Source organism: Vagococcus teuberi (assembly GCF_001870205.1).
Lineage (GTDB): Bacteria > Bacillota > Bacilli > Lactobacillales > Vagococcaceae > Vagococcus > Vagococcus teuberi.
This window is the reverse complement of sequence record NZ_CP017267.1, coordinates 400858-458528: the sequence shown is the minus strand read 5'-3', so window position 1 is coordinate 458528 and position 57671 is coordinate 400858. Positions and strand designations below refer to the sequence as shown.

The 57671-nt window shown below is 34.1% G+C and carries 59 protein-coding genes, 3 pseudogenes and 2 riboswitches; of the genes and pseudogenes, 37 read left to right on the top strand and 25 right to left on the bottom strand.

The window, feature by feature from the left end:
• Positions 1-870, bottom strand: a complete 870-nt coding sequence (locus tag BHY08_RS02185) for a Cof-type HAD-IIB family hydrolase (RefSeq protein WP_071456310.1) — start codon at positions 868-870, stop codon at positions 1-3.
• Between the two features lie 103 nt (positions 871-973).
• On the opposite strand from BHY08_RS02185, the gene BHY08_RS02180 reads away from it, so the two are divergent.
• The 4 genes from BHY08_RS02180 (at position 974) to BHY08_RS02165 (ending at position 3884) form a co-directional block, all read left to right on the top strand.
• Entirely contained in the window at positions 974-1648 is a 675-nt protein-coding gene (locus BHY08_RS02180; protein ID WP_071456309.1) for a uracil-DNA glycosylase, read from the top strand.
• A gap of 173 nt (positions 1649-1821) precedes the next feature.
• Positions 1822-2805 carry a phosphate acetyltransferase gene (gene pta, locus BHY08_RS02175; protein WP_071456308.1) on the top strand — a complete coding sequence of 328 codons (984 nt, stop codon included), beginning with the start codon at positions 1822-1824 and terminating at the stop codon, positions 2803-2805.
• 103 nt (positions 2806-2908) lie between these two features.
• Positions 2909-3370 (top strand): tRNA (adenosine(37)-N6)-threonylcarbamoyltransferase complex ATPase subunit type 1 TsaE, encoded by a 462-nt coding sequence (gene tsaE / locus BHY08_RS02170; protein ID WP_071456307.1) that lies wholly within the window; start codon positions 2909-2911, stop codon positions 3368-3370.
• Positions 3363-3884, top strand: coding sequence for a GNAT family N-acetyltransferase (locus tag BHY08_RS02165; RefSeq protein WP_071456306.1), 522 nt, complete (start codon positions 3363-3365; stop codon positions 3882-3884). Before tsaE ends, BHY08_RS02165 begins: the two co-directional genes overlap by 8 nt.
• Positions 3885-3923: 39 nt before the next feature.
• Here the strand turns inward: BHY08_RS02165 and BHY08_RS02160 are convergent, their stop codons facing one another.
• Together BHY08_RS02160 and BHY08_RS02155 are read right to left on the bottom strand one after the other, a co-directional pair.
• Positions 3924-4739 (bottom strand): CD1107 family mobile element protein, encoded by an 816-nt coding sequence (locus tag BHY08_RS02160; protein WP_169817657.1) that lies wholly within the window; start codon positions 4737-4739, stop codon positions 3924-3926.
• A gap of 9 nt (positions 4740-4748) precedes the next feature.
• Positions 4749-5507: an exodeoxyribonuclease III gene (locus tag BHY08_RS02155; RefSeq protein WP_071456304.1), complete on the bottom strand. Its 759-nt coding sequence runs from the start codon at positions 5505-5507 to the stop codon at positions 4749-4751.
• Positions 5508-5675: 168 nt separating this feature from the next.
• Between BHY08_RS02155 and murB the strand changes: the two genes are divergently transcribed.
• Complete coding sequence (murB, locus tag BHY08_RS02150) at positions 5676-6575, top strand: UDP-N-acetylmuramate dehydrogenase (RefSeq protein WP_071456303.1); 900 nt, start codon at positions 5676-5678, stop codon at positions 6573-6575.
• Positions 6576-6604: 29 nt separating this feature from the next.
• Here the strand turns inward: murB and BHY08_RS02145 are convergent, their stop codons facing one another.
• Entirely contained in the window at positions 6605-7807 is a 1203-nt protein-coding gene (locus BHY08_RS02145) for a chloride channel protein (RefSeq protein ID WP_071456302.1), read from the bottom strand.
• A 46-nt stretch (positions 7808-7853) separates the two neighbouring features.
• A riboswitch (Fluoride riboswitch) is annotated at positions 7854-7931 on the bottom strand.
• Between the two features lie 237 nt (positions 7932-8168).
• On the opposite strand from BHY08_RS02145, the gene BHY08_RS02140 reads away from it, so the two are divergent.
• A complete protein-coding gene (locus BHY08_RS02140) occupies positions 8169-9455 on the top strand; it encodes an anaerobic C4-dicarboxylate transporter family protein (protein ID WP_071456301.1) in 1287 nt (428 codons plus the stop codon).
• A gap of 27 nt (positions 9456-9482) precedes the next feature.
• Positions 9483-10925: a M20 family metallopeptidase gene (locus BHY08_RS02135; RefSeq protein ID WP_071456300.1), complete on the top strand. Its 1443-nt coding sequence runs from the start codon at positions 9483-9485 to the stop codon at positions 10923-10925.
• 41 nt (positions 10926-10966) lie between these two features.
• Here BHY08_RS02135 and BHY08_RS02130 read toward each other — a convergent pair whose 3' ends face one another.
• A complete protein-coding gene (locus tag BHY08_RS02130) occupies positions 10967-11965 on the bottom strand; it encodes a YhdH/YhfP family quinone oxidoreductase (protein WP_245729988.1) in 999 nt (332 codons plus the stop codon).
• 198 nt (positions 11966-12163) lie between these two features.
• Here BHY08_RS02130 and BHY08_RS02125 point away from each other — a divergent pair, with 198 nt between their 5' ends.
• The 11 genes from BHY08_RS02125 (at position 12164) to BHY08_RS02075 (ending at position 22607) form a co-directional block, all read left to right on the top strand.
• Positions 12164-12706: a helix-turn-helix domain-containing protein gene (locus tag BHY08_RS02125; protein ID WP_071457808.1), complete on the top strand. Its 543-nt coding sequence runs from the start codon at positions 12164-12166 to the stop codon at positions 12704-12706.
• A gap of 15 nt (positions 12707-12721) precedes the next feature.
• Positions 12722-13807, top strand: a complete 1086-nt coding sequence (locus BHY08_RS02120; protein WP_071456299.1) for an ABC transporter ATP-binding protein — start codon at positions 12722-12724, stop codon at positions 13805-13807.
• Positions 13808-13820: 13 nt separating this feature from the next.
• A complete protein-coding gene (locus tag BHY08_RS02115) occupies positions 13821-14633 on the top strand; it encodes an ABC transporter permease (protein ID WP_071456298.1) in 813 nt (270 codons plus the stop codon).
• A complete protein-coding gene (locus BHY08_RS02110; RefSeq protein ID WP_071456297.1) occupies positions 14630-15463 on the top strand; it encodes an ABC transporter permease in 834 nt (277 codons plus the stop codon). The genes BHY08_RS02115 and BHY08_RS02110 overlap by 4 nt, the downstream gene beginning before the upstream one ends.
• A 1-nt stretch (position 15464) precedes the next feature.
• Positions 15465-16535: an ABC transporter substrate-binding protein gene (locus BHY08_RS02105; RefSeq protein WP_071456296.1), complete on the top strand. Its 1071-nt coding sequence runs from the start codon at positions 15465-15467 to the stop codon at positions 16533-16535.
• A gap of 132 nt (positions 16536-16667) precedes the next feature.
• Positions 16668-17525, top strand: coding sequence for a 4-(cytidine 5'-diphospho)-2-C-methyl-D-erythritol kinase (ispE, locus tag BHY08_RS02100; RefSeq protein WP_071456295.1), 858 nt, complete (start codon positions 16668-16670; stop codon positions 17523-17525).
• Between the two features lie 132 nt (positions 17526-17657).
• Positions 17658-18338 (top strand): metal ABC transporter ATP-binding protein, encoded by a 681-nt coding sequence (locus tag BHY08_RS02095; protein ID WP_071456294.1) that lies wholly within the window; start codon positions 17658-17660, stop codon positions 18336-18338.
• Positions 18311-19135: a metal ABC transporter permease gene (locus BHY08_RS02090; protein WP_071456293.1), complete on the top strand. Its 825-nt coding sequence runs from the start codon at positions 18311-18313 to the stop codon at positions 19133-19135. Before BHY08_RS02095 ends, BHY08_RS02090 begins: the two co-directional genes overlap by 28 nt.
• Positions 19136-19249: 114 nt before the next feature.
• On the top strand, positions 19250-20089 hold the full coding sequence (purR, locus tag BHY08_RS02085; RefSeq protein ID WP_071456292.1) for a pur operon repressor: 840 nt from the start codon (positions 19250-19252) through the stop codon (positions 20087-20089).
• Positions 20090-20169: 80 nt separating this feature from the next.
• A complete protein-coding gene (gene glmU, locus BHY08_RS02080) occupies positions 20170-21543 on the top strand; it encodes a bifunctional UDP-N-acetylglucosamine diphosphorylase/glucosamine-1-phosphate N-acetyltransferase GlmU (RefSeq protein ID WP_071456291.1) in 1374 nt (457 codons plus the stop codon).
• 92 nt (positions 21544-21635) lie between these two features.
• Entirely contained in the window at positions 21636-22607 is a 972-nt protein-coding gene (locus BHY08_RS02075; RefSeq protein WP_071456290.1) for a ribose-phosphate diphosphokinase, read from the top strand.
• Positions 22608-22643: 36 nt separating this feature from the next.
• On the opposite strand, the gene mscL is transcribed toward BHY08_RS02075, so the two are convergent.
• A complete protein-coding gene (gene mscL / locus BHY08_RS02070) occupies positions 22644-23093 on the bottom strand; it encodes a large conductance mechanosensitive channel protein MscL (protein WP_071456289.1) in 450 nt (149 codons plus the stop codon).
• A gap of 267 nt (positions 23094-23360) precedes the next feature.
• Here mscL and yfmF point away from each other — a divergent pair, with 267 nt between their 5' ends.
• From yfmF to BHY08_RS02040, 6 genes are all read left to right on the top strand, one after another.
• The gene (gene yfmF / locus BHY08_RS02065) at positions 23361-24623 is read left to right on the top strand and encodes an EF-P 5-aminopentanol modification-associated protein YfmF (RefSeq protein WP_071456288.1); all 1263 of its coding nucleotides are present in this window, start codon (positions 23361-23363) and stop codon (positions 24621-24623) included.
• A gap of 1 nt (position 24624) precedes the next feature.
• Positions 24625-25920, top strand: a complete 1296-nt coding sequence (yfmH, locus tag BHY08_RS02060) for an EF-P 5-aminopentanol modification-associated protein YfmH (RefSeq protein WP_071456287.1) — start codon at positions 24625-24627, stop codon at positions 25918-25920.
• Between the two features lie 6 nt (positions 25921-25926).
• Positions 25927-26652 (top strand): elongation factor P 5-aminopentanone reductase, encoded by a 726-nt coding sequence (gene ymfI / locus BHY08_RS02055; protein WP_071456286.1) that lies wholly within the window; start codon positions 25927-25929, stop codon positions 26650-26652.
• 31 nt (positions 26653-26683) lie between these two features.
• Positions 26684-27580 carry a helix-turn-helix domain-containing protein gene (locus BHY08_RS02050; RefSeq protein ID WP_071456285.1) on the top strand — a complete coding sequence of 299 codons (897 nt, stop codon included), beginning with the start codon at positions 26684-26686 and terminating at the stop codon, positions 27578-27580.
• A gap of 24 nt (positions 27581-27604) precedes the next feature.
• Positions 27605-28183: a CDP-diacylglycerol--glycerol-3-phosphate 3-phosphatidyltransferase gene (gene pgsA / locus BHY08_RS02045; RefSeq protein ID WP_071456284.1), complete on the top strand. Its 579-nt coding sequence runs from the start codon at positions 27605-27607 to the stop codon at positions 28181-28183.
• A 121-nt stretch (positions 28184-28304) separates the two neighbouring features.
• Positions 28305-28841 carry an HdeD family acid-resistance protein gene (locus BHY08_RS02040; RefSeq protein ID WP_071456283.1) on the top strand — a complete coding sequence of 179 codons (537 nt, stop codon included), beginning with the start codon at positions 28305-28307 and terminating at the stop codon, positions 28839-28841.
• A 43-nt stretch (positions 28842-28884) separates the two neighbouring features.
• Here BHY08_RS02040 and BHY08_RS02035 read toward each other — a convergent pair whose 3' ends face one another.
• Positions 28885-29937 carry an AI-2E family transporter gene (locus BHY08_RS02035; protein WP_071456282.1) on the bottom strand — a complete coding sequence of 351 codons (1053 nt, stop codon included), beginning with the start codon at positions 29935-29937 and terminating at the stop codon, positions 28885-28887.
• A gap of 109 nt (positions 29938-30046) precedes the next feature.
• On the opposite strand from BHY08_RS02035, the gene BHY08_RS02030 reads away from it, so the two are divergent.
• The 7 genes and pseudogenes from BHY08_RS02030 to lrgB all read left to right on the top strand — a co-directional run bounded on the left by BHY08_RS02030 (position 30047) and on the right by lrgB (position 35515).
• Entirely contained in the window at positions 30047-30832 is a 786-nt protein-coding gene (locus BHY08_RS02030; RefSeq protein WP_071456281.1) for a MerR family transcriptional regulator, read from the top strand.
• A gap of 81 nt (positions 30833-30913) precedes the next feature.
• Positions 30914-31471: a signal peptidase I gene (gene lepB, locus BHY08_RS02025; protein WP_071456280.1), complete on the top strand. Its 558-nt coding sequence runs from the start codon at positions 30914-30916 to the stop codon at positions 31469-31471.
• Positions 31472-31573: 102 nt separating this feature from the next.
• Entirely contained in the window at positions 31574-33343 is a 1770-nt protein-coding gene (locus BHY08_RS02020) for a sensor histidine kinase (protein WP_071456279.1), read from the top strand.
• A 17-nt stretch (positions 33344-33360) separates the two neighbouring features.
• Positions 33361-34074 (top strand): LytR/AlgR family response regulator transcription factor, encoded by a 714-nt coding sequence (locus tag BHY08_RS02015; protein WP_071457807.1) that lies wholly within the window; start codon positions 33361-33363, stop codon positions 34072-34074.
• A gap of 42 nt (positions 34075-34116) precedes the next feature.
• A pseudogene (locus BHY08_RS10670) lies at positions 34117-34248 on the top strand (LytTR family DNA-binding domain-containing protein); the annotation flags it as partial.
• 152 nt (positions 34249-34400) lie between these two features.
• Positions 34401-34829, top strand: a complete 429-nt coding sequence (gene lrgA, locus BHY08_RS02010; RefSeq protein ID WP_071456278.1) for an antiholin-like murein hydrolase modulator LrgA — start codon at positions 34401-34403, stop codon at positions 34827-34829.
• Positions 34829-35515: an antiholin-like protein LrgB gene (gene lrgB, locus BHY08_RS02005; RefSeq protein ID WP_071456277.1), complete on the top strand. Its 687-nt coding sequence runs from the start codon at positions 34829-34831 to the stop codon at positions 35513-35515. Before lrgA ends, lrgB begins: the two co-directional genes overlap by 1 nt.
• Positions 35516-35575: 60 nt before the next feature.
• Here the strand turns inward: lrgB and BHY08_RS02000 are convergent, their stop codons facing one another.
• Positions 35576-36556, bottom strand: a complete 981-nt coding sequence (locus BHY08_RS02000) for a polyprenyl synthetase family protein (RefSeq protein ID WP_071456276.1) — start codon at positions 36554-36556, stop codon at positions 35576-35578.
• A gap of 128 nt (positions 36557-36684) precedes the next feature.
• On the opposite strand from BHY08_RS02000, the gene BHY08_RS01995 reads away from it, so the two are divergent.
• Entirely contained in the window at positions 36685-37587 is a 903-nt protein-coding gene (locus tag BHY08_RS01995) for a prenyltransferase (RefSeq protein WP_071456275.1), read from the top strand.
• Between the two features lie 403 nt (positions 37588-37990).
• On the opposite strand, the gene BHY08_RS01990 is transcribed toward BHY08_RS01995, so the two are convergent.
• The 8 genes and pseudogenes from BHY08_RS01990 to BHY08_RS01965 form a co-directional block, all read right to left on the bottom strand.
• Positions 37991-39430 carry an IS1182 family transposase gene (locus BHY08_RS01990; protein WP_071456274.1) on the bottom strand — a complete coding sequence of 480 codons (1440 nt, stop codon included), beginning with the start codon at positions 39428-39430 and terminating at the stop codon, positions 37991-37993.
• Between the two features lie 104 nt (positions 39431-39534).
• On the bottom strand, positions 39535-39651 hold the full coding sequence (locus BHY08_RS10900; RefSeq protein WP_117972397.1) for a putative metal homeostasis protein: 117 nt from the start codon (positions 39649-39651) through the stop codon (positions 39535-39537).
• Between the two features lie 3 nt (positions 39652-39654).
• The gene (locus tag BHY08_RS01985; protein WP_071456273.1) at positions 39655-40626 is read right to left on the bottom strand and encodes a CobW family GTP-binding protein; all 972 of its coding nucleotides are present in this window, start codon (positions 40624-40626) and stop codon (positions 39655-39657) included.
• Between the two features lie 6 nt (positions 40627-40632).
• A complete protein-coding gene (locus BHY08_RS01980; protein WP_071456272.1) occupies positions 40633-41013 on the bottom strand; it encodes a hypothetical protein in 381 nt (126 codons plus the stop codon).
• Between the two features lie 16 nt (positions 41014-41029).
• Positions 41030-41191 carry a 50S ribosomal protein L32 gene (gene rpmF / locus BHY08_RS01975; RefSeq protein WP_071456271.1) on the bottom strand — a complete coding sequence of 54 codons (162 nt, stop codon included), beginning with the start codon at positions 41189-41191 and terminating at the stop codon, positions 41030-41032.
• Positions 41192-41209: 18 nt separating this feature from the next.
• Positions 41210-41479: a 30S ribosomal protein S14 gene (gene rpsN, locus BHY08_RS01970; protein WP_071456270.1), complete on the bottom strand. Its 270-nt coding sequence runs from the start codon at positions 41477-41479 to the stop codon at positions 41210-41212.
• A gap of 14 nt (positions 41480-41493) precedes the next feature.
• Positions 41494-41646: pseudogene (rpmG, locus tag BHY08_RS10665) on the bottom strand (50S ribosomal protein L33).
• Positions 41647-41660: 14 nt separating this feature from the next.
• Entirely contained in the window at positions 41661-43181 is a 1521-nt protein-coding gene (locus tag BHY08_RS01965) for a metal ABC transporter solute-binding protein, Zn/Mn family (protein WP_071456269.1), read from the bottom strand.
• 326 nt (positions 43182-43507) lie between these two features.
• Between BHY08_RS01965 and BHY08_RS01960 the strand changes: the two genes are divergently transcribed.
• Entirely contained in the window at positions 43508-43981 is a 474-nt protein-coding gene (locus tag BHY08_RS01960; protein WP_071456268.1) for an S-ribosylhomocysteine lyase, read from the top strand.
• A 259-nt stretch (positions 43982-44240) separates the two neighbouring features.
• On the opposite strand, the gene BHY08_RS01955 is transcribed toward BHY08_RS01960, so the two are convergent.
• Positions 44241-44786: an NADPH-dependent FMN reductase gene (locus BHY08_RS01955; protein ID WP_071456267.1), complete on the bottom strand. Its 546-nt coding sequence runs from the start codon at positions 44784-44786 to the stop codon at positions 44241-44243.
• Positions 44787-44975: 189 nt separating this feature from the next.
• On the opposite strand from BHY08_RS01955, the gene BHY08_RS01950 reads away from it, so the two are divergent.
• From BHY08_RS01950 to BHY08_RS01940, 3 genes are all read left to right on the top strand, one after another.
• Positions 44976-45698, top strand: a complete 723-nt coding sequence (locus tag BHY08_RS01950; RefSeq protein ID WP_071456266.1) for a nucleoside phosphorylase — start codon at positions 44976-44978, stop codon at positions 45696-45698.
• 1 nt (position 45699) lies between these two features.
• Positions 45700-46401 carry a nicotinamide riboside transporter PnuC gene (pnuC, locus tag BHY08_RS01945; protein ID WP_071456265.1) on the top strand — a complete coding sequence of 234 codons (702 nt, stop codon included), beginning with the start codon at positions 45700-45702 and terminating at the stop codon, positions 46399-46401.
• Positions 46402-46520: 119 nt separating this feature from the next.
• A complete protein-coding gene (locus tag BHY08_RS01940) occupies positions 46521-47723 on the top strand; it encodes an amidohydrolase family protein (protein ID WP_071456264.1) in 1203 nt (400 codons plus the stop codon).
• Between the two features lie 275 nt (positions 47724-47998).
• Here BHY08_RS01940 and BHY08_RS11395 read toward each other — a convergent pair whose 3' ends face one another.
• Together BHY08_RS11395 and BHY08_RS01935 are read right to left on the bottom strand one after the other, a co-directional pair.
• Complete coding sequence (locus BHY08_RS11395; RefSeq protein WP_157093620.1) at positions 47999-48106, bottom strand: glycosyltransferase; 108 nt, start codon at positions 48104-48106, stop codon at positions 47999-48001.
• A 130-nt stretch (positions 48107-48236) separates the two neighbouring features.
• Positions 48237-49613, bottom strand: coding sequence for an NCS2 family permease (locus BHY08_RS01935; RefSeq protein ID WP_071456263.1), 1377 nt, complete (start codon positions 49611-49613; stop codon positions 48237-48239).
• A gap of 41 nt (positions 49614-49654) precedes the next feature.
• A riboswitch (purine riboswitch) is annotated at positions 49655-49756 on the bottom strand.
• A gap of 149 nt (positions 49757-49905) precedes the next feature.
• Here BHY08_RS01935 and BHY08_RS10660 point away from each other — a divergent pair.
• Positions 49906-50160, top strand: a pseudogene (locus tag BHY08_RS10660) (transposase); the annotation flags it as partial.
• A gap of 68 nt (positions 50161-50228) precedes the next feature.
• On the opposite strand, the gene menC reads toward BHY08_RS10660, so the two are convergent.
• The 6 genes from menC to menB all read right to left on the bottom strand — a co-directional run bounded on the left by menC (position 50229) and on the right by menB (position 57551).
• On the bottom strand, positions 50229-51338 hold the full coding sequence (gene menC / locus BHY08_RS01930; RefSeq protein ID WP_071456262.1) for an o-succinylbenzoate synthase: 1110 nt from the start codon (positions 51336-51338) through the stop codon (positions 50229-50231).
• 10 nt (positions 51339-51348) lie between these two features.
• Positions 51349-52101: a 2-succinyl-6-hydroxy-2,4-cyclohexadiene-1-carboxylate synthase gene (gene menH / locus BHY08_RS01925; protein ID WP_169817656.1), complete on the bottom strand. Its 753-nt coding sequence runs from the start codon at positions 52099-52101 to the stop codon at positions 51349-51351.
• 53 nt (positions 52102-52154) lie between these two features.
• Positions 52155-53870 carry a 2-succinyl-5-enolpyruvyl-6-hydroxy-3-cyclohexene-1-carboxylic-acid synthase gene (menD, locus tag BHY08_RS01920; protein ID WP_071456260.1) on the bottom strand — a complete coding sequence of 572 codons (1716 nt, stop codon included), beginning with the start codon at positions 53868-53870 and terminating at the stop codon, positions 52155-52157.
• Positions 53854-55230, bottom strand: coding sequence for an isochorismate synthase (locus tag BHY08_RS01915; protein ID WP_071456259.1), 1377 nt, complete (start codon positions 55228-55230; stop codon positions 53854-53856). Before BHY08_RS01915 ends, menD begins: the two co-directional genes overlap by 17 nt.
• 67 nt (positions 55231-55297) lie before the next feature.
• Entirely contained in the window at positions 55298-56722 is a 1425-nt protein-coding gene (locus BHY08_RS01910; RefSeq protein ID WP_071456258.1) for an o-succinylbenzoate--CoA ligase, read from the bottom strand.
• A gap of 13 nt (positions 56723-56735) precedes the next feature.
• Complete coding sequence (menB, locus tag BHY08_RS01905; protein ID WP_071456257.1) at positions 56736-57551, bottom strand: 1,4-dihydroxy-2-naphthoyl-CoA synthase; 816 nt, start codon at positions 57549-57551, stop codon at positions 56736-56738.
• Between the last annotated feature and the right edge of the window lie 120 nt (positions 57552-57671).

Sequence of the window (57671 nt, the reverse complement as noted above, 5' to 3'; positions counted from 1 at the left end):
TTAAAGATTTTCTTCAATTGCACGTAGAATAGCTTTTCCTACACCATCGTCAACATTTGTATCTGTTTGATATTTAGCCACTTCTTTTACTTTATCTTCAGCATTTCCCATGGCAAAACTCACGCCAGCAACTTCTAACATTGGTAAATCATTAAAGTTATCACCAATTGTAAAGACCTCATCCATTGAAATACCACGTTTTTCGGCAATAAACTTCACAGCATGACCTTTTGTCGCATTAACATGATTAATCTCTAAATTATTGGCACCTGAAGAAGTCACATGGATATCCTTCAATTGATGTAATTTTTCCAAACTTGCCTCAAAAGCCTTAGCACCTTCTTCACTAAATGCAATGACTTTTAAAATTTCAACTGATGGGTCGTCAACTAAAATGTGATAATCTTCGGTATATTTTACTGGCAACATTTTTAATTGTGTTGATGCCATAGCAATAGCCATCTTAAATGTTAGATGAGGAATATTTTCAGATAATAAAATAGCAAATTTTTCAATTCGTTGTGCCTCATTATTTGAATAAACACCTTCTGTTGTCATTAATTCATAATACAAATTATCTTCTTCTAAAATCTCCATTGATTGTTTGACAATCTCTTTATCTATGCTAACTGTGTGCAGAACATTATCAAATTCATCAAATATCTGCGCCCCATTTCCTGTAATCATGCCACAGTGAATACCGGCTTCATTTAATACTGGACGTGCCTCAGAATATCCTCGTCCTGTTGCTACCATAAACTCGACACCGTTTTCGGCTGCCGTTTTAATCGCTTGTTTATTTAACTCAGAAATATCTAGATGGGATGATAAAAGCGTGCCATCCATATCAGATGCTATCAATTTAATCATAATGTTCCTCCTAGTTCTTTTATTACTATTAGTGTACCATTTTTTTTTGAAAGATACATTTATAATAAAAAAATTATGATAAACTAAAAAAGAGGTGACGATAATGTTAAAAAACTTAATTACAACAGATTGGAAAGACGTTTTACAAGATGAGTTCAACCAAGCTTATGTAGAAAATTTAGAAAGCTTTTTAGAAGATGAATACAACAATAAAACAATTTTCCCCAAGAAAGAAGAAATATTCAGTGCTTTAAACCACACATCTTTTAACGACACAAAAGTCGTTATTTTAGGACAAGACCCTTATCATGGTGACAATCAAGCTCACGGACTAAGCTTTTCTGTGTTACCTGGCACCAAGCTTCCACCGTCATTAGTTAACATTTTTAAAGAGCTTGCTGATGATTGCCAAATAAACATGCCCTCTACAGGTGATTTAACTCCTTGGGCAAAACAAGGGGTTTTACTACTAAATACTGTCCTAACTGTCGAAAAATCAAAAGCTCATTCACATAAAAATAAAGGATGGGAAAACTTCACAAACGATATAATTAAATCACTAAACAATAAAAAAAATCCTATCATTTTTGTTTTATGGGGAAAACCAGCTCAACAAAAAAAGAAGCTTATTGATCAAGAGAAACATATTATTATTGAAGCACCTCATCCCAGTCCTCTATCAGCTTATCGTGGTTTTTTTGGTTCAAAACCATTTTCTAATATAAATTTATCACTTGAAAAAATAGGACAAACACCAATTGATTGGTCGTTATCTTAATCTGTATTAATTATACATAAAAACTGTTTTGTTTATATACAAAAAAAACGTAAGATAATTATGTAAAGTCTAAGTTTTTTATAAAAAACAGAACAAAATACTGTTCTTTTTGTTCAAAAACATGATATGATAAATAGGTGAAAAAAAGTATAAGAAAATTGGAGGATGTTTTCGTGGAATTATTTGACCAACTTAAACATAAAATTATTAACAAAAATATACGTATGGTATTCCCTGAACCAACAGATGAACGCGTTTTAGGTGCGGCTGTCCGTTTAAAATCAGATAACTTAATCGAACCAGTTTTAATTGGAAACCCAGATGTTATTAAAGAATTAGCTGCTTCACGTGGACTAAGCGTTGATAACTTAGAAATTATTGATCCAGACACTTACGAAAAATTTGACGAAATGGTTGCCGCTTTCATTGAACGTCGTAAAGGAAAAGCAACTGATGACCAAGCTCGTACTATTTTAAAAGATGAAAATTACTTTGGTACTATGTTAGTTTATATGGATTTAGCTGACGGACTTGTAAGTGGCGCTATCCACTCAACAGGTGATACAATTCGTCCTGCATTACAGATCGTTAAAACAAAACCTGGTGTAAGTCGTACAAGTGGGGCATTCTTAATGTTAGGTAACCGTGATTCAGAAAAATATATTTTCTCTGATTGTGCTATTAATATTAATCCTGATGCTCAAGCATTAGCAGAAATCGCTGTTGAAAGTGCTAAAACTGCTGAATTATTTGATATTGATCCTAAAGTTGCTTTATTGAGCTTCTCAACAAAAGGATCTGCTAAATCAGAAGAAGTAACAAAAGTTGCCGAAGCGACACGTATTGCAAAAGAACTTGCTCCAGAAATGGCGATTGATGGGGAGTTACAGTTCGATGCATCATACGTTCCTTCTGTTGCAAAACAAAAAGCACCTGAGTCAGATGTTGCTGGTCAAGCAAACGTCTTTATATTCCCTGAAATCCAATCAGGAAATATTGGCTACAAAATTGCTCAACGTTTAGGCGGATTCCAAGCCATTGGACCTATCTTACAAGGTTTAAATAAACCTATCTCTGACTTGTCTCGTGGATGTAATGAAGAAGATGTTTACAAATTATCTATCATTACTGCTGGACAAGCAATCATGAGTAAATAAATGCTATATACTAAAGGTACGTAAATCTTTTATGATTTGCGTGCTTTTTTATTTTTTTCTAAATGATATACTATGACTAAACAACTGTTAAAGGAGTACGTTTATGACCGTTTATTTAAACAACGATGACCAAACACAGCGATTTGGTGAGCAACTTGCCTCTCTAGCTAAACCAGGAGATATATTCATCTTAACTGGTGAATTAGGAGCTGGTAAAACAACTTTTTCTAAAGGATTTGCTAAAGGACTTGGCATTAAACAAATGATTAAAAGCCCAACCTATACTTTAATTCGTGAGTATGATACAGGGCGTCTTCCTCTCTATCACATGGATGTTTATCGAATTGAAGGTGACACTAGTGATCTTGGACTAGAAGAATATTTTGATGGGGATGGCGTTTGCTTAATCGAGTGGGGAGAAATTATTAAAGATTCTCTAGATAATGATTTTATTGAAATTTTTCTACATAAAACACCTGAAGACACACGATTTATTACCGTGGAACATCGTGGTGCTAAAGAGAGATTCAATCAAATAACTGACATGATGGCTGCCTATGACTGAGATAAATATTACATTAAGACAAGCTATCCCAAGTGATGCCGCCAATTTAATACAAGCGATTCGTTTTCTTAATACGGAGACCCCGTATTTGGTTGTGAGCCCACATGCATTAAATATGTCAGTTGATGCAATGGAACATGAGATAGATTATATTTTTAATCAACCAAATCAATTTATCTTACTCGCTTTTAATCAGCTTGATATTATTGGAATAGCAACGATTGTCAGTGAAGAAGAAAATTGTTTTAAACACGTAGGAGAACTTGGTATCACCATAAAAAAAGAATTTTGGGGTCTAGGTTTAGGAACTGCGATGATTCAAGAAATGATCGAATTATGTCTTGAGAGTCAAATAATAAAACGAATTGAAATCAACGTTCAAACAAGAAATACTCGAGCGATGAGTGTCTATGAACAAGTCGGATTTGTTTTAGAAGGAGTCAAGCGCCAGGCTTTTTTATCTGAAAACAATGAATTAATTGATGTTGCTGTGATGAGTTACCTATTACCATAAAAAAATTCAACGACTTAAACACACAGTCGTTGAATTTTTTTATTTTCTAGATGATTTCTTTTTTTTACATTTTGTTTGATCTACTTTTTTCTTACTTCCTGATTTGAGAGAAGATTTTCCATTAGAACGTTCTTTCGAACTACTTCCACTTGATTTTCTTTTTACTTTTGTTTTTCCTTTAGACTTCGCTTTATTATCTCTTTGTTTACCTTTGCCTTTTTTAGCTTTTTGTTTACTTGTCCAGAAATAATATCCAGCTCCACCAGCAGCGACAACTGCTACGACAGCGACAATCCATACCCAAATTGGTGTTGATTTTTTCGTTTCAGTCGCTTTTGTTTTCGATGAATCTGTTTTATTAACATCATCACTTGAGGTATTTTCTTCACCATCATTTGACATGTCTTCACTTTGAGCACTTGATTGTTCATTAACCTTATTTTCTTCACTAGAATTTTTTTGACTATCATCTGTTTTTTCTTTTGAATCGTTTGTGTCATCTTTTTCCGACGCTTTCGTTTCTTCTGTTTCAATGACTTTACCATCTTCAAAATTATAACGAACATCTGTTGACTTATCACCTTCTGCATCTAACATACCTATCATAGCTTCTTTTGTTCCTTTAGGTATTGGTACCTCAAACTCACCTTTATCGTTGGCAACAATTGAGCCTGCCAAATTTGTTAAAAAGATATTAGCATTTGGTGTGGTCTTTCCAGTTAAAACATTCCTATCCTTATCGTAAGTCAAATCGTATAGTAATTTATCATCGGCTGCATGGACTACACCAGAAAAACTCGCTAATCCAATTATGACAAAACCTAAAACGATAATTTTTTTCCATCTATCCAACATATTCCCCCCTTATCTTACATCTATCAACAATTCTACTGGACAATGATCACTTCCGTAGACGTCTGATAGAATAGTGGCATCTGTCAATTTTTCAGCTAGTGCTTTAGCAACACAGAAGTAATCAATACGCCATCCAGCATTATTTTTTCTTGCATTAAAACGATAGCTCCACCAACTATATGCCCCTTCTTTATCTGGATAAAAGTAACGATACGTATCAATAAATCCACTATCTAATAATCGAGAGAATGCTTCTCTTTCTTGGTCAGAAAAACCTGGATTATTACGGTTACTCTTCCAATTCTTCAAATCAATATTCTGGTACGCTACGTTTAAATCTCCACATAAAATAACTGGTTTATCTTCATTTAGGTTAGCCAGATACTCTCTAAATTGCTTTTCCCATGCTAATCTAAAGTCGATTCGCTTTAACTCAGCTTGAGCATTTGGCGTATAACAGTTAACCAAATAAAATGTATCATACTCTAGCGTGAGTAATCGTCCTTCCATATCAAACTCTTCAACACCCATTCCTTTTTTAACAGAAAGTGGTTCAATTTTTGTAAAAACTGCAACACCAGAGTATCCTTTTTTTTCAGCGTAATTCCAATACTGATAATAATCCGGTAAATCTATCTCTATTTGACCTTCTTGTAATTTGGTTTCTTGCAGTGAGATGATGTCTGCGTCTATGTTTTTTATATCATCGTAAAAATTTTTTTTTACAACAGCTCGTAATCCATTCACATTCCACGAAATCAGTTTCATGTCGATCCTCCTAATTTTCACTGTAGACATATTTTATCATAAAAGCTAGGGATATTGTGAGCTTTATCAGATTAATCGTAAACCTAGCTCACTGCCCTCCTACTATTTATCTAGATTTGTGTTAAAATAGTAACACGATGATTATTTGAATTAAGAGAGGGTATTATTGTGATAACTAAAACTATTGTTCAACATTTTCCAAACATAACTATACTAACAAACGAACCACTTTCAAATTATACCTATACAAAAACAGGTGGCCCGGCTGATTTTTTAGCTTTCCCAAAAACAAAACATGATGTCAAACAATTGATTGACTATTGTAAACAAGAAAATATCGAATGGATTTGTCTTGGAAATGCGAGTAACTTAATCGTTCGTGATGGTGGCATTAAAGATGTCGTCATTATGTTAACCGAAATGAATCATGTTTCTGTCGATGACACATCGATTACTGCTGAGTCTGGTGCGAAATTAATCGATGTCTCTTATGATGCATTGAAACACAGTTTGACAGGTCTTGAATTTGCTTGTGGTATACCTGGAAGTATTGGTGGCGCAGCTTACATGAATGCAGGGGCTTATGGTGGCGAGTTATCTGACGTCTTTTATTCGGCTGATATTATTTTTGAGGATGGTTCGATTAAAACATTCTACAAAGATGACATGGATTTTTCTTATCGACATAGTGTTTTACAATCCTTAAAAGGAATTGTTTTATCCGTTACCTTCCATCTAGAAAAAGGTGATGAAGTGTCTATAAAAGAAAAAATGGATGAATTAACACATCTTCGTGAATCAAAACAACCACTTGAATATCCGTCTTGTGGTAGTGTATTTAAACGTCCTGAAGGGCATTTTACTGGTAAATTAATCCAAGATGCCGGCTTACAAGGTCATATGATTGGTGGAGCTCAAATTTCTGAAAAACATGCTGGTTTTATCGTTAATATCGATCAGGCAACGGCAACTGACTATGTTACTCTAATCAAATATATTCAAGATGTTATTTTAGAAAAATTTGATGTGTCTCTTGAGCCTGAAGTTCGAATTATTGGAAGAAAATAAAAAAGTATGACGTTTCTTTTTAGCAAACGTCATACTTTTTGTTTTGAATAAATTGAATCATTACCATTTACCAAATAAGCCAGTACAATAGCAAAAAATGCGTATGGAATTAACTCAAACCCAAATATTTCACCTGCAATAAAAAGTGGCCCAATAATAGTATTGGTTGCACTTGAAAATACCGATACAAATCCAAGTGATGCAACAAATTCAATTGGCAAGCCAAAGAGATTCGCCAGTAATACACCACAAGTTGCGCCTATAGAAAATAGTGGTGTCACTTCACCACCTTGAAATCCTATTGCTAATGTAAAAATCGTAAAAATAAGTTTTAGTATAAAATCATACGAATAAACTGTTCCTTGATTAAATGCTGCTTCCACTAAATTACTTCCAAGACCTGAATATCGTCCCTTTCCAACTATAATCAAGCCTATCATTAAAACAATTGATAATAAAAACACTTTTTTATACTGTGATAAAGAAATCGCTTGAACCCATTGTTTCACTTTTTTTAGTCCAATAGAAAACAAACGTCCCACTAAACCAAACACAATACCAAATAAACATAATATTCCAACCAATCCGACTGTTAGTTTAGGCACGACTGAAATAGTAGATGAAAATACTGTTAACCCTAATAACTGTGACACGTAACTGGATGTCACTGCTGCAATACTTGCTGATAAAAGAGACTCTATTGATAAAGTTCCGACTACTAATATTTCCATTGCAAAAAATGTTGCTGCAATAGGTGTATGAAATAATCCGGCAAACCCTGCGGCCATACCTGTTACTAATACTACCTGCTGTTTTTTTCCATAGTTGGGTAAAAATCTATTCCAAATTTTTTCAGTAAACCAATTAGTAAACGTTCCCCCAATTTGGATAGCAACACCTTCTCGTCCAGCACTTCCACCAAATAAATGCGTGAGCCATGTACTTAACGTCACGATTGGTATCAACCTTAAAGGAATCACTTCTCGCGTGTCTTGCCCTACCTCAAAAAGAAGGGTTATCCCTTTTTTACTTTCCTTGCCATATGTTTGATAAAGCCATTCAATAAATATCCCAACAAATGGTAAGAAAAAAATAAGCCACATAAAGTACGTTTGCCTTACTCCAGTCACAAAAAGCAATACTCTACCAAAAATAACTTCTAACACACCAACGATTATGCCAATTATTAATCCAAACACAATCCATTGTGCTTGTTCTTTTATTTTTCCCATCTTATTCACCCTTCTTTTTCACACAAAAAGTCTACATACCTAAATAAAGCATGTAGACGTCATTAGCTATTTAGCAGTTTTAGTTAAATTTCAACTATGGGAGAACATCATTCCCGTTTAAGTTATTTTCATTTTACTCATTTTTTTGAAAAATATCAACAGACTATTATCTATTTTATCGTTTAGAGTATAACACTAATTTAATTCCAATGTTTAAAAAATCACATAAAATTCATATAAAATGAATAAAAAACACACATGCAACTGATAATATTCACATATATCCTAATTAAGTCTTTTTTTAGGAGGTTTGAAGAATTATTCATTTTTACCACATTATTCTATTGTTAGGAGGAATTAAATGTCATTATTACTAATTGAAATTTTTATCATGGTTGGAACAATTATTTATGGACTTATGAAAGGAGGCGCGCTAGGTTCTGGGGTATCAGCCATTGTGGCCTTGTTTATCATGCTATTCATTTTTAAATTGCCGCCATCATCACCACCTGTTACGGCTGTTTTAATCATTATGTCTATCGGTATAGCAAGTGGTGCACTACAAGCCTCAGGTGGGATGGATTATATGATACGCGTTGCAACAAAAATTATTCAAAAGTTTCCGAAAGCGATTACAATCGTTGCACCACTTGTTTGTTTTCTATTCGTTTTTGGCATGGGGACAGCAATGATTGCTTTATCATTAGAACCAATCATCTCTGAAACTGCTCTTAAATCAAAAGTTAATCCAAAAGGTGCTTTAATTTCTTCTGTATTAGCTTCTAACATGGCTCTACTGTGTAGCCCGGCATCATCTTCAACAGCATATGTTGTAACCTTATTAGCAGCGTATGGTATTTCTTTAGGAACATATCTGACAATCGCCTTGCCTGCCACTTTATTATCTATTATCATGTTAAGTATACTATTAAGCTTAGTTAATAAAAAATTACCTTTTGATGAATCTATCTTAGAAGATATGATTATTGCAGAAGAAGAAACTGAACTAGCTCCTGCTGCTAAAAAATCAACTATAGTTTTCTTACTTTGTGTGCTATGCATTATTGTTTTAGGTTTGTTCCCAAGCTTATTACCAGAGTATAATGTAGATGGTGATCCTGTTAGAATTGCAACTGCTGACTTAGTTCAGATGTTTATGTATTTGTCTGCTGCAATCAATATCATACTCTTTAAAGTGAAATCAAAAGATATTTTACATGCTCCAGCTACTGCTAACGCTTTAGGCGCAACCTTAATTGTATTGGGTCTTGGCTGGGTTGGTTCAACTATCTTTGGTGCTCCAAAAAATCAAGCCGTTTTAGTATCAAGTGTCGGACAGATACTAGCTGACTATCCTTGGGTTATCATCTTTATCTGTGCGTTTGTTGCGATGATTATTGGTGCCCAAACGGCCGTTGCAGCAATTATTTTCCCATTAGCACTGACACTAGGTATATCACCAATGTTACTTATTATTATTGTTCAGTGTCTAAATGTTAACTTTGTGATTCCAGCACAACCGACGTTGTTACTTGCAGTTGAATTAGATAGAACTGGGCGGACTAAGGTCTTTAGTTTCATCATACCAGGAATAATTATAACCGCACTCTCTATTGCTCTATCTTATGGTATCACACTATTTATGTAATCATTGAATATTAGGAGGATATAATATATGTATAAACAAATCGAAAAATTAATTACTCAAAAACAACACACTTATTTCCAAACAAGTGATAAAATTTGGGATATTGCCGAAACAAAATTCCATGAAAAAGAATCAGCAGACGTGTTGATTAATGTATTAAAAGAAGAAGGATTTAGCATAGAAACAAATATTGGAGAGATTGACACAGCATTTGTTGCAAGTTTTGGAAATGAAGGTCCTGTCATTGGATTTTTAGGGGAATATGATGCACTACCTAGCATGTCTCAAAAAGCAGGTTCTACACAAAAAGAAGCAAATCCGGATACAGAAAACACAAATGGACATGGCTGTGGACATAATTTACTTGGTACAGCTTCACTTGCTGCTGCAATTGCGACCAAAGATTACATTACAGAGCACAATATCCCTGCGCAAATTAAATATTTTGGTTGTCCTGCTGAAGAAGGCGGATCTGGAAAAACATTTATGGCAAGAGATGGTGCTTTTGATGGATTAGATATGGCGATTTGTTGGCATCCAGGAACAGATAATGCCATTTGGGGTGTAAAAACACTAGCTAATATCCAAGCAGCTTTTGAGTTTAAAGGAAAATCAGCTCATGCTGCAAATGCTCCAGACATGGGACGTAGTGCACTTGATGCTTGTGAGTTGATGAATGTCGGTGGAAATTACCTTCGTGAACATGTGACACCAGAAGCAAGATATCACTATGCGTATATGGATGCTGGTGGTGTAGCTCCTAGTGTTGTCCAAGATCATGCAAAACTTTTATATTTAATTCGTGCACCAAAAGGAAGCCAAGCAAAAGAAATTTATGATCGTTTATGTAAAATTGCAGAAGGCGCGGCTCTTATGACTGAAACAGAAGTAACCGTACATTTCGACAAAGCTTGTTCAAACTATATTCCAAACGTTGTGTACTCTCGCATTATGGGAGACGTGATGATGCATTATGGTGGACCGGAATTTGATGAGGAAGATCAAGTATTTGCTAAAGCAATTCATGATACATTAACTGAAGAAGAAAAACAATTTAGAATGATTCCACCTGCTACACCTGTTGAACAAAAAGTCTTAAAAGAAAATGTGGGTAAAGTATTAGCTGACTATGTTTACCCATTCAATGAGGTATTAACTAACGTTACTCTCCCTGGTTCATCTGATGTGGGGGATGTCAGTTGGATTGTCCCAACTGTTCAATGTATCGTTGCAACAGAAGTTCAAAATACCGCCATGCATACATGGCAATGGGTTACAAACGGAAAAAGTGGTATTGCTAAAAAAGGAATGATTCAAGCAGCTAAAATAATGGCAGCAACAGCTGTTAAAGTGCTTGAAGAACCTGAATATATTGATCAAGCGAAGGCTGAGCTAAAAAATATAACAGATGTAACGCCTTACGTGAATCCAATTCCAGCAGACGTTAAACCAAATAGTTTAGCATTCTAACAAAAAAAGGTGAAGCAATTAATTTTGCTCCACCTTTTTTATTATTTAATTTTGACAATCGTTCTTCCTGAATGCGTGCCTTCTAATAATTGTTTCGTCACTGGAATGATATCCTCTAACGAGATTTCATTAGCTATAGTCGCCTCAATCATCTCTTTTGTGATACTTTCTTTAATTGTATCCCATAACGCAGATTTTTTTTCTGTTGTTAATTGAACTGAATCAATTCCAAACATCGTTACACCGCGTAAAATAAACGGTAAAACTGTCGTGCTAAATTTAATACCGCTTGCATTTCCACATAGAGAAATTCCCCCACCGTATGAAATTTTAGGTAGTATTGCTTCTAGTGTTGCCCCACCAATCGTATCAATGACATAATCAAATAATTGTTTTTGTAATGGACGAGTATTTTCAAGCATTTCTTCGGTACTAATAATATGTTGTACACCTAAAGAATCCAAATAATCCGTCGATTTTTTGCGTGTTAACGCGGTGATGTTGTTGAAGCCTTTAGCTTTTAATAAATTAATCGCCATACTTCCAACTCCACCTGTTGCTCCGGTTATTAAAATACTGGCTTCTTTGTTTTCACCTAAACCAACAGATTCTAGACGATGAATCGCTTGAGCGGCTGTTATTCCAGCTGTCCCAACAAACGCAGCTACTTTTAAATCTAAATCTTGTGGCACAACTTGAATCCATTCACCTGGAATACGTGCTATTTCACTAAAACCTCCTGTGTGACTTACACCTGTCCCTTGACCAGTTACAACTACTCTATCGCCAACATATAATCCTTCGTGAGTTGTTTCTATAATAGTTCCTGAAAAATCGATACCAGGAATCATAGGATATGACCGAATAACTCCCCCATTTTTTATCGTTGCTAAGGCATCTTTATAATTTATCGCTGAATACTCAACTTCAACAAGTGTGTCCCCTTCTGATAATCTGTCAACTGACCAATCTTCTATACTTGAGATAATGCTATCATCTTTTTCACTAACAATAAGTGCTTTGAATGTTTTATCCATCATTTACATCGTCTCCTCATCTCTTTGATAAACTTAGTTTATCATAAAAAAACAACAAAATGTGATATCAAAAAAATGAATTGATTTGTTGAAAATCATCTTGTATACTACCATCAGAAAGTAAACTAAAAGTTTAATATTAATAAACATCTATCATTTGAAGTTTAGTATATATTAACTATTAGACTGGAGGTGTTGACCATACTTATCGGGAAAAAAATCAAAAACTTACGAATACAAAAAAATTTAACACAAGAAGAATTAGGAGAACGAACAGATCTCACTAAAGGATACATTTCTCAATTAGAACGGGATTTAAGCTCCCCTTCCCTAGAGACATTTTTCTCCATTTTAGAAGTATTAGGTGTGTCTCCAAAACAATTTTTTGATGAAAAACATCAAAAACAACAAGTCGTCTATCCTAAAGAAGATCAAACCATACATCTTGATGAAGACAAAGGGTATGAAATAAATTGGTTAGTTTCTGACTCTAATGAAAATGAAATGGAACCTATATTATTAACTCTAGAAAAAAAAGGTGAATACAAAGAATTTGAACCATCACAATCCGAAACATTTGGTTATGTGTTACAAGGAAAAATCTATGTTACCATAGGTGAAGATACCTATATTGCGTCAAAAGGTGAAAGTATTTATTACCAAGCACTCAACCAGCACCAAATATCTAATGCTCACGATGGAGTTAGCAAACTCCTCATCGTTGCAACAAATTCTTATTTATAGTAAAGGTGGGAGAAAATGAGTCACACAATTATTGAATTTAAAGATGTCGTGAAAGAATACGACGACACCACTGTATTAAAAAAAGTGAGTTTTGAAATCGAACAAGGAAAATTTTATACCTTATTAGGTCCATCAGGATGTGGTAAAACAACGATTTTACGCTTGATTGCTGGTTTTAGCGAACCAACATCTGGAGAAATTTTATTTGATGGAAAAGTGATTAATAAAGTTCCCGCAAACAAACGCAAAGTAAATACTGTATTCCAAGATTATGCTCTTTTTCCTCATATGGATGTTTATGAAAATGTGGCATTTGGGTTAAAAATCAAAAAATTACCTAAAGAACAAATTGATGTAAAAGTACGTGAAGCTCTGCGTTTAGTTCAGTTATCTGGTTTAGAAGAAAGACAAATCAGTGAGATGTCAGGTGGACAAAGACAACGTGTCGCAATTGCTCGTGCCCTTGTGAATGAACCTGAGATTCTATTATTAGATGAGCCGTTATCCGCTCTTGATTTAAAACTTCGAACTGCCATGCAATCAGAGTTACGTGAATTACAAAAACGTTTAGGGATTACGTTTATTTTTGTTACTCATGATCAAGAAGAAGCATTAGCTATGAGTGATGAAATTTTTGTTATGCATGATGGAAAAATCGAGCAAAGCGGATCTCCTTCTGATATTTATGATGAACCAATCAACCGATTTGTCGCTGACTTTATTGGTGAAAGTAATATTGTAAAAGGCATTATGATTGAAGACAATTTAGTTGAAATCGTAGGCAAACAATTTGAATGTGTTGATGGCGGAATGAGAGAAAATGAGCCAGTTGATATTGTCATGCGTCCAGAAGATATTTCACTTGTTCCAGTTGAAAAAGGAAAATTAAAAGCTACAGTGGACACTCTTTTATTTAGAGGAGTTCATTATGAAATTTTCTGTATTGATTCTGAAGGAAATGAATGGGTGGTGCATTCAACTAAGAAGCCACTTGAAGGACAAACAGTTGGTTTATTCTTTGAACCAGAAGACATTCATGTCATGCGTTTTAATGAGTCAGAAGAAGATTTTGATGCCAGATTAGAAAGTTATGACGACTAAGGAGGGTTGATAAGTGACACAATCAAAACGTTTTTACACGATTCCATATTTTTTATGGATAGCTCTATTTGTTATCGCACCTGTTATTTTAATTATTTACCAATCATTTTTTGATATTAATGGACAGTTTACATTGAGTAATTATCAACAATATTTAACAAGTGGAACTTACTTGAGTATGACCTTTAACTCATTATTCTACGCTCTACTTATTACCCTATTTACACTAGTGATTAGTTATCCAACAGCTTATTTTTTAACAAAATTAAAACACAAACAACTGTGGCTTATGTTAATTATCTTGCCTACTTGGATTAACTTGTTGTTAAAAGCTTATGCGTTTATTGGGATTTTTAGTATCCATGGTGGAATAAATAACTTTTTAGATACTGTTGGTATTGGGACGCAACAACTTCTTTTTACAAATTTTAGTTTTTTAACCGTTGCGACCTATATTGAAATCCCATTTATGATTTTACCTATTTTTAATGCCTTAGAAGAAATTAACCCTTCTCTTGTGTTTGCCAGTCGTGATTTAGGCGCGAGTAATTTTGAAACATTTAGACGTGTCATCTTCCCACTATCTTTAAATGGCGTAAAAAGTGGTGTGCAAGCCGTATTCATCCCATCACTTAGTCTATTTATGCTAACTCGCTTAATTGGGGGAAATCGTGTGATAACGCTTGGAACGGCCATCGAACAACATTTCCTTGTCACACAAAACTGGGGGATGGGATCAACCATTGGTGTCGTTCTGATTATCGCGATGTTTATCATTATGATGATAACTGGTGAGAAGAAAAAGAAAGGAGCGAAGAAAAAATGAGCAACCATAAATTTAATTGGAGCCATCTCTATTTGATTTTAGTTTTCATTATTCTGTATGCACCTATCTTTTATCTAATTTATTATTCATTCAACGCCGGTGGAACGATGACATCATTTACCGGATTTACGTTAGAACATTACCAAGCTGTCTTTGAAGACACCAGGTTAATTGGCATTGTGATAGACACGTTCTTACTAGCTTTTCTATCTGCTTTAATCGCTACTATTATTGGAACGTTTGGTGCAATGGGGATTCACTACACCAAACAACGTGGCGTACGACATACATTACTAAGTTTAAACAATATTTTAATGGTGTCTCCTGATGTTATTATTGGGGCAAGTTTTTTAATCCTATTTACTTTTCTAGGGACTTGGTTTGGGTTTCAATTAGGTTTTATGTCTGTACTACTCTCTCATATTGCTTTTAGTATCCCGATTGTCGTTTTAATGGTCTTGCCAAAAATGCAAGAGATGAATCCATCACTTATTGATGCTGCACGAGATTTAGGAGCAAACAACTGGCAGGTACTAAGACAAATTATCTTACCTTATTTAACACCAGGAATTATTGCCGGATATTTTATGGCATTTACCTATTCATTAGATGATTTTGCTGTGACGTTTTTTGTAACAGGGAATGGATTTAGTACTTTATCTGTTGAAATTTATTCTCGTGCCAGACAAGGGATTAGTTTAGAAATCAATGCCTTAAGTGCCCTTCTATTTCTGTTTTCTATTTTATTAGTGACTGGGTATTACTTTATCAGTAAAGACAATAAACCAAAATACAAAAAGAAAAAAACACAAAAAATAGGAGGTAAATAAGATGAAGAAACTCAATGCTCTTTTTTCAGGTATTCTTCTTATCATTGTCCTTCTAGCTGTTACTTCTTTTAATCTTGAAAAAAACAGTGGTGCCTCTGGTGGTCGTATATTAACTATCTATAATTGGGGAGATTACATTGACCCTTCGCTAATCAAACGATTTGAAAAAGAATATAACTATAAAGTCATTTACGAAACCTTTGATTCGAACGAAAGCATGATGACCAAAATCAAACAAGGTGGAACAGCCTATGATTTAACCATTCCCAGTGAATACATGATTCAAAAAATGGTTAAACAAGATATGCTCATTCCGCTTGATCATTCTAAAATCAAAGGACTAGAAAACATAGATAGTCGTTTTCTAAATATTCCATTTGACCCTAAAAACGAATTTTCTATCCCCTATTTTTGGGGAACATTGGGAATTATATACAATGATGAATTCGTTAAAGAAGGTCAGATTAAACATTGGGATGATTTATGGAATCCCTCACTAAAAAATAATGTGATGTTAATTGACGGAGCTAGAGAAGTCATGGGATTGGCTTTAAATAGTGACGGGCATTCATTAAATAGTAAAAATGATAAACAACTAGATAATGCTTCAAAAAAATTAGATGGACTAAGTTCCAACGTCAAAGCGATTGTAGCTGATGAAATCAAAATGTACATGATAAATGGTGAAAGTGCTGCTGCGGTCACATTTTCTGGTGAAGCTGCTAGTATGCTAGAAGAAAATGAGCACTTGCATTATGTGATTCCAGAAGAAGGCTCTAATCTTTGGTTTGATAATTTTGTGATCCCAAAAACAGCAAAAAATATTGATGGTGCGTATGATTTTATTAACTTTATGTTAAAACCAGATGTCGCTGCTCAAAATGCCGAATACATTGGTTACTCTACGCCAAATAAAAAAGCGTTAAAAATATTACCTAAAGAAATTACAAGTGACCCACAGTTTTACCCAAGTGACAAAATTATCGAGCACTTAGAAGTGTATGAGGATTTAGGACAAACCTATTTAGAGCGCTATAATGATCTATTCTTAAAATTTAAAATGTATCGTTAAAGATAGGATTTTTTCCTATCTTTTTCTTTATTCAATAAAATCTCTAAAGTCAGTACTTAAATTGTTTTATATTCACTCTTTTTTCATGTATAATCAAACAAATAGAATATTTTGAAGAATTGGAGGTAGTCAATGGAAATCATCGAAAAAGCCCCGGCAAAAATAAACTTGGGACTTGATGTCCTTTACAAACGTGATGATGGTTATCATGAGCTTGAAATGATTATGGCAAGTGTCGATTTATCCGACCGATTGATTTTAACAGCTATTCCAACTGATGATATCATTATTAAAACTGACAATGGCTTCCTACCAGTAGACCGTAAAAATAATATTTATCAAGCAATTGATATCATGAAAAAAACATATGGGTTTACTCAAGGTGTTGAAGTAAATTTAAAGAAAAACTTACCCGTTGCGGCTGGTTTAGGTGGTGGTAGTAGCGATGCTGCTGCGGCATTTAGAGGGGTCAATCGTTTGTTTAACCTGGGTGCTACATTGGAAGAAATGGCTAAATTATCCGTTCCAATCGGTACAGATATCCCGTATTGTTTATATGGACAAACAGCTCTTGTTACTGGCGTTGGAGACCGTGTTACACCACTCTCTCACCCAATGCCACAGTGTTGGATTGTTCTAGTCAAACCCAAAATCAGTGTATCCACTCCTCGCGTGTTTTCAAAAATACAAGTTGACTCACTTTCGCATCCAAATATAAAAGCTATATATCATGCAATAGAAAACCAAGATTACCAAGAAATGATTCAACATTTGGGGAATTCTCTAGAATCTTACACGATGGAAGTTTTTCCTATTGTTAAATATGTTAAAAATAAAATGTTAGAATTCGGAGCAGATGCAGCCGTCATGAGTGGCAGCGGTCCTACCGTTCTTGCGCTTTGTAAAAAACGTTCACGAGCTGTTCATGTGGCAAATGCTTTAAAAGGATTTTGTGATGAAGTGTATTTAGTTAGGACATTAAACAGATAAGAAGTAGAAACTAATCTGCTTTTTATCTGTTTTGTTATGGACAACCGATTAACTATTCTTGCTTTATTTTGACACAAGTGTTATGATTCTTTTGGTTTTAAAACGTAACGTTTACGATTAAAGGAGGTTACTATGAATTATATTGACGTCAAACACCTCACTTTTTATTATGATGATGAACCTGTGTTGGAAGACGTTTCTTATACGGTCAGTCCAGGTGAATTTGTCATACTAACTGGTGAAAATGGTGCGGCAAAATCAACATTAATAAGAAATACACTAGGGTTACTAAAACCTAATGAAGGAGAAGTTTATATCTCTCCTACCAATATAGATGGACAAAAATTAACAATTGGTTATATTCCACAACAAATCGCCTCATTTAATGCGGGATTTCCAAGTACTGTATTAGAGTTCGTTCAATCGGGCAGATTTCAACGTGGAAAATGGTTTAAACGTCTAGATGACGTTGATCATAGACATGTCGAAAAAGCTCTTAACTCTGTTGGCATGTGGGATATGAGAAAGAAACGCATTGGGGATTTATCAGGTGGACAAAAGCAACGTGTCTGTTTAGCCCGTGTATTTGCGACTGATCCAGATTTATTTGTACTTGATGAGCCCACAACAGGGATGGATGAATCCTCTCGAAATGATTTTTATAAATTACTACAGCACAGTGTCAAAGAACACAATAAAGCAATTTTAATGGTGACACACGATCATGAAGAAATAAAAGGTTATATGGATCGACATATCCACCTTGTTAGAAAGGAGGAGACCGAATGGAGATGTTTTCATATGAGTTCATGAGACGAGCACTTATTGCTGCTTCTATGATGGCTGTAATCGCCCCATCTCTTGGTGTATTTTTAGTATTACGTAGACAATCACTTTTAGCAGATACCTTATCACATGTTTCCCTTGCAGGGATTGCTCTTGGTTTTTTCATTAATGTTAACCCAACGATCACCACATTAATTGTCGTAATTGCTTCTGCCTTTGTTTTAGAGTACATTAAAAATCTTTACAAGTCTTACTCAGAGGTATCTACTGCGATTTTAATGTCAGGTGGATTAGCTGTTGCATTAGTTTTAATGAATTTAACTAAAGGGAAAAATTCGATGAATATTCAACAGTATTTATTTGGCTCTATCGTAACAATCAATTGGCAACAAGTTAAAATACTAGCTGGCTTACTAGTTATTATAGTTAGTTTATTTTTGGTATTGAGGAAACCAATGTATGTATTAACTTTTGACGAGGACACAGCACATGTTGACGGACTGCCAATTCATGTACTATCTATGCTATTTAATGTTATTACAGGTATCGCTATCACTGTGATGATTCCTATTGCTGGAGCATTACTTGTGTCAGCTATTATGATTTTACCAGCCACTATCTCGATGAAGATTGGGAAAACTTTTTCGACTGTTATTTTAAGTAGTATCGTAGTTGGATTTATTGGCATGACTTCTGGTCTTGTTACATCGTATCAATTAGATACACCACCAGGCGCAACCATCACATTAATCTTCATTGTGATGTTTATTCTAATTAATTTACTAACTAATGTTCGTAAAAAAAACAGACAGGTTTCCAAATAATCTGTTCGTTTTCACGAACATTTTTTATTTATTTTCAAAAATACTTTGCTTTTTTAAATTTACATACTATAATAGTCTATATTACTTAAATTTAACTTTAAAAGGAGTATCTTAATGAAAATAAAACGAAGTGAACGCTTAATTGATATGACTGCTTATATCTTAAATCACCCCCATACATTAACTCCTCTGACTTATTTTGTAAAAAAATATGAATCAGCAAAATCTTCAATTAGTGAAGATTTAACAATTATCAAAAAAACATTTAAAGAGCGTGGTTTTGGTGTTCTTGAAACAGTGGCTGGAGCTGCTGGTGGCGTTATTTTTACACCATCTATTCCATTTAGTGAGTCAAAACAAATGATTGATTCATTATGTGAACGCTTATCTGAACAAGATCGATTACTTCCTGGTGGATACGTTTATCTATCTGATTTACTTGGAGAACCGCAACTACTTAAACAAATTGGGCAAATCATTGCAACGCAGTATGCTAATAAAAACATCGATGCTGTTATGACGGTCGCAACAAAAGGTGTGCCAATCGCTCAAGCGGTATCATATTACCTAAATGTTCCATTTGTTATCGTGCGTCGTGATTCTAAAATCACTGAAGGCTCTACTGTAAGTGTCAATTATGTATCAGGGTCATCTGAAAGAATTGAAAAAATGGAGTTATCAAAACGTAGCTTAAAACGTGGGTCTAGAGTGTTAGTCGTAGATGATTTCATGAAAGGTGGCGGAACGGTTAATGGAATGAAAGCCTTAATCGAGGAATTCGAAGCCGAGCTTGTTGGTATCACTGTATTTGCCGAATCAACGTTCAGTGGTCGTCGTATGGTTGATGACTACACTTCACTTATTTGCGTTAAAGAAGTCGATACAAAAACTAAAAATATAACGGTTGTTCCTGGTAACTATTTTTCTGTTATGGGTGCAGACGCCACAGATTAATAAATTTAAGGACTTGAATATCAAGTCTTTTTTTTGTTAAAATAAAGTGTTTAAAAATACACTTAAGGAGTGTCAATATCGTGAAAAATAGATTTGCTATCATTTTAGCAGCTGGAAAAGGCTCTCGTATGAAGTCTTCTCTATATAAAGTGCTGCATCCAGTCGCTGGAAAGCCGATGGTTGAACATGTTCTAGAACAAATCGAACCTTTAAACACAACTGAAATTGTAACGGTTGTTGGGTATGGTGCTGAGAAGGTACAAGAACAATTAGGAGAGCGCTCAAAATATGCTCTACAAACAGAACAATTAGGGACTGGGCATGCTGTTTTAGCAACGTCTGATTTATTAAAAGACAAAGATGGTACAACATTGGTTATCTGTGGAGATACTCCCCTACTAACTAAAGAGACACTAACTAAATTAGTCAACCATCATGAACAATTAAATGCCAAAGCAACTATTCTATCAGCTGTTGCTGAAGATGCTACAGGTTATGGCCGTATCATTCGAAATGATGAAAACTTAGTCGAAAAAATCGTCGAACAAAAAGATGCTTCAGAGGCAGAACTTGCCGTAACAGAGTTTAATACTGGAACATATTGTTTCGATAATAAATTTTTATTTGAAGCATTAGAAAAAGTTGGAAATGATAACGCACAGGGTGAATATTACTTGCCAGACGTGATTAGTATTTTAAAACAACAAGGAGAAGTTGTCACAGCATATATCATGGACTCTGAAGAAGAATCAATGGGTGTTAATGACCGTGTTGCATTGGCTAAAGCAAACCAATTAATGAAGCAACGTATCAATGAACAACATATGCGTCAAGGCGTTTCATTTGTCGATCCAGACAACACATATATTGAATCAGATGTCGTTATTGGATCTGATACTGTGATTGAACCTGGTGTGATAATTAAAGGCAACACAACGATTGGTCATAATTGTATCATCCGTTCAAATTCTACTATTACTGATAGTAACATTGGCGATGACGTCGAAATTAAGTCCTCTACGTTACAACGAGCAGTCGTTGGAAATCATTCTGATGTGGGACCTTATGCCCACCTGCGACCTAATACTGTGATTAACGAAAACGTCCATATAGGTAATTTTGTCGAGATTAAAAATGCTTCCATTGATGATGGTTCAAAGGTTGGTCACTTAACTTATGTTGGAGACGCAACTCTTGGTAAAGACATCAATATCGGATGTGGCACAGTATTCGCTAATTATGATGGCAAAAACAAACACCATATAACTGTTGGCGATCATGTATTTATCGGTAGCGGAACTATTTTAGTTGCCCCATTAACTGTTGAAAACAACAGTATGACTGCAGCTGGTTCTACTATCACTAAAAATATCAGTGAAAATGACTTAGGTATTGCTCGTGCTCGTCAGGAAAATCTAGAAGATTATGCTAAAAATTTACCCTATAATAAATAATTTCACTGCAAACACTTGATTTATTAGTAGAATATGTCTAATATTTGTATGTAAGTTTATACTCAGTTAAAAAGAAGAAAGTGGAGGTTCTCATGTCTAATCATTACTTTGATCCAAAGTTAAAAATCTTTTCGTTAAATTCAAACAAGCCTTTAGCAAAAAAAATTGCTGATGCAGTTGGTGTGGAACTTGGTAAGTCTGAAGTAAGAAAGTTTAGTGATGGTGAAATTCAAATCAATATCGAGCAAAGTATTCGTGGTAGTCACGTATACTTAATCCAATCTACAAGTAACCCTGTAAACGACCATTTAATGGAATTACTGATTATGATTGATGCTCTAAAACGTGCAAGTGCACAAACTATTAACATTGTTATGCCATATTATGGCTATGCAAGACAAGATAGAAAAGCTCGTTCTCGTGAGCCGATTACATCAAAACTTGTTGCTGATATGTTAGAAACTGCTGGAGCAACTCGTTTATTAACACTAGACTTACACGCTGCACAAATTCAAGGATTTTTTGATATTCCAGTGGATCATTTAATGGCTGCTCCTTTACTAGCAAACTACTTTATCGATCATGGTTACGAAGGCGATGATGTAGTCGTGGTTTCACCTGACCATGGTGGCGTAACACGTGCTCGTAAATTAGCTGAAAATCTAAAATCTCCAATCGCGATTATCGACAAACGTCGTCCAAAAGCTAATGTTGCCGAAGTGATGAATATTATCGGTGAAGTAAAAGGTAAAAAATGTGTCATTATCGATGACATGATTGATACAGCTGGAACAATTACTCTTGCTGCTGAAGCCTTGAAAGAAAAAGGCGCAACAGAAGTCGTTGCATGTTGTACTCACCCTGTTTTATCCGGACCTGCAATTGATCGAATCAACAACTCATCAATTGAAAAATTAATCATCACAGACTCTATCCTTTTGCCAGAAGAGAAAAAGTCTGATAAAATCGAAATAGTTAGTGTTGCAGAATTAATGGGCGATGCAATCAAGCGTATCCATGAGAACAAGCCAGTTAGTCCATTATTTGAAAAAAAACGTAAATAAAAAACCGTGGGGAGTTATTCTCCTCGCGGTTTATTTTTAATTTTTGTTTTCTATTTCGTCTTTTTGTTTAATAGTTGATTGTTCTGCTAATAATTGACGAATATCTTTTAGAACATCTTCAGTTGTTTCAGCTGTTTCTTCCTCTTCTTCTTCAACCTTATCTTTTGTCATTAAGTTTTCTGCTTTATTAACAGATTTTACGATAATGAATAAAACAAATGCTGTAATTAAGAATGTGATAATTGCTGAAATCAATTTACCATAATCAAACGTGACACCATTTAATGTAAACGTCATGCCTTTTGTTGCATCTTCCACTGTTTCAGCTCCAGGAAATAGTAAACTGATAATCACTCCTATAATTGGTGTAATCAAACCATCTACCATAGCACTCACAACGCTCGTAAATGCACCACCTATAATAATACCAACAGCCATATCTATTACACTACCACGTGCAATAAACTCCTTAAATTCCTTTATCATTTTCATATCCCCCAATCATTTCCATATTATAGCAAATTTTTTTATAAAAATCATTTATAATAAATTGACATGTAACACTGTTGTAATATATGATAATATATCGTAATGATGTATATTTATTATGAGCATTACAATTTTGTTAAGTTTTAATCAAAAAAATAAAATCCAATGTGTTTTCCTATCTTACCACCCTTTTTTTTGGTAACCTAGAGAGTGTATCGTCATACTTAAAGAACCACTTGATGACGATAATAAAGGAGTTTTTTTATGACAATTAAATTAAATAACCAAGTGAATTTACATATTATTCCAACAACAAAATATAAAACTGTTCGCATTGTCGTTCGATTTGCAACACCTCTTGATGCGACTTTTAGTAGTAAACGTTCGTTACTTGCAAGTTTAATGGAAACAAATAGTTTAAACTTTCCTGACCAAGTAGCATTAAGTAAAAAACTAGCTGATTTATACGGGGCAGGGTTTTATGTGAGTGTTAATCGGACTGGTAATGAGCATTATCTAAGTATTGGCTTAAATGTCATTAACGATAACATCGCGCCCAATGGTGTTTCTATTTTAGAAGATTCTGTCGAATTTTTAAAAGAAATTATTTTTAATCCTAATATTAAAGATGGAAAATTTGATGAGGAAACATTTAATCGTGAAAAAGAAAATCTAATCATTGATATTGAATCAATTTTTGATGATAAACAAACTTACGCTTCTATGTCTTTACAAAATCTTTTCTTTTCAGATAGTAAAAATCAAAAAACACCAAGTTTTGGTGATATTGAGCAAATCAAATCTGAAACACCAAAATCTATTGCTGACTACTACAATTATATGATTCAACACGATAAAATCGATATCCTAGTTAGTGGTGATGTTGAAGAAGGATATGTGGAAAAATGTTTTAAAAATTTCGGTTTTTCTGATAGAGAAAAATTGGATACTGAACTGTTTTACAAACAACCTTTCAAAAATATTATTCAACAAAAAAGTGAAGTTCTACCTGTTATGCAATCTAAATTAAATATTGGTTATCACTGTGATGTTTATTACCATGATGACATGTATTTTCCATTAATGGTCTTTAATGGACTGTTTGGTGGATTTCCACATTCGAAATTATTTTTAAACGTTCGTGAAAAACATAGTTTAGCTTATTATGCAAGTAGCTCAATTGATCCGTTTAGAGGATTTTTAACTGTACAAACTGGTATTGATAGCTCAAATCGTGAACGTGTCTTACGATTAGTTAATGAGCAATTAAAAGACATGACAACGGGTGAATTTCCTGATGATTTATTAGAACAAACAAAAAAAATGTTAATCAATCAATATTTGTTATCCTCTGATAATCAACGTGCAGTTGTTGAACAACAGTACCTCTTCTCTAACGTTCCTTATGCTGATTTATCTCAAGATGAGTGGATCAAAAAAATGAATGCTGTCACTCGAGAAGACGTTCAAGATGTGGCAACAACTATTAATTTACAAGCAGTTTATTTCATGGAAGGAGGAAAATAACATGAAAAAAAACTATTATCCTTCTATTAATGAAACCCTTTATACAGAAGTGTTGCCTAATGGATTAGAAGTGATGTTACTGCCTAAAGAAGATTTCCATAAAACATATGGTCTTTTTACTACAAATTACGGCTCAATTGACAGTGAATTTGTGCCGATTGGAAAAAAAGATTTTATCACGGTTCCTGATGGTATTGCTCACTTTTTAGAACATAAATTATTTGAAAAAGAAGATGAGGATGTCTTCCAAAAATTTGGTCGTCAAGGTGCCGCATCGAATGCTTTTACAAGTTTTACTCGTACAAGTTATTTATTTTCAAGTACTGATAACGTTATGCAAAATGTCGAAACATTAATTGATTTTGTTCAAAGTCCTTATTTTACAGAAGAATCTGTCCAAAAAGAAAAAGGGATTATTGGCCAAGAAATCCAAATGTATCAAGATGAACCAAACTGGCGTTTATTTTTTGGTATTTTAAATAATATGTACCCAAAACACCCATTACATATTGATATTGCTGGAACAATCGATAGTATTGAACCCATTACAGCAGATGATTTATATACTTGTTACAATACATTTTATCATCCAAGTAATATGAACTTATTTATCGTTGGAAAAATGAATCCTGAGGAAATGATGGCCTTTATTAAAGACAATCAAGCAGCCAAAGAATTTCCAAAAGCAACTGAAATCAAACGTCATTTCCCGAAAGAAACAGCGGATGATATTGTTAAAGAAGATAGTATCACCCTATCTGTTAATCGACCAAAGGCAGTTGTTGGCTTAAAAGGACTTGATACACCACCTGAAGATGGATTTGAACGCCTTAAATATCAAACAACGATTCAATTATTATTACAATTATTATTTGGTATGAGCTCAAAAAATTATCTTACTATGTATAATAATGGCTTAATTGATGATAGCTTCTCATTTGAATTTTCATTTGATCGTAGCTTCCATTTTGCCGATTTCAGTTCAGATACTGATGAGCCTGAGCGTTTTGCCAACCAAATAATTAATTACTTATTGAAATCAGATAATAGTCCTGAATTAACCAAACAAAACTTAGATTTGGCGAAGAAAAAAATGATTGGAAAACATTTGAAATCATTGGATTCACTAGAGTATATTGCCAACCAATTTAGCGGAATGAAATTTGGTGACACAACTTTATTTGATTTAGTCACTGTCATTAATAGCATTGAATTAAGTGACATCAAAGCCGTACAAGAATCATTTATCAGACCTGAAGCATTAAGTCGCTTCTTTATCTACCCAGAAGAAAGGTAGTTTGACATGAGATATGTGTTAGTTACAGGAGCTAGTGGAGATATTGGCTCTGCTTGTGTTTTAAAATTAGCTAAGAAAGGATACTCCGTTTATTGCCATTATTATCAACAAGAGAATAAAATCACCTCATTGATTAATGACTTACAACAATTGTATCCAAAACAGGATTTCTTTGCTATCCAAGCTGACTTAAGTCAAGAAAGTGATGTCAATCGACTAGTTGACTCCTTATTTCAACTTCATGCCATTGTATTTGCTCATGGTGGAACAGTTTATAAACTACTAACTGATACGACTGAAGCAGAGATGCAATTTTTATGGGATACTCATTTAAAACAACCCATTCGCTTGTGTCAACTATGTCAATCTTCGCTAACAAAACAATCTTCTAGTCAGATTGTTTTTATCAGTTCGGTCTATGGTCTGATTGGCAGCTCTATGGAAGTTATGTATAGTACAGTTAAGGGCGCACAAATCTCTTTTGTCAAAGCTTACGCGAAAGAAGTCGCCTCCATGAACTTAACAGTAAACAGTATTGCGCCAGGAGCTGTAGAAACACAAATGAATGCTCTATGGACTGAAAATGAAAAATATGAACTTATTTCAGAGATACCACTTAATCGTCTAGCACATCCTGAAGAAATTGCCTCACTTGTTACCTACTTATTAAGTGAAGATGCAACTTATATGACAGGTTCTGTCATTCCTATAACTGGTGGTTGGACGCTTTAATTAAAAATTAGAAAGAAAGGTGCACGCTCCCGTGGATACAATCGGTGAACAATTAAAAAAAGCCCGACTAAAAAAAGGGTTGACCATAGAAGACTTACAAAAAATTACAAAGATTCAACGTCGTTATCTATCTGCCATCGAAGCAAATGACTTCGATGCTATGCCTAGTGATTACTATACTAGAACCTTTATTAGACAATATGCTGAAGCTGTCGGACTGAATTCACGACCATTAATTCGCCGATTTGAAGGAAAACCTGATGAAATCTATGAACAATTGCCATCTGCTACACCAGTCAAAGGGTCTCGTAAAGAAAAACACCAAAAAGAAGCAAAAAAACAGACCTCTTTTAAATCTTATTTGCCAGTCATTTTACTTTCTTTAGTTGTTATTGCTATAATAGGGACAATTATTTATGCTATGCGATTAGATATTGCCAGTGGTCCACTTGTTCCAAAACCTGAAAAAACGGTTGTCATTGGTAGTAGTAGTGATCAAAGTGAAGAAAGCAGGTCACAATCTAGTACTACTGAAACATCTAAAGAAACCAAAGAGTCTTCGTCTAAAAAAGCTGATAGTGAAAACAAGTTTAGTATCACATCTGATACCACAGAGTTAGTCACTTATGCTGGTAAAAATGTGTCTACTCCAATAAAACTTGATTTTACTGCTTTAGAAGGACCAGTTTGGATTGGTTTACAACAAAGTGGAACAAATGCTATCTACTATCAATATACGTTACAACCAGGTGAAACCATTAGCTCTGTTGTACCTGAAGAAGCCACAGGAATTGATATTATTGTCGGGGCATCAAATAATTTATCAGTAAAAGTCAATAACAAAGAACTCGCTTTTAACAAAGCTAATCCAACTACTGGTAAAAAAATTATTACTATAAATTTTGATACTACTAAGGAAAATGAATAGTAAAAAAAGGAAGGTCGTTTATAAATGAATTTACCAAACAAGTTGACGGTCATTAGAATCTGTATGATTCCACTCTTTATGATTGTTGCTTTAGCTCCACTTAACTGGGGGGAGGTGGATGTTTTTGGTACCCCCTTATTAATCACTCAACTCGTTGCAGCGATTATTTTTGCGGTAGCAAGTATCACAGATTGGTTAGATGGGAAAATTGCTAGAAAACATAACTTAGTCACAAATTTTGGAAAATTTGCTGATCCATTAGCAGATAAAATGTTAGTTATGACTGCTTTTATTGTTTTAGTTGGACAAGGCAATGCCCCATCTTGGGTTGTTTCCATTATTGTTTGTCGTGAACTAGCTGTAACAGGGTTACGTCTATTACTTGTTGAAGATGGTGAAGTCATGGCAGCTGCATGGCCTGGTAAAGTCAAAACAGCCACTCAAATGGTTGCAATTATTTTATTACTACTTGGCAATGTTCCATTTAACGCGATTAATTTACCGTTAGATCAAATCTTTTTATATATTTGTTTAGCAGCCACAATCTATTCAGGTATAGATTATTTCGTAAAAAACAAACACGTCTTCAAAGGTTCTATGTAATAACTGGCTCTGCTTCTGTTAAAATAATGACTCGAAGTAGAGCTTTTTATCTTTTTATTGGTTATTTTTTCGTAAGACACGTATAATAACCATGAAAGTATTATAATTAAGGAGTGATGACATGTCTTCTCTATTTCGTTCCATCCAACGCCACGCTTTTGCTCGAGGAATCATCTATTTATTAGTCGGTATCTTGATTTTTCTTAGACCAAATCAGTTATTCAATATGGCTGTCTATTTGATTGCAGGATACAATGCTATCCTTGGTTTAATTAATCTTATCAGTTATTTAAGAAATCAACAAAATAGTCAAATTTCTGTGAGTATTTTTTATTTTATTGCCGCCCTTATGATTTGGCTCTTTGCTAGACCAATTGCTAGTATCTTACCTATCTTTTTAGGTATTATGATTATTATTGGTGGAGCAACAAAAATTTCAAGTGCGCTTAACTTTAAACAATATGTCAATATTAGTTATGTTCCAATGTTACTTTATGGTATTGCTCTACTACTTGCTGGAATCTTTATTTTATTTAGACCTTTCAGTAGTCTAATCGTTTTATTCAAGTTCTTTGGAGTGGTTCTAGCTCTATCAGGTATTTCTGAACTGGTTACAGCTATTAAAATTCGCAACTATAAAAATCCAGATGTGTTTTAATCGAAAAAACGTTGTCCTCTTAAATAAAAGAGAACAACGTTTTTTATTTTGATGAATTAATTTGCGGGATAACCGGTGTTTTTTTGTGATCCACTTTAACATCAAGTAAATCAAGAAAAAAGACGAAAGCTGGTATCCCTATAACCAGTCCCCAAACGCCGAAGAATTTTTCTGAGAACATCAAGATAACAAAGACATAAAAGATAGGTAAATCTGTTTTACTACTCATTAACTTAGGATTCAATAAGTATGATTCAATCGCATGGATAATAGCAATCATAATTAACACATAAATAACATCTTCAATACCACCTACTGTATAAGCAATCAATGATAGTGGAATACATGATATAATTACCCCTGCCACAGGAATTAAACTTAAAATAAATATCATTAAAGCTAAACTTAATAATTGATCTTGTGGAAATTTCATAAAAATCAACCCAATGATAGTTAATATTGTATTCACAATCGATATAATAAATTGGGCCTCTATCACAACCCCAAAAGTATTAACAAATTTTTTACCTAAATAAGCGACATCTTGGCTAAAGAGTCCTATCTTACTTTTGAAAAAGGCTTGACCAAACTCGGTTACCCAATCTTTTTCTATAATAAAGAAGAAACTTAAAATCAATGACATCACAAACGTAATTCCCATAGAACCAATGCTTGTAATGGTTGTGAACACTACTTTAGCTCCTGTTGTTAATTGTTGTTTGATTTCATTAAACCCGACATTTTGAGCAATCCATTCATATAATTTATTATTGGTATCTGCTTTTTGATAAAAATTAAAGACTTCTTCTATCATCTGTATCGTTTGATTAAACAGTTTTGGAACATATACTGTAATCGAAAAATATAAAAATACGATGATGAGTAGATACATTACTATCGCTATTAATTTTTTAGGGAGTTTGGTTAAATGGTGAATCCCCTCTACTCCTCGAATGATTAAATACGTTAAAATAAATGTTAGTAGAATTAAACTGATAATATTTCGAATTAAATACAGACATAAAAATATAATACATAAAACTATCGTTCGCCGAACACTACTATTTGTTTTCAAACGTTCCCACAAGCCAACCATCTTTTCACCTCACTGAATATTATATAGTTTATTTTACGATAAAAAGACTTGAAAAGATAGTATTTCACTTGTTGACCTTAACGTTACGTCAAGATGTATACTCACATTAATGAAAGGAGGAGTTTTTATTTATTCTATAACTGAATTAGCTAAACTATCAGGTGTTACTACAAGAACATTACGCTACTACGATAGCATAGATTTATTAAAACCCACACATATTAAAGAAAACGGGTATCGTTATTATAGTGAAAAAGAGCTTGATCGACTACAACAGATACTTTTTTATAAACAATTTAATTTTTCCTTAGACGAAATAAAATCTATATTATCAGATGATAGTGATTGCATCATTGAGTCTTTATCTAACCACTTTGATAAATTATTAGAACAGAAAAAACAGTTAGACAGACTTATCCTTTCATTAGATAAAACAATTAAGTACTACAAAGGAGAACTCAACATGACTAATGACGAAAAATTTGAAGCGTTCAAACAACAACAAATAAAAACGAATCAAGAAAAATACGGAGAGGAACTACTTCAAAAATACGATACAAAAGAAATAGAGACGTATGAATCTAATTGGATGAACCTATCACAGAATGATTTCAACGACTCACAAGAGGCTGAACAACGTTTATTTAACTCATTAAATCAATTAGAGCAAGAAGAAATCACAGACGTCTCCCATCCTTTAGCCGAAGAAGCCTTTCTTGCTCATAAAAAATGGTTATCGATTACGAGTCCATTTTATTCATCTGTTTATCATCAACAGATGTTGGATATGTATTTAGCTGATGAGCGTTTTACGTCTTATTATACTAAACATATTTCAAAAAACAGTTTAGTATTCTTGAAAGAAATTGTCTATTACTATACATTAAATAAATGACATTCATTTTAATATATCGTATAATAAACCCTATAAGTTATCATTTCAGTGAAATGGTAATTAGATTATAGGAGGTTTATTATGACAAAACCAACATGGATTAAAGACTTAATTTGGTATGTCGTCTTAATCATTGCATTAGTGTTATTACGAGTATTTGTATTTACGCCAGTCACAGTAAGTGGGGAATCAATGATGCCAACACTTGTTGATGGTGAAAGAAATATCGCATTAAAAATGGGCGATACTAAACGGTTTGATATTGTCTCACTGGTTGCAACAGATGACCCATCTAAAAATTATGTCAAACGTGTAATCGGTATGCCTGGTGACACGGTAGAATACAAAGATGACGTGCTTTATATTAACGGTAAAAAAATGGATGAGCCTTATTTAAATGAGAAAAAAGCTGAACTGAAAAAAACAAACCCTGATGACGTCTTAACTTATGACTTTACTTTAGAGTCATTAACTGGAGAGAAAACTGTTCCTGAAAATAGTTACTTTGTTATGGGGGACAATCGTCAAAACTCAAAAGATAGTCGATTCCCAGAAGTTGGGTTTATTCCTAAAGAAAATATTATCGGAAAATCCAAAATTGCTTTTTGGCCACCAAGTAAATGGGGTATGGTTAAATAAAGACTCGACGTGTTGATAGGTTACTATCGACACGTTTTTTTGTTGTATGATTGAATATTTTTTATGCTACACTAAAACTAAATATCAAAGGAGTTTACTCACATGGTCGAATTATTTATCCTAATGATGGAGCGTGTTGGATTAATTATCCTCTTAGCTTTCTTATTAGTAAATGTCCCCTACTTTAAAAAATTATTACTAAGCCGGAACTCCTATCAATCAAAGTTACAACTTGCTATTATTTTTAGTTTATTTGCTATTATCTCAAATTTCACCGGAATCGAAATTAAAGATAATCAAATCGTTCCAAGTAGTATCCTAACCAACCTACATGACAATGTATCCATTGCAAATACTAGAACTTTGGCTATCGGTGTTTCTGGTATTGTCGCTGGACCCTTTGTTGGTGGGATGGTCGGGATAATTGCTGGAACTCATCGTTTCATTCAAGGAAGTAATTATAGCTGGTTCTACATCCCTTCTTCTATCTTAGTTGGTATATTATCTGGCTGGCTAGGTAAAAAAATGACGAAAAAAGGAAAATTCCCTTCGCCTACTCAAGCTGCTTTGATTGGAGCATTGATGGAAAGTGTCCAGATGCTTTTTATCATGTTATTTAGTGGTGGTAGTATTCAACAAGGCCTTAACTTAGTTAGTTTCATTGCGCTACCTATGATTATTCTAAATAGTACGGGAACCTTTATATTCTTATCTATCTTAACTACTACTTTGCAACAAGAGGAACAAGCCAAAGCTGTTCAAACACATGATGTTCTAGAACTAGCTGCTGCCACTCTTCCCTATTTTAGAGAAGGTTTAAACGAGCATTCAGCTCAAAAAGTCGCAACTATTATTCAGCACTATACAAAAGTGAGTGCTATTAGTTTGACAGATAGTCACCGAATACTCGCTCATTATGGTGCGGGAAGTGATCATCATATCCCCGAATTAGAAGTTATTACAGAGTTATCTCGTGATGTTTTAAAAAATGGAAAGCTCTCCATCGTGCATCATAAAGAACATATTGGTTGCTCGAATCCAAGCTGCCCTTTAGAAGCAGCTATCGTGATTCCTTTGTTTGTTCATAAAAAAATTGTCGGCACACTTAAAATGTATTTCACTGACGCCAATCAACTCACACATGTTGAAGAACAATTAGCACAAGGTTTAGGAACTATTTTTTCTTCGCAAATTGAACTAGGTGAAGCAGAAGTTCAATCTAAGTTGCTAAAAGAAGCTGAAATCAAATCATTACAAGCACAAGTTAACCCACACTTTTTCTTTAATGCCATTAATACCATTTCAGCTCTAATGAGAAAAGACAGTGACAAAGCCAGAACATTATTATTACAACTCAGTACTTATTTTAGAGGGAACTTACAAGGTGCCAGACAAACCTTGATTCCTTTAAAACAAGAATTAGCTCAAGTTGATGCTTATCTTTCTTTGGAACAAGCACGATTTCCAAATAGATATTCTGTCACGTTTGACATCGAAGACGACATCACACATTTTGTCGTGCCACCTTACGCCGTACAGATACTAATAGAAAATACCATTAAGCATGCTTTTGGAGCTAGAAAAGAAAATAATCATGCCTATGTTTCTATTTATAAAGAACAAGAACAATTAATTATTTCTGTGGCAGATAATGGGCTAGGCATTCCTGAAGACAGGTTGCTACAATTAGGAAAAGAACCTGTTTCGTCTAAAAAAGGAACCGGTACGGCTCTAGAAAACTTATCAAAACGAATGACTAACTTGTTTGGTGGTCAAGCTAGTTTTGATGTTAAAAATAATTCAGGAGATGGCGCAACCTTCACCTTAACCATACCACTGATTGAAGCAAATGGTGTAAATACTTTAATATAAAGGAATGATTCCCTATGATACATGTTTTACTTGTTGATGATGAACCTTTAGCTCGTGACGAACTAACCTATTTAGTGACACAACATCCAATCATCACTTCAACTGCTGAAGCTGATTCTGTCGAAGAAGCCATGGAAAAAATCATGGATAAAAAGCCCGACATTATTTTTTTAGATATTCATTTAACTGATGAAAGTGGATTTGATTTAGCGAATAAACTAAAAAAATTGAAAAAACCACCTTATCTTATTTTTGCCACAGCCTATGATGATTATGCACTAAAAGCCTTTAAGGTAAATGCCATGGACTATATTTTAAAACCCTTTGATGAAGTGGTTGTCCACGAAGCATTAGATAAAGCAATCTCAATCATCAAACCCACAGAAGTACCTGTAAAAAAAGCGACTGATTCAATAGATGCGATTCCCATTCAAGGAGAAGACCGAATTTTTCTCGTTCATCCTAAAGATATCTATTTAGTCTCTGTCGAAGATAAAGAGTTAAGTGTTCACACTGAAAAAGAAACGTACCAAACAAGTGGTAGTTTAAGTAAAATTGAAAGACGTTTGACGATGGATTTCTTTGTCAAAACGCATCGAAGTTTCATCTTAAATACTACAAAAATCCAAGAAATACAACCTTGGTTTAACAATACACTACAAGTCACGCTAGATAATGGATTAAAAGTGCCTGTCAGCAGATCCTACGTTAAACCATTCAAAAGAAGATGATATAAGCTTAACGATAGATTCTTTACGTAATTATATCATTAAAATACTACAAAAATCCAAGAAATACAACCTTGGTTTAACAATACACTACAAGTCACGCTAGATAATGGATTAAAAGTGCCTGTCAGCAGATCCTACGTTAAACCATTCAAAGAGATGATTGGTTTATCTTAATAAAATCACTGCCATTTTGCTTCATGCATTTTGGGAGTGATTTTTCGTATTATGCGCTTACATTTTTACGTTTCACGGTAAAAGCCCCACAAAATAGCTTCTTTCTCCTATACTAAGTTTATCAAATGAATCAGTGAAAAGGAGTTTTACAAATGGAAAAAAAAGTTTATTCATTCTTACACCAAGCATTTATTTTTGCAGCAATTATGCTCATTTCTAAAGGGATTGCCTATGTATTACCTATCCCTATGCCAGCTTCAGTTGTTGGGTTGATTCTTTTATTCGTAGCCTTAAGTACAAACATCGTGAAACTAGAGCAAGTTGAAGGTTTAGGAACAAGTTTAACTGGTATTATCTCTTTCCTATTTGTTCCTTCTGGTATCTCTTTATACAACTCATTAGACATTTTAAAAGTTTATGGTGTGCCAATTTTTGCAGTCATTTTTATCGCAACTTTTGTCATCCTAGCAGTTACTGGATGGAGCGCATCCTACCTATTAGGAGTTAAAGAAAAATCTGGTGCTAAAGAAAGAAAACTAGCCTTTCTTAAAAAACAACAATTAGAGGAGGTACAAAGATAATGACCCCATATATCGGTATTGTTATTTCATTCGTCGCATTTGGTGTTGGGACATTTTTATTCAAAAAAACAAATGGCTTTTTCTTATTCACACCACTATTTGTTGCTATGATTTTAGGTGTCATCATCTTAAAAGCTACTGGTATCAACTACGAACAATATAATCAAGGTGGAACAGTCATCAGTTTCTTCTTAGAACCTGCAACCATTGCCTTTGCTATTCCTCTATACAAAAAAAGAGATTTACTACAAAAATATTGGTTAGAAATAGTTGCTGCGATTACCATTGGATCTGCTGTCTCTGTCACAAGTATTGTCGCTGTTGGAAAACTAATCCGTATGCATCCTCAAATGATGGTTTCTCTATTACCACAAGCGGCAACAACAGCGATTGCAGTTCCTATCTCTGAATCAATGAATGGAATTGTTTCTTTAACTGCCTTTGCTGTCATCTTCAATGCTGTTATCATTTACGCAACTGGAAAAATGGCGTTAAAATTCTTCCACATCAATAACCCTATTGCTAAAGGTTTAGCACTTGGTTCTGCTGGTCATGCTTTAGGTGTATCTGTTGGGATTGAACTAGGTGAAACAGAAGCAGCCATGGCAAGTATTTCTATGATTCTAGTGGGAGTCATTACGGTCATCGTCGTTCCTCTTTCAGCAAATTTATTACGATTAACTTAATACTAGACAAAAAGACATCATCTAACTTCCCCCTTTCCCTAAAAGTTAGATGATGTTTTTTTAATTATTTCTATCTAAAAGTACTTCTGTTACATGATACAAAATATCTTTTTCTGCAATATCTGGTAATTTTTTTATGCTTGTTAGGGCTTTATTAGTGAAACGCTCTGCAATCATCTCAGCTTTTTCTATGCCTTTATATTTTTCGATTAGTTGCTGTACTTCTTTCATCTCTTGATTAGACAACTCTGTCTTTTTCTCTAGATAAGGTAAAAAAGCCTCACGATTTTCATTCATCGCTAAAATAAGCGGTAATGTATAGTACCCGTTCTTCATATCTTCAAAGACTGGTTTTTGCATGTCTTCTTGTGTCGATTTATAATCAAGAATATCATCCATAATCTGAAACGCCATCCCAATATTATAGCCGATTCGTTTTGCTTGAAGTTGTACTGTCTTTGGTGCATGCGAATAATGCGCTCCCTCATAACAAGAAAATTCAAATAACTGAGCCGTTTTTCCTTTTATATGTTGAAAATATTGTTTGACCGTAATATTTGTATTATACCGTAAATTCATTTGGTCCAGTTCTCCCACTAAAATTCGCTTCATACTTTGGGCATTTAATGAAATTGTTTTTAAATCATTTGTCGCATTTGCCAATAAATGAAAGTACACTGTAAATAAAAAATCTCCCGTATAAACTGCGATATCTTGTCCATATAGAGCTTGCACTGACGGCATTGAGCGACGTACAGGTGAATCATCGATAATATCATCGTGAACAAGCGTTGCAACGTGCAATATTTCAAGCGAGGCTGCCATACGGTAACGTTTCTTATCTGATTCTATCGTACCAAATTTTGAAAATAATAAAAAATATGCTGGACGTAATAATTTTCCACCAGCATCAAAAAATAATTGCAATGTTTCCGTGATTTCTTTATTTCGAATTTTAACTGACTTTTCCATGACACGCTTGGTTTCAATCAATTCTTTTTGGATAGTAGGATACATCTCCCACAGTGGATGAACAGTCATAGCGGCCTCCTATAAAATCATATAATCTACAATAATTAAGCAATGAACAATTTCCAATCATTCATTTTTGAAAAATACCTACTCTAACAGTATAATAAACAGTGGATAAAATGTGAAGGAGTTTACGAATGAATTTTAAAGTATTTGCCGAATTAATCGAACTTAAAGCAAAAGCTGCGAGTGTTTTCCCGTTTATTATGGGATTTTTATATTCATGGTACCATTATCAACAAATCAAACCATTATATATGCTCTTATTTTTCATCTCAATGTTATTATTTAATATGGCTGTCGATATATTAGATAACTACATGGACTATCATAATGCGACTGATGTGCACGACTATAAAGAAGAAACCAATATTATCGGGCGAGAAAATTTATCACTCACTCTTGTAAGAAATATGATGATTGGGTTGATTGTCTCTTCTGCTATTATTGGTGTATATCTTGCGTCTCAAACAAGCTGGGTCATTTTATGGTTAGGAATGTTTAGTTATTTCATTGGGATTACCTATTCAGCTGGACCAAAACCACTTTCTAGCCTTCCGGTTGGTGAAGTGACTTCTGGTGTGACAATGGGGATTGTGATTCCTTTAATCTGTGTTTACTTGAACGTATTTGATATTTTACCATTTGATGGTCAGTTTATCATTCAAGTAGCGATTTTATCACTACCAACTGCTCTAGCCATTTCAAATCTTATGTTAGCTAATAATACATGCGATGTGGAAGAAGACGTTTTAAACAACAGACACACACTTGTATACTATATCGGAAAAAAACGAGCTGTGTCACTATTTAAATTACTCGTGATTTTATCATTTGTATTTGCCACGCTTGGTGTGGTGTTAAATATCGTGCCCATCACGTTACTTGGTATTTGGTTAATTTTTCCGAAGATTTGGAAAAATACTATGATTTATTCGAAAGAACAAATCAAAACAAAAACATTTCCACTAGCCATTAAAAATTTAGGTATGATAGCCATCACACAAGTAGTTTTATTCTTTGTCGGTTTATGGTTTTAAAACTTCTTCGCTAACCAAACAAAAAACACCTACAGAAAAGGGAATAACTGTAGGTGTTTATATAGTCTATACTTCAATTAGGAGGAAGATAGGTTCATAGATAAGCACAAAATTAATAACGGCAACTTTAATTGTGTAACTCTTATCTATGAACCTAGTATAATACAGTGATAAAAAAATAAAATACCACAAATCAGCTATCAATAAACCAATTTTCAACATTTTTTATTTACTTCATTATATGAACGTTATGGTATTTGTTATAACCAAACATCATATGCTTCCTCCTATTTATTGATAATATTTTTTATATTCTACCATAAATAAGAAAATTGAGATTCATTATCAATTAAAAAATAAAAACGCCTTGATTAAATCAAGGCACAGAGTGAAGACAAACTAATTACTCATTAAGAGTAATTGGGTTGTCTTTTTTATATCCTATGATTAATTTAGGTAAATAATTAAAAATAGACAAAAAAATAGAGCCCTCTAGGTCTCTTAATTTAAGTATTTTTGCTAATTTTTTTATATTAAGACATGCAAACGTAAGCCCAATTTTCATGTGCATTTTTTCTTTGCCTATTAAGTTGGTATAACGTAATCTATGAAATTCTTTGGCTGTTCCAAATAACCTCTCAATCGTCTGTTTACGATTATTATAGATAGATTTCATTCCAATGGAATGACGTATGTCCTCACATCGTTCCATATCATCTTCCCATAAATGACGTTGAACTTGCTTTCTCTTATCCTTTGATTGCGTACATTTATTTATTAAAGAACATGTCATACAATCATGAGGGTTACTTTTATATTCTCGATAACCATCTCGATTAGTTGTCGTATAAGTTAATGTTTTCATATTGGGACAAATATATTGATCATAGTATTCGTCATAAACATAATCATATTTTTTGAAAAAACCTTTCTTGGTCATGGGTCTCTTGTATGGAAAAATAGGTGTTAAGTTATCTTGAAATAACAAATGGGCAATACCTGGTGTCTTGTAGCCTGCATCCATCACTAATTTATTCAGAGTGAAATGACTTTTTAATTTATTGTAAATAGAGATAAAAGTACGACTATCATGTTGATTACCTGGATGCGTTGTATATCCTAAAACCCATCCGTTTTTATCACATGCCACTTGTGTGGTATAGGCAAAGACTTGTTTATGTTCTCCTTTATGAAACCAGCCACTGTCAGCATCGTTTTTACTAATTTTTTTAACCTTTGTATTTATCTCACTTTTTTCTTTTCTTTTTAAGGGCTTTTTTAATTGTTTTTCTCTATCGATTTCAACTTCTTTTTGAAGTGATTTTACATAAAATAATGTGTCTTCAGTTATTTCTTTGCTTTCATACTTTTTATTATTTGCATGTGCTTTGATATGAGTCCCATCAATAAATATCTCAGACGTATCAACTAAATGAGCTTCTATACACTGCGCTAAAATACCATAAAAAATTTGTTCAAAGATATCTGTTCCTTTAAATCTTCTTGAGTAATTTTTACCAAAAGTTGAAAAGTGAGGGACTGAGTCTTGGATATCTAAACCTAAAAACCATCTGTAGGCCATATTTACTTCGACTTCTTTAATCGTTTGTCTCATGCTCTTAATTCCGTATAAGTATTGTATCAAGGGAAGCTTGATTAACATAACTGGATCTAAACTAGGTCGTCCATTAGACTGATCATATTTATCCTCAACAAGTTGATAAATAAAACTAAAATCGACGTATTTATCAATATCTCTTAGAAGGTGTTCCTGTGGAACTAAGTCTTCTAATGAATAAAAACCTATTTGATTACGTTTACTCATATCTTGCTTTTTCAACATTAATAGTCACTCCTTTCCTCTATTTTACCAAAAAAAAACAAAGTATCGAAATTTATCAATACTTTGTCTACAGTCTGCGCCTTGATTAAATCAAGGCATTTTGACTATTTTCCACGTTTATTTCTTTTGGCTTCTTTAATAATTTTTAGTGCACGTTTTTTTGTTTTAATATTAGGACTACTTAAACGTCTATAGGCACTCGACACATCTGTTTTTTCCATTGATTAGTCTCCCTCTGTTGATTTTTCTATCACTAATTGAAATGCTTGATTAATGTCATCTTTATCGATATTTTTACCGATGATAACTAACTTATTGTCATTGTCTTCTGTTAAACGATTAGTCAGATTAAAATTTAATAACTGATTCACACCTTGAATTTCTGTTTGAAAGTCTTGATCAGACACATTGACAAAACCTTTTATTCTATAAATAGATTCCTGATAGTTCATCATTAACCAAGAAAGCCAATTGTGTAATAAACCTTCTTTAACATAACCTGATTCAGATATAATCATTGATTCAAATTCATGATGATGGTGATGATGGTCTTCTTCTTCATCATCGATTGATTGATTAAATAAATGATTTCCTAGTACCAAATCAGCTAACTCTGAAGATGATTGAATTAATGAAAACTCGTATATATCTGCTAGTGGATTAATTTCTCTTAGTTGCTCTTTCATTTGATTCATACTGTCTTTATTCGTAACGCCTTTTTGTGAAATCAATAGTCGGTCTGACATGACAAGTTGCTTTGTCGCTTCATGATGTTGGAGGTTTTGTTCAATATTCTCAGCATCTACAACCCCAATAACACCATCCAAATAAAAATAAGGCTGTAAATTAGGGGTACCCACAATCGTTTGAATAATTGGTTGTGGATCAGACACGCCACTTGTCTCAATAATAACTTGTTTAATTGGATAACCTTGTGTTACAAACACATCTAACACTGCTGTTAATGCATTTAACAAATCACCACGTAAACTACAGCAAATACACCCACCGTTCATCTGTACAATATTTTCTTTTGAATGAATTAATAACTCATGGTCAATTCCTGCTTCACCAAATTCATTTTCTATAATGACAACCTCTTCAGGTGCTAGATCACTCCCTTTAATGACTTGATTAATTAATGTTGTCTTTCCTGAACCTAAAAATCCTGAGATAACTGTAATTGGTATGCCCATATCCCTCTACCTTTCTGATAAATATTCAGTAATTTGTAGCCTATCATCATAACTCATATTTTCAGATAAAAGATGATCTTTTAACAATTCTTTAAACGAAAGTGAGATTTCCCAAAAACCATCAATCTTTTGAAAAAGATTGACGTCGTATCGTTTAAAAACAGGATACAGAGTCAAAAAGTCTTCAAAGGACAGGTCTTCTTCTTCATAAAAGTCTTTTACCCAACCCATATCTAATGCTTTTTCAGTTGGGAGGCCCTGTTCTGTAATAATTCCTACCTCAATCATATGCTGATACATCCTAATTTTATCTTCCATCTCAATATTCTTTTCATCAAAATGATAAGATATACTATCTTCAACAAGTGGTGGATAAATAATATTCATCTAGATTCACCTCCTACTAAATGACTTTTCTACCTTTATAGTAACCATCACTTGATACATAGTGACTGCGTTTATATACTCCTAATACACTATCATAAGACACTGTTGATGATAGTTTTTTATGTGTTTGTCGTGCATTTTTCTTAGCTTTTGATGTTTTTCTTTTTGGAACTGCCAAATTGTTTCCTCCTCTTTTTTACCAACTTGCTTTTTTAACGCCGGGCAATTGTCCCTTATGTGCAAGTTCTCTAAATGTAATACGAGACACGCCAAACTTACGCATATAAGCTCTTGGTCTGCCATCTGTTTCATCTCTTAGCTTTAATCTATTAGGATTTGACTCTTTAGGTAGTTTACGTAACCCCTCATAGTCCTTATTTTCTTTTAATTCTTTCCTTATTTCTGCATATTCTGCCACTAATTTTTTTTGTTTTTCATATTTGGCTATCTTAGATTTTTTTGCCACTTTATTCAGCTCCTTTATTTTTTGGTCTCTTTAAATATCACATGCTGTCTAAGCTTTGGAGAATATTTTCTTAACTCCAGTCGTTCAGGTGTGTTTCGTTTATTCTTACTTGTTAAATACAATCATTCTTTTGTTTCAGAACATTCTAATATAATGGGTGTTCTCATACATCTCTTCCTTTCTAATGAGCCATCATTTCTTGTACGACTTCTTTTCCAGATAATTCTTTAGGATAATAAGTTGGCCAGTTTTCAAGTTCTTTATACAGTGCCTCTTGACTATCATTGCCAAAGTACAAATGGAAATGAGCTGATTTAGTATCCGTGATTTCATGATCACTAAACTGAACATACTTAAAAGCCCCTTGACTAGGATCTGTTGCCTCAAAGCAATATCTCACACCACGGTTTCCTTTTTCATAAGTTAAAACTTTTTGACCAATATACTTATATTTTGAGCTCATTTTTTTACCACTATCATCAATAAAAGTCATCGTTGAATCTGTAATATCAATTTCTTTAATTGATGTTTTATACCCTGACTCATAATACTTTTTATATTCTTCAGCCGATTTATCTTTTTTCATTTTAGCTTTGTAATCAAACACTTGATCTAATGTGCCCTCTTTTAAAAGTGGGTAAACTGACTGCCAACTTCCTTTCCAATTTGATAATGGTCTATCCTGTATTTGACTATCCTCAAAGTATCCTGCTTGTACTGTTTTTTCAGGTGTTTTACTTACAATAGATTTTGTCGTTTCTTCGCCAGTAGTTTTACGCAAAGCTGTTAGATTTTTTTCCATAGTCGAAACATAGTTTTCACCTTTATCAATCTCTTTTTGACTTAGCCCTTCTAACGGATTTAATACTAATAATTCCACACCAGTTTCTTTTGCCAATGTTTTAGCAATAGCATCTGTTGCATTAGATTCAAAATAAATATATTTAATATCATTCTCTTTCACATACTTATTTAGTTCAGCTAATCTAGCTGGTGATGGTTCTTCGTCTGGAGAAAGACCAGAAATTGGTACTTGTGTTAATCCATATTCCAACGCTAAATAACCAAATGCTGCATGCTGTGTCACAAAACTTTTTTGTTTAGCGTTCTTTAATGTATCTTGATACGACTTATCCAAAGTAGCTAATTTTTTTAAGTACTTATCAGCATTTGTAGTAAATATTTTTTCTTTGTCTGGATATCTTTTTATCAGTTGATTGCGAATTTCTTCGACTTCTTTAATTGCTAAACTAGGTGCTAACCAGACATGTGGATCTAGTTCATGTGAGTGCCCCTCCTTACCTTGTTCATGATGGTCATGTTCTTCTTCGCTTCCAGGTAGTAATATCATATTTTCAGTTGCTTTTATCTTTGTTACGTTCCCCTCCTTTAATACTGATTCAACGGAAGGTACCCACGTTTCCATATTTTCATTATTATAGACAAAGACATCACTATCTTGTATTTTCTTTAAATCCTTAGCTGATGGTTCAAAATCATGTGCTTCAACTCCGGCTGGAACAATCATATCCACTTCTCCAGCGTCACCTACAACTTCTTTCGTAAATTCATACATTGGATAAAATGTGGTGGCTACTTTTATTTTGTCAGTATTTGTCTGCTCAGTTTTAGCAGTCGAGCATGCTGCAAGTAACCCACCCATCATTATCCATGACATACCTAGTACTATTTTTTTCTTCATCCAAAAACCCTACCTAACTCTTTAACTTTCAAATCGTAATTATTACGCTTTGTATTTTTGAATATTATCAAATATTTTTTTTATTGTCAACAAGATTCTTATTTTTTTTTTAATATTCAGTAGTTGATTACATATCTACAATAAAAAGAAAATAATCTTTATTTATGATGTTAAAAAATGATTTTTTTTAAATGTAATTAACTTGTTTTTAAAAAATAGATTTTTAGCGGATTTTTCAACACCTTATTGACACTTCTTAAAAAAAGGTTATCCTTGAGATATCATCTAAAAAATGACTTTTTATAATACTGAAAGGAATGATATAAATGGCAGAAGTAGAAAGTTTTACATTAGACCATAATAAAGTTATCGCACCTTATGTTCGAGTGATTACAACAGAAAATGGAAAAAAAGGAGATTCAATCACAAATTACGATTTACGATTTGTTCAGCCTAATAAAGGAGAAATGCCTACAGGTGCTATTCATACTTTAGAGCACTTATTAGCTGATTTATTAAGAGATCGATTAGATGGAATCATCGATATTTCACCATTTGGTTGCCGAACTGGCTTTCACTTAATTGTGTGGGATAACTACCCAGCTGATGTTGTAGCAAAAGCGTTAAAAGAAACATTAACTCAAATTGTAGAAGAGATTTCTTGGGAAGATGTCCAAGGAACTGATGCTAAAAGTTGTGGAAACTATAAAGATCATTCATTGTTTTCTGCAAAAGAATGGGCTAAAACTGTATTAGATCAAGGAATCAGTACAGATGCTTTTGAACGAAAACCTATTTAGAATATTCCTCTATTAGATAACCTCTCTCACTTTGGTAAGGTTATCTAATATTTTTTTATGAATACCATAGTAATAGATTATTCATCTACAACCGAATACGATACAAGGGGTAAAATAAACAAAATGGTAATGCATGACATTAGCATTGATGTATAAATATCATGTTAGAGGTTTCTATATATTTTTTATGACATAACACCATCCTTAAAGACAAAAAAACTATCACAGTAAATGACTGTGATAGTTTTTTTGTCTTTAACTAAGCAAATTTTGCTGCAAATTCACTAAATTGTTTTCCAGCATTTGCTAAAAATTGTTTTGTATCATCATTTGTTAGTTCTAAGTTTTCATCAAACAACTGATCGGAATGACCAATATACAATTCAGGTTGTTGCATAGTTGGCATATCTAAAAATACTAATGACTGTCTTAACACATGATGTGCTAAGACACCTGAAATACCTGAAATAGATTGAGAAGCAACAAGTGCTGGTTTTTTAGCCCATACATTTTGTCCCCATGGTCTTGAAGCAACATCTAAAGCATTTTTTAAAGCAGCTGGTATACTTCTGTTGTGCTCTGGTGTGACAAAAATAATGGCATCTTGTGCAGCGACTTCTTCTCTAAAACGTGTGTATTCAGCAGGTGAGTCGGCATCTAAATCTTGATTGTACAAAGGTAAATCACTGATGTTGATGAATGTTACCTCTGCGCCATTTGGTAAACCTTTTACTATTGCCTTTGCTACCGCTTCTGAATAAGAATTTTTTCTTGTTGAACCTACAATAACTCCATATTTTTTCATAATGATTATCTCCTTATATACACTTACATTTTGTAAGTTTTATTATATTATTATAGTAACACCGTCTTTTTATTAGTACAATTTATTTGTCTCGGACTATTTTAAAAATTTATTATATCTTTTTATTTTTTTAGTGTATTATATTATCTAAAGAAATAACTACTAAACATTTTTAAGAAAGGAAATTTTATGACCAAACAAGCACATATCCAACTAGAAAAAATGAAACAAGTTTCAAAAGCAATTATTGTCGGTGATCCAAAACGGGTCGAACGTGTCGCTTCATGTTTAGAAAACGTAGATAAACTTAGTGATAATCGTGGCTACATTTCTATTAAAGGTGACTACCAAGGCGCTTCTATTTTAGTCATTGCTACCGGCATCGGTGCTCCTTCCACAGCAATTGTTGTAGAAGAATTAGCTAACATTGGGATTGATACTATTATTCGGGTAGGAAGTTGTGGAGCAATGCAACACAATATTCCACTCGGTGCCTTAATTATTCCGACAGGGGTTGTTCGCGATGAAGGATTGACAAAAAAATATGTTCCTACTGATTTTCCTGCTGTTGCAAACAATGAGTTACTATCTAGCGCAAAAAAATTTTTACCAAATGGTTATTATGGTATTACTCGTTCGCATGATGGATTTTATATGGAAAATAATGCCGAAACGGAAAAATATTGGTCTCATTTTGGTATTTTAGGTGCCGATATGGAAAGTAGCGCTCTTTATGTTTTAGGTAGCTTAAAGGGTATTCGTGCCCTTTCTATCTTAAATAATGTAGTTCTTTACGAAGCCGACTTAAGCGAAGGTGTCAACAGTTTAGTAAATGAAGAAGATGCTGTTGCAAAAGGTGAAATGGATTCAATAAAACTTGCTTTAACGATTTTAAATGAGGTGGGAAATTAAAATGACTGATACAAAACATTCATGGATTTATAATCAATTATTTGTTGGTTGGAAGCCATTTGAAGTAAAATACGTTTCTGTTTTATTATCTCTTCAACTGATTGTTTTTATGATTTCTCCAGACTCAGTTATCGGAATGATTAGTGGAGTTGCTGGTGTTATCTGTCTGGTTTATGGGATGAAAGGGCGAAAAATCACGTTCTTATTTGGTATTATTCAATGTCTTGCAATGACGTATATTGGTTGGCAGAGTCATGCTTATGGCTCATTTGTCATGAATATTATTTATGTTATCTCACAACCAATTGGCTGGTTTTTATGGGGCAATGATGAAGCTGTGCATGAATTCAAACCTAAAACAAAACAGTTCCTATTTTTAGGAAGTGTGATTGCTTGGGTCATTGGTTGGATTGTCATTGGAAATTTTGGTGGGCAACTACCATATATTGACAGCGCAAACCTTGTCATATCTTTAATTGCACAAACTCTTTATATTTTCAAATACAAAGAAAACTGGTCATTATGGATTTTTGTCAATATCGCCAATCTATTATACTGGTCACTACTTGCCTTTAATTCATGGACAGGAAAATCAGATATTGGCTCGTTAGGTATTTACCTTTCTCAAATTGCTCTACAAGCTGCACTTTTATTTAACAGTATTTATGCTAATAAAGTTTGGAAAGATTATGAAACTAATTAATAACAAAGAAAGACTCAATTTAGAGTCTTTTTTTAACGTGCATTTATTTAGTCTTTTTCTTATTAATAGTGTACTCTTAAATAAATCGTGATTTTCAACATCATTAAAGGAGAGATAATATGACTTATTGGTTAACAAACGTGCGTATAGAAACTGGATTTATCAGAGAAAATGATTGGATTAAAGCAACTGAAACACAATTAGTGGCCATCCACATCCACAATGGAAAGATTACAACCATTATTCCTACAGAATATTTTTCTTCTAATGATGAAAAATTTATAGATTGTAATGAACAGTTACTACTACCAGGTATCGTAGAAAAACACTGCCACTTAGACAAAAGTAAATTAGGAACACAATATACTCCAATCACTCCTGCTAAAAGTTTAGTGGAACGTTTTGAAACAGAAATTCCTATATTGGATAGTCTAGATGAACCCATCGAGGTGCGTGCTAAAGCACTGTATGACTTAGAAGTTTCTCATGGCGCGACTGCGTTTAGGTCTCATATAGATATCGAACCAGCAACGGGCCTTAGATACCTAAACGCCATTACATCACTGCGAAAAAATGTGTGTACACCTATTGAACTAGTTGCTTTTCCACAACATGGATTATTACGTTCAAAAAGCAGCCAATTAATGGAAAAAGCTTTACAAAATGGTGCTAATTTTGTTGGCGGTGTGGATCCTTACTCGCTAGATGGCGACTATAAAGCATCTCTTCATGAAACATTTCGACTAGCGACAACTTATAATGTGGGGATTGATATCCATGTTCATGATAGAAAAGAAGCTGGAACAACAACCATAAAAGAAATCATTCATTTAACTAAAAAACATGGATGGCAAGATAAAGTGTTTATCAGTCATGCATTTGGCTTAAATGATTTTGTTGGTGACGAAAGAAAACAAGTGTTTTCCGATTTAGCTAAACAGGGTATCCATATTGTAACGAGTGTTCCTATTACACCAAATACAATCCCTCCGATTATGGAGCTTATCGATTACGGTGTCTCTGTTCATCTAGGTTGTGATAATATTTACGACTGTTGGTCTCCTTATGGTGATGGCTCACTTCAAGAAAAATTGGTGCGTTTAGGTGAATTATTTAACGTAAAAGACCAAAGTGATTTGACTCAGCTTTTAGGATTAATGACTGATGGCGTGACTACTTTAGATAAAGACGGAAACCATATATGGCCTAGTGTTGGTGATGAAGCTACTTATTTACTTACTTCGGCAATGTCATCAGCTGAATTTGTTGCTAGAAAATCACCTATTACATCAAGCTATTATCAAGGAAAACAAGTAAAATAAATAAGCTGACTAGAAAGTCTTAAAATAGATGTATTGGTCATGTCCCAAAATAGGTCATGATTTCCGCGACTTCTAGCCAAATAACTCATGTATTTTCTCGCATCATTTATACTGTTAATATTAGTCATCTCTTAATTTTTGTCGATATCTATCAACGTCACGCCATAATTATAATAATCGTGATCTGTATTAAGTCTTATATTGTTAATACCTGAACTGATTTTTGTAACACCTTTATAAGTCGAGGCTGCTAATAAACTTCCTTGTAAATTAATTCACCATAATTCTTCTAACGAATTTAGTATTAAGATATCTGGATCAAGGTAAAGTACATGTTTTATTGTTTTAGGTAGAATATCCCCACAAAGTAAACGATAATACATCTCTTTAGGGGATTTACTGACAACTTTAAGTCCATTCTAAGTTTACTCATTTTTATTACAGTATGTTTCGCAAACAAACCGCATAAGATAAAAATCCACATGTCATCACTTTTAGACATGTGGATTTTAGTTAAATTGTAAATAAATAGAGTATAGAAATCACTGTGATAAAATGCATCACATTTGGAATTTCTTTTAATCGTCCGGCAAAAATCATGCATAATTCATAAGATAAAAATCCTAATACAAGTCCTAAAGCAATTGAACCGGTTAACGGCATCATGACAATCGTTAGAAAAGCTGGAATAACTTCTTCAAATCCACCATCCCAATCAATCCCTGTGATGTTTTGCATCATAAAAATACCAATTACCACCATCGCTGGCGTGGTCACAGCTGTTGTGACAAGAGATAACACTGGATAAAAGAAGGCTGATAATAAAAATAATCCCGCCACAATGACACTCATCAAACCAGTTCTAGCACCAGCAATAATTCCTGATACAGATTCAATATAAGTTGATAAACTTGATGTTCCTAAGATTGAACCAAAAAATGTTCCCAAAGCATCGGCACTGTAAATACGTTTGTTATCTTCAAAGCTTTCTTGTTTAATATCGGATACTTGTGTTGCAGCTGCAGACAATGTCGTCGCTGTTCCAAAGAAATCTAAAAATAAAAATGTCAAAATAATAACAATAGAATCCAACGATAACATCTTATCTAAATTTTTCACCGCAACCATAAATGTATCGTTCATCATGGCATTCATTGGCGCAGTCGGAATGACAACTGGCGAGCCTTTTGGTAATTGCGGTAATGTCGCAATAACATCCGCACTAAGGTTAAACCAATTCATTGATGCGCCAAATCGAATAAACAATCCACATACGGCAGCACCAATCATTCCTAAAAACACGGCATATTGATTTTTTCTCACTAAGAAAAATGCGGCTGTGATGATACCAAAGAATGCGATAATCACATTAGGGTTAGAAAAACCGCCAAATGTAATAAACATTCCCTCATCTGGTACGATGATTCCTGAATTTTTAAAACTAACAAAAGCGATAAAAATCCCCAAACCTACTGTTCCTGCTTGTTTCACATTCGTTGGTATAGCTTTAATTATTTTAGAGCGAGCACCTGAAAAAGCAAGCATTAAAAACAACACTGAGGCAACTAAAACTGATGCCAATGTTTCTTGCCAAGATTTTCCCATTTGCAAAACAACTGAATAAGCAAAAAAAGCATTCATTGACATACATGGTGCAAGACCTAGTGGAAATTTTGCCCATAACCCCATAATGAGCATGGCGATGGCTGAAGACAAAATAGTCGACATAAAGACGGCATCTTGTGGCATCCCTGCTTGCCCTAAAATAATCGGATTAACAAAAATAACATAAGACATCGCAAAAAATGCCGTTAACCCTCCTGTAAACTCTCGTTTAAAAGTAGAACCTGAAGCGGTGATACCAAAATACTGATCAATCTTTTCCTTCATTACTATTCCTCCTATTGATTTAAAAAACACATCATGGCAGAATAATAAGATTCATTTGCCAAAGTAAGTTACTTTACGGGTAACTTGTAGAAACTTCTAGACCGTATTACTAGAATTATATGGTTTTTTATTACCTCGATATCATAACAACTTTCTTTTACTTTTTCAACAGTAAAACGAACAAATATAATTAAAAATATAATAATAGTTAATTTTTATTGCTTTTTTACTATCTATTTTAACTTAATCACGATTAATTACATAAAAAAAGCAGACACTTTTTAAACAACTGTCTTTGATTAATTATAATGATGTTGATATCTATTTTACTGAGCCTGGAACCCCATCCCAAAGAGGTTTAAACGAACAGTCTAATGCGTTGCTACGTCAAGATAAATTGCCCAAGAAAATGGATTTCAATGAAGTGGAGAACTCGTTTATCCATTCTATCACATCTAAAAGAAATAATATTCCTAGAAAATCATTAAATTATAAAACACCATTAGAAGTATTTTTGAGATTTGTAGACAACATAGATTTTTTCTAGCTTAATTTGACAAATGAAAAATATAAAATAAAAAGCAACCCTTGGCTGCTTATAAAATACAAAAATATTTATTTGACATACATCACATGATGGTGACCATATTTTTCTAACATCTCTTTATTTAATGTCACACCTAACCCAGTTTCCCTAGGTACACTTAGCCTTCCATTTTCTAGTTCAAACGTTTCATTAATGATATCTTCTTTAAAATATCGAGTTGAAGCGGAAATATCACCTGGAAAATCAAACCCTTCTTGAGAAGCAAAAGCCAAGTTAAGTGCTCGTCCAACACCTGACTCAAACATGCCACCACACCATAGCCCTAAGCCATTATTTTTACAATACTCAACAATTTTTTGTGCTTGTGTCACACCACCTACACGCGAAATTTTTAGATTAACAGCTCCCAAGCTACCTAAACGATGACCTAACATCACGTCTTCTACACTACGAATATTTTCATCTAGACAAATCGGTGTTTCAATATTCTTTTGAAGTTCAGCATGTTCTAAAAAATCTGAATAGCCAAAAGGTTGCTCAATCATCGATAGTTGATACGTGTCTAGTTCTTTAAAAATAGTTAGACTGTCTAAATCATAAGCAGAATTTGCATCCACCATTAAAAGCATCTCTGGAAAATGACTTCTTACAGCTTTCACAAAATCTACATCCTGATTGGGTGCTATTTTTAATTTTATCCGAGTATATCCTTCAGCCACATAACGTGATACCACTTCAATCAAATCCTGTACGCTTTTTTGAATGCCAATACTCACCCCAACAGATAATTTGTCAGTCTGACTACTAAATAGTTCTGCCAAACTTTTTTTATGCCTTTTTGCATACAAATCCCAAATTGCTGTTTCTAAAGAAGATTTAGCCATCCAGTTTCCACGTATTACAGAAAATAATCGTGTGACATCATCGGGATGAGTAATCTGTGACTGAACTAACAACGGAATTAAATGATTAGCTAGAATCAACCGAGCTGTTTCTAATGTTTCTTCTGTATAATCAGGTTGTTCAAACGCTACTAATTCCCCGTATCCTTGGTTACCAAGTTCATCTGTCACAACAAGAATATCCATTGCTTTATGCGATAAAAAGCCATAACTTGTTTTAAATGGTGCCACTAAAGGTAGTTGCACATGATAACTATCTATTTTTGTGATATTCATAACCTATCCCTCACTCTAAAAGTTGTGTTACTGTTGCTAAAAACGCTGCTGGTTTTTCAACATGAATGCAATGACCACTATCTTCAAACTCAATCACCGTTGATTCTGTCATAAGCTGATTCATTTGCTTAGCCAGGGATACAAACTTAACGTCTTTCTGTCCAACCAAAAAATAAGGATGAAAAGGATACTCTTTTTCTAATTTCCCCCATAGTGATGGTTGAGTCCCTGTACCAAAATAGTGCAAGCTCATAGCAAGTCCGATTGCTTGTTGCGACAGTCGTTCCTGTCTGATAGTCTCACGAACTATTTGTGACAACGTCTTTTGTGTATCAAACAAAAGGATAGTCTCCCAGTAATCAACAAATTTTCCAATCCCCTTATCTAGCAATAAACAAGCTAAACGATTATCTGATTGACGACGAATTTTCCTTGAATCAATATCATCTAACCCTGGGGAAGAACTTTCCAAAATCAGTGAATTGACTCGTGTCGGATATTCAAATGCGTAAGCCAATGCAAGACGTCCTCCCATTGAGTAACCTAACAAATCTATTTTATCTAAATTTAAACGATCACGTATCTCTTCTAAATCTTTTACCTGTTGTTCACTTGTATAGCGATAAGGATGGACAAAGACACTTGTCTTTCCGTGCCCTATCAAATCAATCGCAATAACATTATGCGTTTTGATATCATGTAAAAAATGAAACGTTTGTGATGTTCCAGTAAATCCGTGCAAACACACTAATGTTGGTTTCATACAGTCAAACTCTGTTACGTAATTGATATAGTAGTCTACACCTCTGACACTTATTAGCATGTCATATCACGTTCTATAATCTGACGTACTTGTTGTTGAAACGCTCTTCTGAACTCTGCGTTTTCTTCTCGACTAGTGCGAACTTCAATCAATCTTGGATAATTCGGGCGGTCGTTAAGTAAGCTTTCTAACTCAATTAAAGATTCAGCAGATGAATAATCCAGCGATACCATGTTAGCCATAGCTTCAAAATTAACATTAGTTGAGGTAGCGAATAAATCATCAAACAACGAAGTCGGTAAGTCTTTTTGAGATAGCATTGAAAATATTCCACCACCATCATTGTTTATCACAATAATCGTAATAGGTAATTGATATTTTGTCGCCATAGCCAAACCTGTCGTGTCATGAAAACAAGATAAGTCCCCTATCACTAGTCGTGTGTGACGTGTTGTATCATTTGCTGCTACACCTAAAGCAGTTGAGGTTACCCCGTCTATTCCATTTACCCCACGATTACCATAAATAGTAACTCTTTCTTTCGTCACAGGAAGATATGTATCTAAATCTCTAATAGGCATACTATTTGAGACAAACAACTGATCATTTTCTTGCATCGTTTGATAAACGACTTGGGTGATATTACCGTCACTAAACAATGTTATATCTTGGCTTTTTATGCTGTTTACAACGATTTGGTCTAATTTATTAAATGATTCTAGCCAACTTTCATCAGCCCTTTTTAACTGAGTTTCTAACATATTGGATAAAAAGTCGACTTCATCTGACACGATTAATGTTGTCATCATTTTTGATGCATCTAACCATTCTGTTGCAGATTCTACTAAATAATAATCACCTGTAAATGTCGCGAGCCACTGATTTAACGGTTTTGACACAGGTAGTTTTCCAAATCGCACAATGATATCAGGTGTCATATTTTCTTTGACATAACGTAAATACATGTCATAGTATGGTGAAATTGTTGGACTATCTATGCCAAAAGTTCGAATATTCGCTAACGGATCAGCTAGAATAACCCAACCTAATTGTTCTGCCAAGTCAACTAATTGTCTCACTGCTTCCTCATCAAATGATGGCCCTACAACAAAAATGCCTTTTTTCCCTGACCAGTTTTGGCTTATCGTTTCAATCTCAGCTTTTGATAGACACCTTTTTCCAGTCATTGTATTAACTGACTTAACTTTTGGAACAGCTAAGTCTAAGTCAGGTAATAGTGGCTCTCTTAACGGTAAATTTAGATGAACAGGTCCTTGTGGCAATGAACAAGCCAGATTTGATAATTTTGCTCCTTGAACGTAAGCATATTGATACATCTCTTCTGTTCCTTCAGGTAACGCCATTTCAACAAACTGTTTAACTTGTGAACCATACATATTAAGTTGATTCATCGTTTGTGGTGCACCGTTATCTCTTAATTCATGTGGGCGATCTGTTGTCACAACAACAAGCGGTACATTCGATTGCTTCGCCTCAGACACGGCAGGTAAATAATTTGCCGCCGCTGTTCCTGATGTACACACTAAAGCCACTGGTTTTTGACCTGCTTTACTCAATCCCAAAGCAAAAAATCCCGCTGAACGTTCATCGACATCGATATAGGTTTTTATTTCTGAACGTTGGTGCAATAAAATGGACACGGGCGTAGACCTAGACCCTGGACTAATCACTGCTTGAGTTACTCCACCATCAATCAACCCTTGGATGAATGAATTGATATAGTTTGTCATACTACTTTGATGTGACATTTTCTTCTCCTCCTATCGCACGTAACATTGGCTGAAATTTCACACGTGTTTCCTTTAATTCTTCTTGAGGAATAGAGTCCGCTATAACCCCACAGCCTGCATATAACGTTGCTGATTTTCCTGATAAAAGTGCCGAACGAATGCCTACCGCAAATTCACCTTCCTCAAGTATCACCGAACTCCAACCAATTGGGGCTCCGTACAAGCCACGATTGATTGGTTCATGTTCTCTAATCCATTTTGTTGTCAACTCTTTGGGTTGTCCACCTAATGCTGGCGTTGGATGTAACTGCTCGATAGCTGAAAAAAATGATATATCAGCTTTTTTTTCGCCACTAAATGGGTAAAATAAATGTTGTATGTCTCGATTTTTTAATAAAGATGGCTGACCTTTTTCCGATAAAGTTTCAGTAATCTCACTCATATCACGCTCGATTGCATCTACAACGATTTGGTGCTCCACTTGATTTTTCATGTCATTTAATAATTGACTCCCAAGTTGATTGTCTTTCTCTACTGTTTTTCCACGTGGTATAGACCCTGCTACACACGCTGTTGAAATGTTATTTTCTTGTAGTAACAACAATCTTTCTGGTGTGGCACCTATAAAAGCATTCTCGCTATGTTCTAAAACAAAAACATACGTATTTTCTTGTTGCTCTAGACAATTTTTTAAAACATCATTCACTGAAAATGGTTCTGTTGCCTTTATATACAACTCGCGTGCTAAAACAATTTTTCTAATATCGCTATCAGAGTTTATCTCATCCATCGCCAATTCAACCGTCTCTAACCACTCTGGAACATGAATTTCATTTGCTTGCATCTGTTGACGAGTTGGTGACTCATATTGTTTATTTTGACTAACCGCGTTCCACAATGTCACGATATTTTCCCACTGTGTATCTAAGTCATCATTTGATTCTACAATCATATTGAACGTTAAAAAGCGATTATCATTTGTTTGGGTTAACATGATTTTAGGTATAAAAAGATACCCATTGCCTAACTCTTGCCACGTTTTTTGACTATCAACAGTTTTATCAAAAGGAAATCCACCTAAAAAAACAGGGCCAGTTCCACTATGTTTAGCATTCGTTATCGTATTTTTCGACAAGTTTTCACGACTAATAGTCATATCACGGTAATCTTGTGCCACATATTCTTTACATGTGCCTAACCCCACAAGAGAAAACGACGCATCTGGTGTTTGCCAAAAATAACGAGTGGTAAATACTTTTTTTGCTTGATAAAAACAAGTCACAATGGCCTCTGAAGTCTCAGGTAAACTGACTACCCAACTAACCAACGTTGGCCTTTTTATCTCTAGTTTTCTAACATCATTTGGTACATTAAACATGAACTAAAACTCCTTTAATACAATGAAAAGAAGCCAACCATACCTATAAAAATGGCTGGCGCTTCTTTTACTCATTTACTAATAATCGTTTTGCCACTTTACCACTAGCTGTACGTGGTAAAGCATCAACGACATAATATTTTTTGGGACATTTATATTTTGCTAAAGAGTTAAGACAAGTTTCACTTATCTTCTCTATATCTATCGTGTCGTCCATCACAATATACGCTACAGGAACTTCACCCCATGTATCGTCATGCTCTCCTACAACAGCGACTTCCATTATACCGGATAAACTTGCTATGCATTGTTCAACTTCAGCTGGATAGATATTTTCCCCACCCGAAATAATGAGTTCACTCAAACGACTGACAACGTATAAGTATCCGTCCTCATCAAGATATCCTAAATCACCAGTTTTAAAGTAACCATCTGTTGTCCATGACGACGATTTATTTAGATAACCTGGGGAAATATTGGGACCAGATAATAGTATTTCACCAATTTCCATTGGTTCACAGGTTTCATCATCTTTTCGAATGACGAGACTTATCCCATCTAATGGCAAGCCTGATGACCCAATCTTTTGAAGGGCATCATCATATCCTAGAGCAACTACTTGCGAACATGTTTCAGTCATACCAAAGGACTGAATCACTGTAATGTCTTTGTTAAAACAATCTTGTAGCATCTCTTTAGAGACAGGTCCGCCACCAACAAGTAAACATTTAAACTTATCAGAGTATCCTTGCTTTGGATAGGCTTGTAATAATTGTTTGAGCATCACATTAACAACTGATGAAACGGTTATGTCTCCTGTTTTAAACAAACGGGACATAAGAGATGCATCAAATTTTTCAAATATATACACTCCACACCCTATCACTAACTGACGAACAACAATGGATAAACCACTAATATGGAACATTGGAACAGAACATCCCCAAACATCTTGAGCCGTGATGTTCATATTTTTTTGTGTCCCCATGCTACTTGCTAAATGATTACGAAACGTTTGGATCACACCTTTAGGCTTACCAGTTGTGCCTGAAGTATACATAATAGAAGCCGTTGCATCGACTGAAAACGTTGGATAACTAATTGAATCAAGCAGTGGTTGACAATGGATATCCGAAAAAGAAATCAACTGAACGTGATTGAAATTTTTTTCTTTTAAATCATCTGCGACAAATATCGTTTTCACCCCAGAATCTTCTAGTTGATATAACAATTCTTGAGTGGTTAGATGTGTATTTAAAAAGACAATTTCTTTTCCTAATGACCACAAAGCTAAAATTAAAAAATACATGTCACTTGAATTGTGACTCAAAATAGCGACGCGTTTATCATTTTGTGATAAAAACACCATCACTCTTTTGGCTCTTTCATCGACTTCACTGGCAATCTCTGCTATTGTCCAAGACTGATTAATAGTATATAACCCAATTTTTTCTGGATGTGTTTCTAGTTGTGCTGTTAACCATGGTAACATTGTCTTCACTCTTTTATGGGAATTTTGGAAATTGATCAAAGTCAGGATCACGTTTTTCCTTAAACGAATCGCGGCCTTCTTTGGCTTCGTCCATTGTGTAATATAAAAGGGTCGCATCTCCTGCTAATTGCTGGATACCAGCTAAGCCATCTGTATCTGCATTCATTGCCGCTTTAATCATACGTAGCGCAATTGGACTTTTAGTTAGTAATTCTTCAGCCCATTCCATCGTCACTTCTTCGACTTTATCTAAAGGTGCAACTGTGTTAATCCAACCCATTTCAAGAGCTTCTTCAGCTGTGTATTGTTTTGTCATAAACCAAACTTCTTTGGCTTTCTTATGACCAACCACACGTGCTAAATAACCTGAACCATAACCACCATCAAAACTTCCGACGTTAGGTCCTGTTTGACCAAACATGGCATTATCAGCAGCGATTGTTAAATCACACACTAATTGCAGCACATTTCCGCCACCAATGGACCAACCTTTAACCATTGCAATAACCGGTTTTGGAATGACGCGAATTAATCGTTGTAAATCTAAAACATTTAAACGAGGGATTTGGTCTTCTCCAACATATCCACCATGTCCACGTACTTTTTGATCACCACCAGAACAAAAGGCTAACTCACCTTCTCCCGTTAAAATAATCACCCCAATATCTGTCATATCACGGCTAATTGTAAACGCATCTATTAATTCAAATACTGTTTTAGGTGTAAATGCATTATGTACATGCGGACGGTTAATACTAATTTTAGCTATTTTCCCATGTTGTGTGAATAAAATTTCATCATATTCTTTAATTGTTTTCCAATCATACATTTTATAAAGTTCCCCCTTAATTTTCTACTCACCAATTATACACAATCTTATCTGAAATAGTAGAATTGATGCTTATTACTAATAAACTTTTATAAAATACTTCGCAATGTTATAATCTAT

Coding starts and splice junctions, on each gene's coding strand:
- BHY08_RS02185 (WP_071456310.1), bottom strand. CDS start 870: ATGATTAAATTGATAGCATCTGATATGGATGGCACGCTTTTATCATCC.
- BHY08_RS02180 (WP_071456309.1), top strand. CDS start 974: ATGTTAAAAAACTTAATTACAACAGATTGGAAAGACGTTTTACAAGAT.
- tsaE (WP_071456307.1), top strand. CDS start 2,909: ATGACCGTTTATTTAAACAACGATGACCAAACACAGCGATTTGGTGAG.
- BHY08_RS02165 (WP_071456306.1), top strand. CDS start 3,363: ATGACTGAGATAAATATTACATTAAGACAAGCTATCCCAAGTGATGCC.
- BHY08_RS02160 (WP_169817657.1), bottom strand. CDS start 4,739: ATGTTGGATAGATGGAAAAAAATTATCGTTTTAGGTTTTGTCATAATT.
- BHY08_RS02155 (WP_071456304.1), bottom strand. CDS start 5,507: ATGAAACTGATTTCGTGGAATGTGAATGGATTACGAGCTGTTGTAAAA.
- BHY08_RS02145 (WP_071456302.1), bottom strand. CDS start 7,807: ATGGGAAAAATAAAAGAACAAGCACAATGGATTGTGTTTGGATTAATA.
- BHY08_RS02140 (WP_071456301.1), top strand. CDS start 8,169: ATGTCATTATTACTAATTGAAATTTTTATCATGGTTGGAACAATTATT.
- BHY08_RS02135 (WP_071456300.1), top strand. CDS start 9,483: ATGTATAAACAAATCGAAAAATTAATTACTCAAAAACAACACACTTAT.
- BHY08_RS02130 (WP_245729988.1), bottom strand. CDS start 11,965: ATGATGGATAAAACATTCAAAGCACTTATTGTTAGTGAAAAAGATGAT.
- BHY08_RS02120 (WP_071456299.1), top strand. CDS start 12,722: ATGAGTCACACAATTATTGAATTTAAAGATGTCGTGAAAGAATACGAC.
- BHY08_RS02110 (WP_071456297.1), top strand. CDS start 14,630: ATGAGCAACCATAAATTTAATTGGAGCCATCTCTATTTGATTTTAGTT.
- BHY08_RS02105 (WP_071456296.1), top strand. CDS start 15,465: ATGAAGAAACTCAATGCTCTTTTTTCAGGTATTCTTCTTATCATTGTC.
- ispE (WP_071456295.1), top strand. CDS start 16,668: ATGGAAATCATCGAAAAAGCCCCGGCAAAAATAAACTTGGGACTTGAT.
- BHY08_RS02095 (WP_071456294.1), top strand. CDS start 17,658: ATGAATTATATTGACGTCAAACACCTCACTTTTTATTATGATGATGAA.
- BHY08_RS02090 (WP_071456293.1), top strand. CDS start 18,311: ATGGAGATGTTTTCATATGAGTTCATGAGACGAGCACTTATTGCTGCT.
- purR (WP_071456292.1), top strand. CDS start 19,250: ATGAAAATAAAACGAAGTGAACGCTTAATTGATATGACTGCTTATATC.
- BHY08_RS02075 (WP_071456290.1), top strand. CDS start 21,636: ATGTCTAATCATTACTTTGATCCAAAGTTAAAAATCTTTTCGTTAAAT.
- mscL (WP_071456289.1), bottom strand. CDS start 23,093: ATGATAAAGGAATTTAAGGAGTTTATTGCACGTGGTAGTGTAATAGAT.
- yfmF (WP_071456288.1), top strand. CDS start 23,361: ATGACAATTAAATTAAATAACCAAGTGAATTTACATATTATTCCAACA.
- yfmH (WP_071456287.1), top strand. CDS start 24,625: ATGAAAAAAAACTATTATCCTTCTATTAATGAAACCCTTTATACAGAA.
- ymfI (WP_071456286.1), top strand. CDS start 25,927: ATGAGATATGTGTTAGTTACAGGAGCTAGTGGAGATATTGGCTCTGCT.
- pgsA (WP_071456284.1), top strand. CDS start 27,605: ATGAATTTACCAAACAAGTTGACGGTCATTAGAATCTGTATGATTCCA.
- BHY08_RS02040 (WP_071456283.1), top strand. CDS start 28,305: ATGTCTTCTCTATTTCGTTCCATCCAACGCCACGCTTTTGCTCGAGGA.
- BHY08_RS02035 (WP_071456282.1), bottom strand. CDS start 29,937: ATGGTTGGCTTGTGGGAACGTTTGAAAACAAATAGTAGTGTTCGGCGA.
- BHY08_RS02030 (WP_071456281.1), top strand. CDS start 30,047: ATGAAAGGAGGAGTTTTTATTTATTCTATAACTGAATTAGCTAAACTA.
- lepB (WP_071456280.1), top strand. CDS start 30,914: ATGACAAAACCAACATGGATTAAAGACTTAATTTGGTATGTCGTCTTA.
- BHY08_RS02020 (WP_071456279.1), top strand. CDS start 31,574: ATGGTCGAATTATTTATCCTAATGATGGAGCGTGTTGGATTAATTATC.
- lrgA (WP_071456278.1), top strand. CDS start 34,401: ATGGAAAAAAAAGTTTATTCATTCTTACACCAAGCATTTATTTTTGCA.
- lrgB (WP_071456277.1), top strand. CDS start 34,829: ATGACCCCATATATCGGTATTGTTATTTCATTCGTCGCATTTGGTGTT.
- BHY08_RS02000 (WP_071456276.1), bottom strand. CDS start 36,556: ATGACTGTTCATCCACTGTGGGAGATGTATCCTACTATCCAAAAAGAA.
- BHY08_RS01995 (WP_071456275.1), top strand. CDS start 36,685: ATGAATTTTAAAGTATTTGCCGAATTAATCGAACTTAAAGCAAAAGCT.
- BHY08_RS01990 (WP_071456274.1), bottom strand. CDS start 39,430: ATGTTGAAAAAGCAAGATATGAGTAAACGTAATCAAATAGGTTTTTAT.
- BHY08_RS10900 (WP_117972397.1), bottom strand. CDS start 39,651: ATGGAAAAAACAGATGTGTCGAGTGCCTATAGACGTTTAAGTAGTCCT.
- BHY08_RS01985 (WP_071456273.1), bottom strand. CDS start 40,626: ATGGGCATACCAATTACAGTTATCTCAGGATTTTTAGGTTCAGGAAAG.
- BHY08_RS01980 (WP_071456272.1), bottom strand. CDS start 41,013: ATGAATATTATTTATCCACCACTTGTTGAAGATAGTATATCTTATCAT.
- BHY08_RS01965 (WP_071456269.1), bottom strand. CDS start 43,181: ATGAAGAAAAAAATAGTACTAGGTATGTCATGGATAATGATGGGTGGG.
- BHY08_RS01960 (WP_071456268.1), top strand. CDS start 43,508: ATGGCAGAAGTAGAAAGTTTTACATTAGACCATAATAAAGTTATCGCA.
- BHY08_RS01955 (WP_071456267.1), bottom strand. CDS start 44,786: ATGAAAAAATATGGAGTTATTGTAGGTTCAACAAGAAAAAATTCTTAT.
- BHY08_RS01950 (WP_071456266.1), top strand. CDS start 44,976: ATGACCAAACAAGCACATATCCAACTAGAAAAAATGAAACAAGTTTCA.
- pnuC (WP_071456265.1), top strand. CDS start 45,700: ATGACTGATACAAAACATTCATGGATTTATAATCAATTATTTGTTGGT.
- BHY08_RS01940 (WP_071456264.1), top strand. CDS start 46,521: ATGACTTATTGGTTAACAAACGTGCGTATAGAAACTGGATTTATCAGA.
- BHY08_RS11395 (WP_157093620.1), bottom strand. CDS start 48,106: ATGTATTATCGTTTACTTTGTGGGGATATTCTACCTAAAACAATAAAA.
- BHY08_RS01935 (WP_071456263.1), bottom strand. CDS start 49,613: ATGAAGGAAAAGATTGATCAGTATTTTGGTATCACCGCTTCAGGTTCT.
- menC (WP_071456262.1), bottom strand. CDS start 51,338: ATGAATATCACAAAAATAGATAGTTATCATGTGCAACTACCTTTAGTG.
- menH (WP_169817656.1), bottom strand. CDS start 52,101: ATGAAACCAACATTAGTGTGTTTGCACGGATTTACTGGAACATCACAA.
- menD (WP_071456260.1), bottom strand. CDS start 53,870: ATGTCACATCAAAGTAGTATGACAAACTATATCAATTCATTCATCCAA.
- BHY08_RS01915 (WP_071456259.1), bottom strand. CDS start 55,230: ATGTTTAATGTACCAAATGATGTTAGAAAACTAGAGATAAAAAGGCCA.
- BHY08_RS01910 (WP_071456258.1), bottom strand. CDS start 56,722: ATGTTACCATGGTTAACAGCACAACTAGAAACACATCCAGAAAAAATT.
- menB (WP_071456257.1), bottom strand. CDS start 57,551: ATGTATGATTGGAAAACAATTAAAGAATATGATGAAATTTTATTCACA.